Source organism: Luteibacter sp. (assembly GCF_009912395.1).
Lineage (GTDB): Bacteria > Pseudomonadota > Gammaproteobacteria > Xanthomonadales > Rhodanobacteraceae > Luteibacter.
The window spans coordinates 51,894-107,726 of record NZ_WNDO01000018.1; the positions used below are offsets into that span (position 1 = coordinate 51,894).

61 protein-coding genes (2 of these 61 running past the window's edge) are annotated in these 55,833 nt (G+C 66.3%); 51 read left to right on the forward strand and 10 right to left on the reverse strand.

The window, feature by feature from the left end; translation table 11 throughout:
* On the reverse strand, positions 1-57 hold the 5' end (the start) of the coding sequence (locus tag GAK28_RS16195; RefSeq protein WP_291781396.1) for an NAD(P)/FAD-dependent oxidoreductase. 1,056 nt of this gene lie to the left of the window's left edge; the window shows 57 of its 1,113 coding nt (coding positions 1-57); the start codon lies at positions 55-57; its stop codon lies beyond the left edge, outside the window.
* Positions 58-109: 52 nt separating this feature from the next.
* Here GAK28_RS16195 and GAK28_RS16200 point away from each other — a divergent pair, with 52 nt between their 5' ends.
* Positions 110-562, forward strand: coding sequence for a MarR family transcriptional regulator (locus tag GAK28_RS16200; protein ID WP_291781399.1), 453 nt, complete (start codon positions 110-112; stop codon positions 560-562).
* 15 nt (positions 563-577) lie between these two features.
* Here GAK28_RS16200 and GAK28_RS16205 read toward each other — a convergent pair whose 3' ends face one another.
* Positions 578-1,468, reverse strand: coding sequence for a LysR family transcriptional regulator (locus GAK28_RS16205; protein WP_291781402.1), 891 nt, complete (start codon positions 1,466-1,468; stop codon positions 578-580).
* A 126-nt stretch (positions 1,469-1,594) separates the two neighbouring features.
* Between GAK28_RS16205 and GAK28_RS16210 the strand changes: the two genes are divergently transcribed.
* Complete coding sequence (locus GAK28_RS16210; RefSeq protein WP_291781405.1) at positions 1,595-2,554, forward strand: alpha/beta hydrolase; 960 nt, start codon at positions 1,595-1,597, stop codon at positions 2,552-2,554.
* A gap of 106 nt (positions 2,555-2,660) precedes the next feature.
* Positions 2,661-3,524: a pilin gene (locus GAK28_RS16215; RefSeq protein WP_291781408.1), complete on the forward strand. Its 864-nt coding sequence runs from the start codon at positions 2,661-2,663 to the stop codon at positions 3,522-3,524.
* Between the two features lie 10 nt (positions 3,525-3,534).
* On the opposite strand, the gene GAK28_RS16220 is transcribed toward GAK28_RS16215, so the two are convergent.
* On the reverse strand, positions 3,535-3,834 hold the full coding sequence (locus tag GAK28_RS16220; RefSeq protein ID WP_291781411.1) for a hypothetical protein: 300 nt from the start codon (positions 3,832-3,834) through the stop codon (positions 3,535-3,537).
* A gap of 89 nt (positions 3,835-3,923) precedes the next feature.
* On the opposite strand from GAK28_RS16220, the gene GAK28_RS16225 reads away from it, so the two are divergent.
* The 5 genes from GAK28_RS16225 (at position 3,924) to GAK28_RS16245 (ending at position 8,304) form a co-directional block, all read left to right on the forward strand.
* The gene (locus GAK28_RS16225; protein ID WP_291781414.1) at positions 3,924-4,181 is read left to right on the forward strand and encodes a YfhL family 4Fe-4S dicluster ferredoxin; all 258 of its coding nucleotides are present in this window, start codon (positions 3,924-3,926) and stop codon (positions 4,179-4,181) included.
* Between the two features lie 61 nt (positions 4,182-4,242).
* Complete coding sequence (gene ggt, locus GAK28_RS16230) at positions 4,243-5,949, forward strand: gamma-glutamyltransferase (RefSeq protein ID WP_291781417.1); 1,707 nt, start codon at positions 4,243-4,245, stop codon at positions 5,947-5,949.
* A gap of 10 nt (positions 5,950-5,959) precedes the next feature.
* Positions 5,960-6,811: an MBL fold metallo-hydrolase gene (locus tag GAK28_RS16235; RefSeq protein WP_291781420.1), complete on the forward strand. Its 852-nt coding sequence runs from the start codon at positions 5,960-5,962 to the stop codon at positions 6,809-6,811.
* 74 nt (positions 6,812-6,885) lie between these two features.
* A complete protein-coding gene (locus GAK28_RS16240) occupies positions 6,886-7,890 on the forward strand; it encodes a TMEM43 family protein (RefSeq protein ID WP_291781422.1) in 1,005 nt (334 codons plus the stop codon).
* A gap of 3 nt (positions 7,891-7,893) precedes the next feature.
* Complete coding sequence (locus GAK28_RS16245) at positions 7,894-8,304, forward strand: MAPEG family protein (RefSeq protein ID WP_291781425.1); 411 nt, start codon at positions 7,894-7,896, stop codon at positions 8,302-8,304.
* Positions 8,305-8,350: 46 nt separating this feature from the next.
* Here the strand turns inward: GAK28_RS16245 and GAK28_RS16250 are convergent, their stop codons facing one another.
* The 6 genes from GAK28_RS16250 to GAK28_RS16275 form a co-directional block, all read right to left on the reverse strand.
* Entirely contained in the window at positions 8,351-9,967 is a 1,617-nt protein-coding gene (locus tag GAK28_RS16250) for an alpha/beta hydrolase (RefSeq protein WP_291781428.1), read from the reverse strand.
* A gap of 144 nt (positions 9,968-10,111) precedes the next feature.
* Positions 10,112-11,386, reverse strand: a complete 1,275-nt coding sequence (locus GAK28_RS16255; RefSeq protein WP_291781431.1) for an HDOD domain-containing protein — start codon at positions 11,384-11,386, stop codon at positions 10,112-10,114.
* Positions 11,387-11,449: 63 nt separating this feature from the next.
* Positions 11,450-11,893 (reverse strand): flagellar protein FlgN, encoded by a 444-nt coding sequence (locus GAK28_RS16260; RefSeq protein WP_291781433.1) that lies wholly within the window; start codon positions 11,891-11,893, stop codon positions 11,450-11,452.
* Positions 11,890-12,195 (reverse strand): flagellar biosynthesis anti-sigma factor FlgM, encoded by a 306-nt coding sequence (gene flgM, locus GAK28_RS16265; RefSeq protein ID WP_291781436.1) that lies wholly within the window; start codon positions 12,193-12,195, stop codon positions 11,890-11,892. The genes GAK28_RS16260 and flgM overlap by 4 nt, the downstream gene beginning before the upstream one ends.
* A gap of 104 nt (positions 12,196-12,299) precedes the next feature.
* Positions 12,300-12,998, reverse strand: a complete 699-nt coding sequence (gene flgA / locus GAK28_RS16270) for a flagellar basal body P-ring formation chaperone FlgA (protein WP_291781439.1) — start codon at positions 12,996-12,998, stop codon at positions 12,300-12,302.
* Complete coding sequence (locus tag GAK28_RS16275) at positions 12,995-14,302, reverse strand: methyl-accepting chemotaxis protein (RefSeq protein ID WP_291781443.1); 1,308 nt, start codon at positions 14,300-14,302, stop codon at positions 12,995-12,997. The genes flgA and GAK28_RS16275 overlap by 4 nt, the downstream gene beginning before the upstream one ends.
* Before the next feature lie 224 nt (positions 14,303-14,526).
* Here GAK28_RS16275 and GAK28_RS16280 point away from each other — a divergent pair, with 224 nt between their 5' ends.
* From GAK28_RS16280 to fliM, 27 genes are all read left to right on the forward strand, one after another.
* Positions 14,527-15,444: a chemotaxis protein gene (locus GAK28_RS16280; RefSeq protein WP_291781446.1), complete on the forward strand. Its 918-nt coding sequence runs from the start codon at positions 14,527-14,529 to the stop codon at positions 15,442-15,444.
* Between the two features lie 148 nt (positions 15,445-15,592).
* Positions 15,593-16,012: a flagellar basal body rod protein FlgB gene (flgB, locus tag GAK28_RS16285; protein WP_291781449.1), complete on the forward strand. Its 420-nt coding sequence runs from the start codon at positions 15,593-15,595 to the stop codon at positions 16,010-16,012.
* Complete coding sequence (gene flgC / locus GAK28_RS16290) at positions 16,009-16,422, forward strand: flagellar basal body rod protein FlgC (RefSeq protein ID WP_291781451.1); 414 nt, start codon at positions 16,009-16,011, stop codon at positions 16,420-16,422. The genes flgB and flgC overlap by 4 nt, the downstream gene beginning before the upstream one ends.
* 13 nt (positions 16,423-16,435) lie before the next feature.
* The gene (locus tag GAK28_RS16295) at positions 16,436-17,083 is read left to right on the forward strand and encodes a flagellar hook capping FlgD N-terminal domain-containing protein (protein WP_291781454.1); all 648 of its coding nucleotides are present in this window, start codon (positions 16,436-16,438) and stop codon (positions 17,081-17,083) included.
* Positions 17,084-17,104: 21 nt separating this feature from the next.
* Positions 17,105-18,334, forward strand: a complete 1,230-nt coding sequence (gene flgE / locus GAK28_RS16300) for a flagellar hook protein FlgE (protein ID WP_291781457.1) — start codon at positions 17,105-17,107, stop codon at positions 18,332-18,334.
* Between the two features lie 63 nt (positions 18,335-18,397).
* On the forward strand, positions 18,398-19,138 hold the full coding sequence (gene flgF / locus GAK28_RS16305) for a flagellar basal-body rod protein FlgF (RefSeq protein WP_291781459.1): 741 nt from the start codon (positions 18,398-18,400) through the stop codon (positions 19,136-19,138).
* 62 nt (positions 19,139-19,200) lie between these two features.
* Positions 19,201-19,986, forward strand: coding sequence for a flagellar basal-body rod protein FlgG (gene flgG, locus GAK28_RS16310; protein ID WP_291781462.1), 786 nt, complete (start codon positions 19,201-19,203; stop codon positions 19,984-19,986).
* A gap of 11 nt (positions 19,987-19,997) precedes the next feature.
* Positions 19,998-20,678 carry a flagellar basal body L-ring protein FlgH gene (gene flgH, locus GAK28_RS16315; protein ID WP_291781577.1) on the forward strand — a complete coding sequence of 227 codons (681 nt, stop codon included), beginning with the start codon at positions 19,998-20,000 and terminating at the stop codon, positions 20,676-20,678.
* Positions 20,678-21,805 (forward strand): flagellar basal body P-ring protein FlgI, encoded by a 1,128-nt coding sequence (locus tag GAK28_RS16320; RefSeq protein WP_291781464.1) that lies wholly within the window; start codon positions 20,678-20,680, stop codon positions 21,803-21,805. Before flgH ends, GAK28_RS16320 begins: the two co-directional genes overlap by 1 nt.
* A 1-nt stretch (position 21,806) precedes the next feature.
* Positions 21,807-22,799, forward strand: a complete 993-nt coding sequence (gene flgJ, locus GAK28_RS16325; protein ID WP_291781467.1) for a flagellar assembly peptidoglycan hydrolase FlgJ — start codon at positions 21,807-21,809, stop codon at positions 22,797-22,799.
* A 46-nt stretch (positions 22,800-22,845) separates the two neighbouring features.
* Positions 22,846-24,720, forward strand: a complete 1,875-nt coding sequence (gene flgK, locus GAK28_RS16330) for a flagellar hook-associated protein FlgK (protein WP_291781470.1) — start codon at positions 22,846-22,848, stop codon at positions 24,718-24,720.
* Positions 24,721-24,722: 2 nt separating this feature from the next.
* Positions 24,723-25,919 carry a flagellar hook-associated protein FlgL gene (flgL, locus tag GAK28_RS16335; RefSeq protein WP_291781473.1) on the forward strand — a complete coding sequence of 399 codons (1,197 nt, stop codon included), beginning with the start codon at positions 24,723-24,725 and terminating at the stop codon, positions 25,917-25,919.
* Positions 25,920-26,254: 335 nt separating this feature from the next.
* Positions 26,255-27,685, forward strand: coding sequence for a flagellin (locus GAK28_RS16340; protein WP_291781476.1), 1,431 nt, complete (start codon positions 26,255-26,257; stop codon positions 27,683-27,685).
* 143 nt (positions 27,686-27,828) lie between these two features.
* Positions 27,829-29,196 (forward strand): flagellar filament capping protein FliD, encoded by a 1,368-nt coding sequence (gene fliD, locus GAK28_RS16345; protein ID WP_291781479.1) that lies wholly within the window; start codon positions 27,829-27,831, stop codon positions 29,194-29,196.
* A gap of 22 nt (positions 29,197-29,218) precedes the next feature.
* The gene (fliS, locus tag GAK28_RS16350) at positions 29,219-29,635 is read left to right on the forward strand and encodes a flagellar export chaperone FliS (protein ID WP_291781483.1); all 417 of its coding nucleotides are present in this window, start codon (positions 29,219-29,221) and stop codon (positions 29,633-29,635) included.
* Positions 29,632-29,925, forward strand: a complete 294-nt coding sequence (locus GAK28_RS16355) for a flagellar protein FliT (protein ID WP_291781485.1) — start codon at positions 29,632-29,634, stop codon at positions 29,923-29,925. Before fliS ends, GAK28_RS16355 begins: the two co-directional genes overlap by 4 nt.
* A gap of 26 nt (positions 29,926-29,951) precedes the next feature.
* Positions 29,952-30,530, forward strand: a complete 579-nt coding sequence (locus tag GAK28_RS16360; RefSeq protein ID WP_291781488.1) for a PilZ domain-containing protein — start codon at positions 29,952-29,954, stop codon at positions 30,528-30,530.
* Between the two features lie 338 nt (positions 30,531-30,868).
* Positions 30,869-32,287, forward strand: coding sequence for a sigma-54 dependent transcriptional regulator (locus GAK28_RS16365; RefSeq protein ID WP_291781490.1), 1,419 nt, complete (start codon positions 30,869-30,871; stop codon positions 32,285-32,287).
* Between the two features lie 81 nt (positions 32,288-32,368).
* A complete protein-coding gene (fliE, locus tag GAK28_RS16370) occupies positions 32,369-32,698 on the forward strand; it encodes a flagellar hook-basal body complex protein FliE (protein WP_291781492.1) in 330 nt (109 codons plus the stop codon).
* A gap of 36 nt (positions 32,699-32,734) precedes the next feature.
* On the forward strand, positions 32,735-34,447 hold the full coding sequence (gene fliF, locus GAK28_RS16375) for a flagellar basal-body MS-ring/collar protein FliF (RefSeq protein ID WP_291781495.1): 1,713 nt from the start codon (positions 32,735-32,737) through the stop codon (positions 34,445-34,447).
* Between the two features lie 13 nt (positions 34,448-34,460).
* Positions 34,461-35,450: a flagellar motor switch protein FliG gene (gene fliG, locus GAK28_RS16380; RefSeq protein WP_291781580.1), complete on the forward strand. Its 990-nt coding sequence runs from the start codon at positions 34,461-34,463 to the stop codon at positions 35,448-35,450.
* Positions 35,450-36,112: a flagellar assembly protein FliH gene (locus GAK28_RS16385; protein WP_291781498.1), complete on the forward strand. Its 663-nt coding sequence runs from the start codon at positions 35,450-35,452 to the stop codon at positions 36,110-36,112. Before fliG ends, GAK28_RS16385 begins: the two co-directional genes overlap by 1 nt.
* The gene (gene fliI / locus GAK28_RS16390) at positions 36,109-37,470 is read left to right on the forward strand and encodes a flagellar protein export ATPase FliI (RefSeq protein ID WP_291781501.1); all 1,362 of its coding nucleotides are present in this window, start codon (positions 36,109-36,111) and stop codon (positions 37,468-37,470) included. The genes GAK28_RS16385 and fliI overlap by 4 nt, the downstream gene beginning before the upstream one ends.
* Positions 37,470-37,904 carry a flagellar export protein FliJ gene (gene fliJ / locus GAK28_RS16395; protein WP_291781504.1) on the forward strand — a complete coding sequence of 145 codons (435 nt, stop codon included), beginning with the start codon at positions 37,470-37,472 and terminating at the stop codon, positions 37,902-37,904. Before fliI ends, fliJ begins: the two co-directional genes overlap by 1 nt.
* Positions 37,905-37,945: 41 nt before the next feature.
* Positions 37,946-39,040 carry a flagellar hook-length control protein FliK gene (locus GAK28_RS16400; RefSeq protein WP_291781506.1) on the forward strand — a complete coding sequence of 365 codons (1,095 nt, stop codon included), beginning with the start codon at positions 37,946-37,948 and terminating at the stop codon, positions 39,038-39,040.
* Positions 39,041-39,228: 188 nt separating this feature from the next.
* A complete protein-coding gene (locus GAK28_RS16405) occupies positions 39,229-39,732 on the forward strand; it encodes a flagellar basal body-associated FliL family protein (RefSeq protein ID WP_291781508.1) in 504 nt (167 codons plus the stop codon).
* Between the two features lie 16 nt (positions 39,733-39,748).
* On the forward strand, positions 39,749-40,765 hold the full coding sequence (fliM, locus tag GAK28_RS16410; RefSeq protein ID WP_291781509.1) for a flagellar motor switch protein FliM: 1,017 nt from the start codon (positions 39,749-39,751) through the stop codon (positions 40,763-40,765).
* A gap of 33 nt (positions 40,766-40,798) precedes the next feature.
* Here the strand turns inward: fliM and GAK28_RS16415 are convergent, their stop codons facing one another.
* Positions 40,799-41,725, reverse strand: coding sequence for a 2OG-Fe(II) oxygenase (locus GAK28_RS16415; RefSeq protein WP_291781511.1), 927 nt, complete (start codon positions 41,723-41,725; stop codon positions 40,799-40,801).
* Between the two features lie 270 nt (positions 41,726-41,995).
* On the opposite strand from GAK28_RS16415, the gene fliN reads away from it, so the two are divergent.
* The 16 genes from fliN to GAK28_RS16495 all read left to right on the forward strand — a co-directional run.
* The gene (gene fliN, locus GAK28_RS16420; RefSeq protein WP_291781513.1) at positions 41,996-42,331 is read left to right on the forward strand and encodes a flagellar motor switch protein FliN; all 336 of its coding nucleotides are present in this window, start codon (positions 41,996-41,998) and stop codon (positions 42,329-42,331) included.
* A gap of 5 nt (positions 42,332-42,336) precedes the next feature.
* Positions 42,337-42,747 carry a flagellar biosynthetic protein FliO gene (gene fliO / locus GAK28_RS16425; RefSeq protein WP_291781516.1) on the forward strand — a complete coding sequence of 137 codons (411 nt, stop codon included), beginning with the start codon at positions 42,337-42,339 and terminating at the stop codon, positions 42,745-42,747.
* Entirely contained in the window at positions 42,744-43,493 is a 750-nt protein-coding gene (gene fliP / locus GAK28_RS16430; RefSeq protein WP_291781518.1) for a flagellar type III secretion system pore protein FliP, read from the forward strand. Before fliO ends, fliP begins: the two co-directional genes overlap by 4 nt.
* Positions 43,490-43,759, forward strand: a complete 270-nt coding sequence (fliQ, locus tag GAK28_RS16435; protein ID WP_291781521.1) for a flagellar biosynthesis protein FliQ — start codon at positions 43,490-43,492, stop codon at positions 43,757-43,759. Before fliP ends, fliQ begins: the two co-directional genes overlap by 4 nt.
* On the forward strand, positions 43,759-44,526 hold the full coding sequence (fliR, locus tag GAK28_RS16440) for a flagellar biosynthetic protein FliR (RefSeq protein WP_291781524.1): 768 nt from the start codon (positions 43,759-43,761) through the stop codon (positions 44,524-44,526). The genes fliQ and fliR overlap by 1 nt, the downstream gene beginning before the upstream one ends.
* Positions 44,527-44,533: 7 nt before the next feature.
* Complete coding sequence (flhB, locus tag GAK28_RS16445; RefSeq protein ID WP_291781527.1) at positions 44,534-45,679, forward strand: flagellar biosynthesis protein FlhB; 1,146 nt, start codon at positions 44,534-44,536, stop codon at positions 45,677-45,679.
* Between the two features lie 4 nt (positions 45,680-45,683).
* Complete coding sequence (gene flhA / locus GAK28_RS16450) at positions 45,684-47,789, forward strand: flagellar biosynthesis protein FlhA (protein ID WP_291781531.1); 2,106 nt, start codon at positions 45,684-45,686, stop codon at positions 47,787-47,789.
* A gap of 98 nt (positions 47,790-47,887) precedes the next feature.
* The gene (gene flhF / locus GAK28_RS16455) at positions 47,888-49,228 is read left to right on the forward strand and encodes a flagellar biosynthesis protein FlhF (RefSeq protein WP_291781534.1); all 1,341 of its coding nucleotides are present in this window, start codon (positions 47,888-47,890) and stop codon (positions 49,226-49,228) included.
* Positions 49,229-49,296: 68 nt separating this feature from the next.
* The gene (locus GAK28_RS16460) at positions 49,297-50,172 is read left to right on the forward strand and encodes a MinD/ParA family protein (RefSeq protein ID WP_291781536.1); all 876 of its coding nucleotides are present in this window, start codon (positions 49,297-49,299) and stop codon (positions 50,170-50,172) included.
* Positions 50,169-50,900, forward strand: a complete 732-nt coding sequence (locus GAK28_RS16465) for an RNA polymerase sigma factor FliA (RefSeq protein WP_291781539.1) — start codon at positions 50,169-50,171, stop codon at positions 50,898-50,900. Before GAK28_RS16460 ends, GAK28_RS16465 begins: the two co-directional genes overlap by 4 nt.
* Positions 50,901-50,957: 57 nt before the next feature.
* Positions 50,958-51,359 (forward strand): chemotaxis response regulator CheY, encoded by a 402-nt coding sequence (cheY, locus tag GAK28_RS16470; RefSeq protein ID WP_291781543.1) that lies wholly within the window; start codon positions 50,958-50,960, stop codon positions 51,357-51,359.
* Positions 51,360-51,368: 9 nt separating this feature from the next.
* Complete coding sequence (locus GAK28_RS16475; protein WP_291781546.1) at positions 51,369-52,010, forward strand: protein phosphatase CheZ; 642 nt, start codon at positions 51,369-51,371, stop codon at positions 52,008-52,010.
* Positions 52,011-52,017: 7 nt separating this feature from the next.
* Positions 52,018-54,045 (forward strand): chemotaxis protein CheA, encoded by a 2,028-nt coding sequence (locus GAK28_RS16480; protein ID WP_291781549.1) that lies wholly within the window; start codon positions 52,018-52,020, stop codon positions 54,043-54,045.
* 1 nt (position 54,046) lies between these two features.
* Positions 54,047-54,787, forward strand: coding sequence for a flagellar motor protein (locus tag GAK28_RS16485; RefSeq protein ID WP_291781553.1), 741 nt, complete (start codon positions 54,047-54,049; stop codon positions 54,785-54,787).
* On the forward strand, positions 54,784-55,794 hold the full coding sequence (motD, locus tag GAK28_RS16490) for a flagellar motor protein MotD (protein ID WP_291781556.1): 1,011 nt from the start codon (positions 54,784-54,786) through the stop codon (positions 55,792-55,794). The genes GAK28_RS16485 and motD overlap by 4 nt, the downstream gene beginning before the upstream one ends.
* Positions 55,794-55,833: the start of a ParA family protein gene (locus GAK28_RS16495; RefSeq protein WP_291781559.1), read on the forward strand. The gene runs 749 nt beyond the window's last position; 40 of the gene's 789 nt are visible here — the first part of the coding sequence; it begins with the start codon at positions 55,794-55,796; its stop codon lies off the right edge, out of view. Before motD ends, GAK28_RS16495 begins: the two co-directional genes overlap by 1 nt.

The following is a 55,833-nucleotide window of genomic DNA, read 5'->3' on the forward strand; positions in this document are numbered from 1 at the left end:
CAGCGTGAGGCCGCCTGGGCCTCCGCCGACGATGGCGATCCTGGGATGGGAATGCATGAGGTCACCGAGTAATATAGGTTCCTATGTAATATAGATAGGAGGCTATGTAATGACAAGTGACTCCCGTGTAGCCGAGTCAGGGGCTTCGTTGCACCGCATTGGCCAGATCTATCGAACCTTTATCAAGCAGGTCGACGAGCCGCTTCGCCAGGTGGGCCTGGCCGTGGGGCAACTTCCTGTGCTGGTCACGCTGAAGAACGCCGGTGCCTCGTCGCAGGCGGAGCTGGCGCGGGTAGCGCAGGTCGAGCAGCCGAGCATGGCCCAGTTGCTCAATCGCATGGAGCGGGATGGCTTGATCGAGCGCGTTCCTGATCCGGCCGACGGGCGTAGTCGACTCGTCTCGCTAACGGGGCAGGCGACGCGGCGATTGCCGGCTGGCAAGGCGGTGATGGATAGCCTGGCGGTGAAGGCGCTGGAAGGGTTTTCACGGGAGGAGCGCGATGTGCTGCAAGACTTACTGTCGCGGATCCAGGCGAATCTCGAACGCGTGTCGAAAGGCTGATCCCCCGCGACGCGTTCAGGAGCCTGCGGTATCCAGATGCTCCGTCAGCATGTCGATGAAGACGCGGACACGGGCGGAAAGATGCCTGCGGTGGGGATAGACGGCGAAGACGGCGATCTCGTCCGTCACGCACGACGTCAGCACGGCACGGAGACGACCGCTGTCTACTTCGTCTTTCGCGACGAAGTCGGGAAGGAAAGCGATGCCCATGCCGGTGACCGCGGCATCGCGAATGGCTTCGCCGCTGTCGAACAGGCATCGGCTCTTTGCCTCGATGGCGATGCGCTCGCCATCTGGGGTGCGAAACGTCCATGGATACGTTGTCGTTCGCGATCCGAAGAGAAGGCGCTCGTGTTTCGAGAGATCGGCCGGTCGCTCAGGTTCGCCCCTTGAAGCCAGGTAGGTCGGCGCGGCATAGAAACCCGGACGCGAACGTGCGACGACACGGGCGACAAGCGACGAGTCCGGCGCGACACCGCCCACACGGATACCCAGGTCGTAGCCTTCTTCCACGAGATCGACCACCCGGTCGCTGAAGCTAACCTCCGCCTCCACGCGGGGCCATGCGGCGAGGTAGTCGCGAAGCACGGGTAGCACCACGATCCGCCCGAACGCGCCGGATACCGTCATGCGCAGGACACCCTTCGGTTCGGGCCGCTCCTGACGGATGCTTGCTTCGGCGTCGTCGAGGTCGGCCAGCACCTGCGTACAGCGTTCGTAGAACAGTTCGCCATCCGTCGTCATTGCCACGCGGCGTGTCGTCCTGTGCAGAAGGCGCGTTCCCAGGTGGGTCTCCAGGCGGGCGAGTGCCTTGCCGACCGCGGAGCGGGTCAGTCCCAGGGACTTGCCGCCTGCGATGAAGCTGCCTGTCTGGGCGACGGCCACGAAGGCGCGTAGGGCGCCCAAGTCGATACCTGAGCCGGAATGGACGGCGGGGACGGCGCGGAAACGCTTTGGGGAAACCATTTCGTGAATATAGCTCGCATGATTTTCATACGCGAAATCTATTTCCCAATCTGACGGAGAAGACCCATGCCCTTGCCATCATCCATCCAGGACGCCCTCGCGCGTTGGGCCGCCTCCGCGGCACCCATCGCAGGCTTGCTGAAGGGAGGGAGCGACACGAACTGGACGCAGGCGCGCACGATGTACCTCGACACGCTCGCCGCGCTTTTTCCGGCACCTCCTGGTGTCACGTTTTCACGGATCGACCTGGGCGGCGTGCGTACGACACAGGTGGTCCCGGAGCATGTCGAGGCTGGCCGTACGCTGTTCTATATCCATGGTGGCCGCTACGCGCATGGAGGACCGGATGGCTACCACGGTCTTGCCGGTCACTACGCGCAGCGACTTCGCGCGACCGTCTACCTGCCCGACTACCGGCAGGCGCCGGAACATCGTTTCCCCGTGCCGATCGACGATACCTTCCAGGCCTACCGTGGCCTGCTCGCGAAAGGTGTCGATCCCTCGTCGCTGGCCATTTCCGGTGATTCCGCGGGTGGTGCGATGGTGATCACCATCATGCGCAGGGCACGCGACGCGGGGCTTGCGCTTCCGGCAGGTGGTGTCGCCATCTCGCCCTGGGCGAATCTGACCCATGGCGGCGCATCGACCAGGGACAGGGATGGTCTTGATCCGTTGTGCAGCGTCGAATACCTTGAACTGCTTACCCGCAACTTCCTTGGCGATACCCTCGCCACCGATCCCGACGCATCGCCGGTGTTTGCCGATGTGCGTGGCCTGCCGCCGACGCTCGTGCAGATCGGCGAGAACGAGGTGATGCTGAGCGATGCGATTCGCCTCGCGGGTCATCTGGGGGAAAACCGGGTGCGGACCTCGCTCGAGGTCTGGCCAGGCATGTTCCACGTCTGGCATCTCTGCGCGGGGCAGCTGCCCGAAGCGGACCAGGCGCTACACAACGCGGTGACTTTCCTGGAGGAGGCGTTCGCGACGGTGCAAGAACGCGCAGAGAGGCGCGCGCGCGCCAGTTGAAACACACCGGCGGTACCGCAGCGCGTGCGAAACGTATCGCCCGATTCGCCGCTGGATGCCATCGCGACGAACGGGCTACCCTATGCAGCTTCAGGGAGCAGACCGCATGTACGTTTACGACCGCAAGCGCACCGATCTGTTCTTCGCCTTCGCGCCGGCCGTCGTCGGATACGTCGTCCTGTTGTTCCCCTTGTCCCTGATCGGGCTGGTCGTCGGCATCGGATTCACCGGGGTCGTCGGCCTGACGACCCTTGTCTTTGCCTGGATACGCCTGCTCCGGCCCGGTCGACCGGTGGCCGGGCTCAAGTGGTTACGGATCGGATTGGGTATCGGCCTGCTGGGATCCATCTTCGCGCTGGTCGTCTTCGTCAAGGCGCTGATCGATCGCGACGGTTCGGACGGTATCGAATTTCCGGTGGCCTTGATCAACGTCGGTATCCTGGCTACCTGGTTCTTTCGGGCCTCCTTCCCCGGCCGATCGATGGGAGGGGCGGAAAACTGGGCCGTCGCCTACTTGGTCGCCTTCGTGCTCGGCCTTCACGCAATGATCTGCGTCGCCGGTGTCTATGGTGGACTGCCCGAGCGCCTCAAGGCGCGGCAGCTCGCCGAGGTCGCGACGCTGGGCGACGCGGCGAGGCATGCCGTCGAAGCCTTCGCCTCCGCGCACGAGGGACGACTACCCAACGACAATCGTGAAGCCGGCTTGCCGCAGCCGGGTACGGAAGGCGGCCGATACGTCGCCTCGCTGACCATCGACCATGGCAGCGTCAGGATCCTGTTCGGAAAGGATCCGTTTTCCACCTTGTTCGATGTTGACGATGGCGGCCGCTGGTTTACCTTCGTGCCCGTGCGGGGTGACGTGCCTGGGCACGTGGTGCGGTGGACCTGCCAGGACGGAGAGCCGTTTCAGGCCAATTCCTGTACCAAACCGCCCTTCGGATTGCCCCGCGTACCGGGTACGGGATTCTGACGGAAGCGCTTCAGCTCGCCGGAGCTGTCCCCGGCGCGGTCGCCTGGTCCCGTTTGGCGTGCGTATGCGTCAATGCCCAGGTGGACGCCATGCCCACATAGCCGGCGACCGTCAGGCAGGCGACGAAGACGGTGAACAGGGCCAAGCGCTGGGTCGCCTTCAACGGGCGTCGACGGGCCACCCGACCCACCGCCCAGCCGGCCATCAGTGCGGCCACGGCCAGCAGGGTCGGCAGCAGGCCGACATAGGCGAAATCCCGGGCCGGATCGGTGACCGGCGTATCGACGAAGGGCCAGGGAAGCGGTGTCACGCAGGATTCGTCCGTGGGTGGGGGAGACTGAATAGCATAGCTTTCGCCGCCGGGGCGAGGAGGGGGCGGTTTGGGGTAAAATCGACCGCATGTCCCTGATGATCCTAGACACCTGCGTCAATTGCGACGTCTGCGAGCCCGTGTGCCCCAACAAGGCCATCTCGCTGGGCGAGCTGTACTACGTGATCGACCCCAACCTGTGCACCGAATGCGTTGGCCACTTCGACAACCCGCAATGCGTCGAGGTCTGTCCGGTGGAATGCATCCCGCACGATCCCGACCACGCGGAAACGCAGGATCAGCTGATGCTGAAGTACGAGCACCTGATGGCGAAGGCCGCTTCCTGAGCCCTCGTGGGCGTCATGCGTTAATCTCGACGGCAGCGATCCAGTTTCCGGAGAGACATCGATGACCCATGCTCCGTCGTGGCGCGTGCTTGCCGCGAGCCTTTTCCTCGTCATCGGCGGCGGTACGGCCGCCGCCCAGGACAAGGCGCCGCCCGCGCCGTCACGTGGCCCTGGCCATGCCGCCATCGCCAGCGCCAACTACCTCGCCACCAACGCCGGCTTTGAAGTGCTGGCCAAGGGCGGCAATGCGTTCGACGCCGCCGTGGCGGTCTCCTCCACGCTCGCCGTGGTGGAACAGCAAAGTTCCGGCATCGGTGGTGGCTTCATGGCCCTATTGCACCGCGCTTCCGATAACCGCAACACCTTCATCGACGCCCGCGAAACCGCGCCGAAGGCGGTGGACATGAAGGATTACATCGGCAAGGACGGCAAGCCCAACCGCGACGCCTCCACGCGCGGCCCGTTGTCCGCCGGCATCCCGGGCGAACCGGCTGGCCTGGTCTGGATGGCCGAGCACTACGGCAAGCTGCCCTTGTCCGAATCGCTGGCCCCCGCGATCCGCATCGCGAAGGAAGGCTTCCAGCCCGATAGTCGCTTCCTCAACACCATCGCCGAACACAAGGACACGCTGTTGCGCTGGCCCGCCTCCGCCGCGGTGCTGCTGCCGGGTGGCAAGGCGCCGGAGCAGGGCTGGACCCTGAAGCAGCCCGACCTGGCGAAAACCCTCGAACGCATCGCGGCGAAGGGGCACGACGGTTTCTACAAGGGCGATACGGCGAAGCTGCTGATCTCCTCCACGCGCAAGGCCGGTGGCAAGTGGACCGCCGCCGACCTGGAAGGCTACAAGGTCAAGGAGCGCGAACCGCTCAGCGTCGACTACAAGGGCTACCGTATCGTCACCGCGCCGCCGCCGTCGTCCGGTGGCGTCGCCATCGCCGAAGTGCTCAACATCCTGTCCGGCTACGATCTCACCAAGCTCGATGCCGCGCACTCGTTGCACTACACGATCGAGGCGATGCGCCGCGCCTTCCGCGACCACAACGAATACCTCGGCGATCCCGATTTCGTGAAGATGCCGCTCGACATGCTGTTGTCGAAGCACTACGCTGATGGCCTGCGCGCCACCATCGCACCGGACAAAGCCACGCCATCCGACCTGCTACCGCCGGCTATGGCGCCTGAGCCGGGCATGCACACCACGCACTTCTCGGTGATCGACGCCGACGGCAACATGGTGGCATCCACGCTCACGGTGAACCTGGAGTTCGGCTCGGGTTTCATCGCCGCCGGTACCGGCGTGATCCTCAACGACGAGATGGACGACTTCGCGCTCGTGCCCGGCCAGCCCAATGCCTATGGCCTGCGCGACTCCTGGGCGAACGCGCCCGAGCCGGGCAAGCGCATGCTCTCGTCGATGTCGCCGAGCTTCGTCTTCGGTGCCGACCGCACCGCCATCATCGGCTCGCCGGGTGGCTCGACGATCATCACCCAGGTGCTCGAAGGCATCCTCGCCTTCATCGATGGCAAGAACGCCGACCAGATCGTGGCGCAGAAGCGCTACCACCATCAGTACCTGCCCGATCGCGTCGACGTGGAGCCGGGTGCATTCGACGACGCCACCGCGAAGGCGCTCACGGCGATGGGCCACGTGCTGAAGGATCGTTCGCCCTGGGGCTTCATGAACGTGGTGACCTGGGACCACCGCACGAACACCCTCGACGCGGCCAGCGATCCGCGTCGCCCGTCCGGCCTTGGCAAGGTGCAGTGAGGTCGATGGCATGAAGCTGTGGTCATTGACCGGCAACTCGCAACGCCTCGACGGCGGCGCCATGTTCGGCAACGCGCCGCACGCGATGTGGACGCGCTGGATTGAGCCCGACGAGCAGAATCGCATTCCGCTCGCCTGCCGCTGCCTGCTGGTGAAGAACCTCGACGGGCATAACGTGCTGTTCGAAACCGGCATCGGTGCGTTCTTCGAGCCGGCCCTGCGCGAGCGCTACGGCGTGGTGGAAGATCGCCACGTGCTACTCGAATCGCTCGCGCATGCGGGGCTCACCCACGAAGATATCGACGCGGTGGTGCTCTCACACCTGCACTTCGACCACGCGGGTGGCCTGCTTGCCGCATGGGACGAGGGCCATCCGCCGCGCCTGCTGTTTCCGAACGCACGCTACCTGGTGGGTGCGGAGCATTGGGAACGTGCGCGCCAGCCGCATCCACGCGACCGTGCGTCGTTCATTCCCGAGCTGGTTCCGTTGCTTGAAGCCAGCGGGCGTCTTGAGTTGGTGCGCGAGGGCGAAACATCGTCGCTGGGGCCTTCGGTTCGCTTCAGTTTCTCCGAGGGACATACGCCCGGCCTCATGCTGGCCGAGGTCGGCGGCGTGGCGTTCTGCGCCGACCTGATCCCCGGGCGACCCTGGGTGCACCTGCCGGTGACCATGGGTTACGACCGCTGGCCCGAAAAGCTCATCGACGAGAAGAAAGCCTTCCTCGACGACACGCTGGCGCGCGGTGTCCGGCTTTTCTTTACGCACGATCACGGTTGCGCGCTGGCGTCGGTGACGCGCGACGACAAGGGGCGCTACGGCGCCACCGACATTCATGAAAGCCTGGTCGGCCTGGACGTCTGACCGGTAAAGCGATGGGGCGGGGTAGCATGGTCTTCAGCAAGACGAAAACATACGGACGCCATTGGCGATCGCGCATGATGGGCCTGGGGCTCATCCTGATCGCGTTGGCGTTATTGCTGTGGAATGAGCATCGGGCGATCGATTACGCCACCGCCCTGCAGAAGCAGGGCCCTGCGGTGCTCGACCTCGGCGACCAGGGACGCCCTTCGGCGGGCCAGTACGGTTCGCTGACGCGTGTGAGTGGCCTGCCGAAGATCATCGACGCGCCACACGACAAGGAGTTCGGCGTCCGCGCCGATTCCCCGCTGCTGGTCCGCCATGTGGAAATGTTCCAGTGGCGCGAGATCACTGTCGGCGGTGAGACGCACTACGAACTGGACTGGGTGGATCGTCCCGTCGATGCCGCGCGTTTCGCCAAGCCGGCAGGGCATGCCAATCCGGGCGCCTTTCCTATCCAGGGGCGGCAGTTCGAGGCGGGCGAGGTGAGGCTCGGCAACTTCCGGCTGTCCACGCCGATCATTCGTGCGTTTCCCGGACGGATGACGGTACCGCCGGACGAACAACACCTCCCGGCCAATTTTGCCGCCACCTTCCAGCGTGCCGGCGATTATCTGGTCACCAGCGGCAAGCCAGAGCATCCGCGCCTGGGCGATCTGCGGGTGAGCTGGGAGGCCGTGCCGCTCCAGTCGATGACCGTGCTGGCCCGCATCGATGGCGAATTGCTTGCGCCAGGCGAGGCACAGGGTACGAATCCCGGTTTCGAGGTGCAGGTGGGCGAACGTACCCTGCGCGATGTGCTACCTGCCTTGCCTGAAGCGCCGACGGCCGTGATGACGTTACGGGTGCTCGCCGGCCTGCTGGCGTCCTTCGGTGTGTTGTTCCTCGCGGCCGGTAGCCGGGTGAAGGGAGACCCGCTGTTCGCGCTCGGCGTCGGTGCGGTCGTCGTCACCGCGACGGGTGGCTTGCTCTGGGTCACGCACGACGCCATGGCCAGCAGTGTATGGGCCCTGATGGCGGTGTTGGGCGCGGGCCTCGCCATCTGGCGTATGCAGCAACGCCCCGCATCGGGAGGACACTGACCCATGCGCATCACTGGACTTTACGCGGCGCTGTTCGCCTTGCTGGTCATCGGTCTCGCCCTGCGGGTGATGCTGTTGCGCCGTCGCAACGGGCTAGGCCTGGGCGATGGTGGCAACCGCAGCGTGGCGTGCGCGATTCGCGCCCACGGCAACGCGGCCGAATACGTTCCCCTGGCCCTGCTGCTGATGCTCGTGCTTGAGCTCAACCAGACCTGGCCCTGGCTGTTGCATGCCTTCGGCATCGTGTTGCTGTTGGCGCGCCTGTACCACGCGCAGGGCCTGTCGAAGACGCCGGGTTCCTCTCCAGGGCGCACGGTCGGCGCGGCGGCCACCCTGTTGGTGATCCTGGCGATGGCCCTGCTTCTGCTCTGGCAATACGTGGCGATCCATCTTTTGTTGCCAGGCCTGGCCTGATCCGCCCACCGGTGCCGCTCCGCCGAGGCGGAGCAGCACCTTGCGATCACAATTCCTGGTGGGCCGGATGCGTGGACGCATCGCCTGGTTCGCCCAGGACGCATTCGGTACGCGAGGTGGTGGGTGTTTCGCCGGTCAGCAAGTAATGCGCCGCATGGCGGGTCGCGCAAGCGGCCATGGGCTGGCCGAGGCTGTTATGGCCTTGCAGGCCTCGGGTGATCAGCAGGTGGCTGTTGGGAAGTTGTTCCGCGATGGCTTCGGCGGCGCCCATCGGGGTGGCCCAGTCGCTGCTGGCGTGCATCAACATGATCGACGGCAGGCGTTTGAGTACATCGAACGACGGGCGCGGGTGCGCGACATGCGGCCACGCGGCGCAGATCAGGCTCATCACCGCATCGTTGCCTCGCGGTAGTGCGACCTGCGTGTCCATGAAGCGCACACCCCGGCGGATCTCGTCGGGAGAAGCGCGCCAGATGGAGTCGTTGCAGTAGACGGCGAACATGGCGGCGGTGCCTCCGTAGGGTACGGGGCGTGGCGATTCGTTGTCCTGGAACAGCGCACCCGCCAGGGCGAACGCGTCCTTGCGCATCTCGCGATCGATATCGTCCTGCTTATGGAAGGCATGCCTCATGAGGCGGTTGCGTAAGGCATCGAAGGATCGCTGGTCCTGGGGCATCGCTTGCCACTCGTCGGCGATGGCGAGCGCGGCGACGACATGTTCGGGAAACGAGATGGCCGGTGCCCAGAGGCGCCGCATGAACAAGGGCATGCCGATCAGCCTCTGGCGAATGGCCGGGCTGGAGGTTCCCAACCCATAGACCTCCGGCCGTTCGCTGGCGGGTTTGAGCGCGTCCGCGATCAGGGCGCGTTCGCGATAGATGTGCAGGCCGGCTTGCTGGAATAGCCAGCGTCGCTGGAAGTCGACGCTCGCGTCCAGCAACAGGCGACCGGTGTGTGCGGGATGCGTGGCGGCATACCAAGTGGCGACCCATGTGCCGTACGACGTGGCGTAGAAGTGCGCCGTGGAAAGGCCCATGGCGGCGCGTACGGCCTCGATATCCTCGACCTGGGCCTCGGTATGGATCAGCGCGGCCTTCGGTCCGCACGAGTGGGCGAAAGCGCGCGTATCGGCGACGAGCGTACGCCAGGCCTCGTCATCGTCGGGCGCGAGCAAGGCTTGCGAGGCGTTTTCTCCCGTGAAGGCGACGCATTCCGGCCGGGTATCGTCCGTCAGGCCACGAGGTGTCACCGCGATGATGTCGTAGCGTTCGGCCAGACGGCGCAGGTCACCAAAGTTGGGGTCGGTGATGTCGACCGCGTTCCAATGCTTCGCCATCGACAGCAGGTACGACATGGGATCCACGCCGGGACCGCCAGGGTGATAGAACACCGTGCCTTCGTATCGTTCCGGTTTCGCGGCGCGCACACGCAGGACGGGAAGTCGGACCTGTGGTGACGACACGGCGCCGCGGTCATGGGGTACCTGTATCCAGCCGCAGTCGATGCGCGCGAACAGGTCGGGATCCAGCGAGGTGCCTGTTCCCAGGGTGCAGCGGCCCCAGCTCAGGACAGGGGCGGGGGAAGAGGGGGGATTCGTCGTGGCGTCGACGGAAAACGAGGCCATCGCCCCGAAGAGGGCGAAGGACAGAAGGCTTGGTTTCATGTGCGCGCTCCATGCGTGATGGTGACCACCGCCGATCGCGGTGGTCGTCCAACGTAACGATGGAGCTGCCGTACGGCAGCAAGGCATGCGCGCCGGATGGCGTGGTGACTTGCCGCCGGACGCCGTGGTGCGGAGCCGCCGCGATCAGCCTTCGGAGGTAGCTGAGCCGTCGGCGAAGGCGTAGACGTGGTCTGCCCAGCCAGTGGCTTCGTGGTAAATCGTCGCCATGGTTTGCAGGTGCTGCTCGTCGAGCTCGTTCTCGCCTTCCAGTTCGCCCTGTTCCCAGTGGCGGATCTGGTCGAGGATCGGGGCGAACGGACCGACGCCTTCCAGCAGCGCCTCGCGGATTTCCAGGGCAAGCGGCAGGTGTTCGAGCACGTAGGCCATGGACACGTTCATGAGCGTGTCCAGCAGCGAGAACAGGCCCGCGGTGAACGCCATCTCCTGCAGTTCGGGCTTCACGTTGCGGGCGAGCTTCTCGCACATGTGCGCGCGGATCAGCGCGAGGCGAAGCAGTTCCGGCGGACGCTCGTCCATGCCCGAGACGGCCATGGTGAAAATCCAGTTGCGCATGCGGTTCACGCCGAAGAACACCGCCGCCTGTTCCACCGATTTCAGCTGGCGGGGCAGGGCGAAGTAGGCGGAGTTCACGCAGCCCAGGAGCTTGTAGCTGAGGATCGCGTCGTCGCGGACGATCTTGCCCAGTTCGACCGGGCCGTTGTTGTCGTCCTGCAATGCGCCCATCAGGCGCAGCACGCCAAGCTTGCTGGGCGTGAGGCGCGGCATGTCCACGCGCTCCGGTCGCAGCAGGTACTTGCCCTGGAAACCGTCGACATCCTGATCGGCGTAGTCGACGAAGGTCTCGTGGGTGTCGATGCCGGTGACGATCACCTTGACGCCGAACGCGTGGACGTAGTCCATGTGCGCGCGCGCGGCCACCGGGTGACGATGGTCGACCGCCACCTTGGCGAACTGCACGATGCGCAGCAGGGCGTCGACGCCCGCGCGGCGCTCGGGGTCGGCCGGAAGGTTGAAGTCTTCCAGCATGAACAGGCAGCCCTGGCTCTTCAGTTCGCGAAGGCGGGTCAGCAGTTGGTCGTCGAGGCCCACGTCGGCGCTGATGCTCGCACCCATGCGCGCGTTATGGCGCAGGATGTCGGCATGGGACAGAAGCAGGTCGCGCGACATGTGCAGGAACGCGCGGTTGTCGCGAACCAGGCGCTTCAGGCTGCCGTCCGCGATGGCGCTCAGCGTGGCCTGCGTATGCGCGTGCGCCGCGGCGTCGATATCGCTGCCGGCGGGGCGGGGAAAAATAAGCTCGTAGGCAAACAACGCCTGCTTGCGGTCGAGGATCGGGATACGAACGATGGGAAGGATTCCGTCGTCGTTCACCGCGTTCGGCTGGGGATTCGCTGCCATGGATCTGGGTCGTGCGCCGTTCGGTGATTGCTTGACGGAAGGATTATCGCTGTTTCGGTCGACTCAAACCTGTGCAAGCGTCGCGGAACGGAGTTTTATCCGCGTCGATCCATCGGGTCCGTAGGTGGACCCGCCCGGCGTGTCGCCGGAGATGAGCGCGAGGGCTTGGCGTACGTGGCCCATGCGCTGGCCGACGATGCGGCCGTTGACCTCGTTGATCTGCCGGCATTCGAGCAGGCGATCGATCGTGTGCGACCAGCGCGGATCGTTGAGCGAGTCGACGTTGGCGGCGTCGCTCAGGTGGCGACGCTCGACGTCGAGCTTCTCGATGCGATCCAGCGACTGGCTTTTCGCCCGGCCTGCGGCTTCGAGGGACGATGCATCGGCCTGGTCGAGCGCCATGCGCTCGTCGATCAGGCTGGCGTGCAAGGTGTCCACTTCATGGGCGAGTTCGTCCATGACGGCGCGGAGGGCCGCGTCGAAGTCGGAGGCGGGCGAGTCGGTCATACCTTGCCGCCGAGCTGGCCTTCCATCGCAAGAAACTTGCTGGCGATCGCCTGCGAGTCGGGCTTGTAGGTGCCTTCGGCCAGCTTCGCGCGGATGGCTTCCACCTTGGCGGTGTCGACGCCGTCACCGCGGCTGGCGGCGTCGAGCGCCTTGGCCGAGTCGGTGATCTTCACGCTGTCGTCGCTGGGACGGACACCGGTGGCGCCCTGGGCCTGCGCGGTCGAACCCGCCTGCGCGTTCTGCGAGCGCAGTTGCACCGGGGGCTGTTGCGGCTGGAGACCGGGTTTGATGGTGTTGGTCATGGGTGTTTCCTCGGAACCTGTGTCCTGCGGAGAGCTTATCGGCGATCCGGAGGCAAACTTTAACGGGGGTCAGGCGGTGAAATGTGACGCGGTTGGGATTTTGTTCATGGCAGGACGGTGACAACCCCCGGCCCGCGGACGACGGCATCGAGCACCTTGCCCGACGAGGCGTTGCGGACCCGCAGGCGCGAACCGGCGTCGCCGGCACCCATCGCCACGCCATCGGCGCGGATGGTGACGCCGTCGACGTTGGCCTCCATGCTCACCGCGTCGCCTACCCGCACGGCCTGGCGGCCCGCGAGCATGCCGGGGGTGAGTACGGTGCCGGCGTTGAGCGGGCGGGTCAGCGAGCGGCCGTCCACCTGATCCAGTCCCGCGATGTAGCCGTAGGCGAGGGTGGCGACGTCGCGCTCCTCGCTGTGCACGTCGCTGGCGCCGATCCCGTCGCCTCGCGTAAGCGGACGGCTGGTGACCAGCACGTTGGTGAACATCTTGACCCGCACGGGCACGCGGACGGTCCAGCCACCCGGCACCGGGCAGCGCACGACCACGCTGACCCGCGCGCCGAGCGGGCGGTTGCCCGGCAGCGACGCCTCCAGCGGGGCGGCACAGTCGGCGAGCCGCAGGCGGCTGTCGAGCGAGTCGGCCTCGGCGGTCATGCGGGCGCCGGGCAGGGTACGGTTCTTCTGTAGCCAGGACACCGCCGTCGCGCGCACGGTCTCCTGCGTCGTGGCCGCCGCGCCCTGGGTACAGGCGAAGGCGACGACGCAGACGAGCGCGCTGGACAGGCGGCGACCGATCACGCGGCGCGCTCCCCGAGCGCCGACGACAGGCCCTGGACGATGGCGTCCAGTTCACGGGTAAGCGTCGGCACCATGTGCGAGGCGTCGGCATGACGTCCCTCGCCCAGGGTCAACGCGTACTGCGAGGCCAGGGTCGAGAAGCGCTCGCCGGCGGTGCGGATCGCCTCGCCTGCGCCATCGCCACGGCGGGCGAGGAACTGGTCGATGCAACGGGTGAGCGGTGTGGTGTCGAGCCAGCGACGGTCGATACCGGCCGGGTCGCGGGCCGACAGCTCCAGCGCATAACGCAGGCCCTGGCTGGCTTCGCGGATCATCTGGCTCAGCGTCGCCACGTCGAGTTCGCCCTCGGTCTCCAGGCGCGACAGGCACAGGCGATGGGCCAGCACGGCGGCGCGCGCGGCGGCGTCGGCCTGGCGGCGCGCCTCGTTGGACGTGCGGTTGAGGCCGGACTGCGCGGACTGCACGCCAGCGATGCGCTCGTGCATGTTGCCCATGCCGTCGCGGGCGGACTCGATGCCGTCGCGAGCGGCGCGCACGGCGCCGTCCACGCGGCCCAGCGAGGCCTGCATGCCGGCAATGCCGGACTGGGTCTGTTCCAGGCGACGCAGGCTGTTCTGCACGGCTTCGTCGAGCTGGCCGGAGAATTCGCCCACGGCCTTGGTCACCTCATCGATCTCGGCGGTGGCCTGGGTCGTCTTTTCCGCGAGCTGCTTGACCTCGTCGGCGACCACCGCGAAGCCACGGCCGGCTTCGCCGGCGCGCGCGGCCTCGATGGCGGCGTTGAGCGCGACCAGGTTGGTCTGGTGCGCGATGTCCTGCACGGTCGCCGTGAGCTTGCGGATCGCGGTGAAGTATTCGGAGAACTGGGCGTGGTTGCGGCTCATGCCCGACAGGGCGCTGCGCAGCAGGCGCAGCTGGCCGTCGAGTTCGCCGGCGGTGGACTGCCCCTGCGTACCGGCGTCGGCCATGCCGCCCACGCCGGAGCGTGCCTGGTCGAGTGCCGTCGAAATCCTGGCGCCGGCTTCCGTCAAACGACCGGCGGCGTCACGTGCGCCTTCCACGGCGGAACCGAGGTCTTGCAGCGTCGCGCCGAGGGCCTGGGCGTTGGTCAGCACCATGCCCTGCTGCTCGATGGCCTGGATGGTGGACGCCGGCGCGGTACGCGGCTCGGCGGGCTTGAGCAGGCCGCCCAGCGCGCTGGCGGCCGCCGGATACTGCGCTGCCAGCGCACGCACGCGCGCGGCATCGCCGCTGGCGGCAGCCTGGGCAAGAAGACGGACGTGCTGACTCCAGAGCAAGGACATAGTGGTTCGCTTTTCCATAGGACGCCCACTACATCGGTCGTGGGCCTTCGGACTTGAGTCAAGCAATACCCATGCCATCCCTCGCCCTGTAGGAGTGCGCCTTGCGCGCCACCGGTTTTGGCGATGACGTATCACCGGTCGCGTGCAAGGCGCGCTCCTACAGGTAAAGAACGGCGGACCCCGGCCGATACGGACCTGACCACATCGAAAGTCATCTTCACTCCATGGCCCGACCGCTTCTCGACACCGTCGAAACCTTCACCCGCCTCGCGGGCCACAACCGTGTGGCCATGCTGCTGTTCCGGCTGGGCGACAGGCAGGCGTTCGGGATCAACGTGTTCAAGGTGCGCGAGGTGCTACGCCGGCCGCGCCTGGAGCGGATGCCGAGCATGCACGAGCTGGTCTCGGGCAGCTTCGACTATCGCGGTAACACCATCCCGGTCATCGACCTGGCGGCAGCGATGGGCTACCCGCCGTTGGCCAGCGTGGACAGCGCGCACCTGATCGTCACCGAGTTCAACCGCTCGGTGCAGGGCTTCCTGGTGTCCGATGTGGACCGCATCGTTCATGTCGATGGTTCGCAGATGGCCGCGCCGCCGCCGGCCCTGGGCTATGGCTCCCGGGTGAATGCCGTGACCCGCCTCGACGGTGACCTCGTCGCCATCGTGGACGTGGAGCAAGTACTGGCGAGCGTCGACCCCCGCACCGTCGAGATCTCCGAGCGCGTGCAGAAGGCGGCCCATATCCAGCTGGCGGGAAACCGTCGCCTGCTGGTGGTGGACGACTCCCTCGTGGCCCGCAAGCAGCTGGTGGACCTGTTCCGCAAGCTCGACCTGGAATGCGTCGTGGCGAAGGACGGCAGCGAGGGCCTCGATTGCCTGCGCAGCCTGGCGATGGGGCCGGAAGAAGAACGCGTGGCGCTGGTGGTCTCCGACATCGAGATGCCCTCGATGGACGGCTACGCGCTCACCCGGGCGATCCGCGAAGACCCCCAACTGCGTCACCTGAAGGTGTTGCTGCACAGTTCCTTGAGTGGCGTCTTCAACGAGGCGATGGTGGCCCGCGTGGGGGCTGATCGCTTCATCGCCAAGTTCCAGCCCGACATTCTCGCCACGGCGGTGCTCGACCTCCTGCCGGCCTGACGACGGCCGGCCGACGCCCGTCGGGCGTCGGAATTCCGGCGCCACCCCTTGTCGATCCCCTGAAAACGGCGCCACGGCGCCGTTTGTCGTTCATGGCACGCCTCTTGCCTAAGCCTTCTGGCCAAGCCTAAAGAGAGGGCCCGAGCCCATGATCGACAACAAGGATCCGCTATTCGGCGTTCACGCCCAGGCCCTGGGCCTGTGGCAGCGTCGTGCCGAGGTCATTTCGTCGAACCTCGCCAACGCCGACACCCCGGGCTTTCTCGCCCGCGATCTCGACTTCCGCAAGGTGCTCACCGCCGCCACGGGTGCGGAGGAGGGCGATCGGATGTCGATGACCTCCACGTCCGACGGCCACCTAGGCGGCAATCCGGCGGTCGCCATGGCCGACGGCAACAAGCTCGCCTATCGCGTCGAGACCCAGCCGACCATGGACGGCAACACCGTGGACACCCAAATGGAGCAGGCGCAGTTCGCGAGCAACGCCATCCATTACCAGGCCTCGCTCAGCTTCATTACGGGGCAGATCCACGCCATGCGTCTCGCCATCACAGGATCCAGCTCATGAGCCTGCTCAAGATCTTCGACGTCGCCGGTTCCGGCATGGCCGCGCAGTCGGCGCGACTCAATACCACCGCCAGCAACATGGCCAACGCCGACAGCGTGGCCAGCAGCGAGGCGACGGCCTATCGCGCGAAGCAGCCGATGTTCTCGGCGGTGCAGCAGCAGGTGAACGGCCAGATGGAGAACGCCGGCGTACGCACGCTGGGCGTCACCGAAAGCCAGGCGCCCGTGCAGTCGCGCTACGAGCCCTCCAATCCGCTGGCCGACACCAATGGGTATGTCTATTCAAGCAACGTCAATCCGGTCGACGAGCTGGTCAACATGATCTCCGCGTCGCGTTCCTACCAGAACAACGTCGAAGTCATGAACAGCGCCAAGCAGCTCATGCAGAAAACGCTGGACCTGGGCAAATAAGAGGTAACCAGTCATGGTCGATGCGGTAGGCAACAACAGTTACGGCTCTAGTCAGTCGTCCTCCAACCAGCTTCAGCAGCAGACGCTGTCGCAGTCGGATTTCCTGAAGCTGATGGTCACGCAGATGACCAACCAGGATCCGACCAAGCCCATGGACTCCACCCAGATGGTGGCGCAGATGGCGCAGTTCTCGCAGGTCGCGGCTACGCAGGAGTTGCAGCAGTCGTTCGACGGCCTGTCGAAGAACCTCACGGGCGACCAGTTCGTGCGTGCCGCGTCGCTGGTGGGGCGCGAGGCGCTCGTCGCGTCGAAGGCCGGCAAGCTGACCAACAAGGAGATGGACGGCGCGGTGAACGTGCCCAACTCCGGCACCTACGTCAACGTGCAGATCAAGGACAGCTCCGGCAACGTCGTGCGCACGATTTCCCTGGGCCAGCCCGACGCCGGCCTCGCCAAGTTTTCCTGGGACGGCAAGTCCGACGACGGCACGCAGTTGCCGGACGGTGTCTACCAGATGTCCGCGACTTCCGGCGGCGACGCGATCGATACCTTCGCTCGCGGAAAGGTGGAAGGCGTGGGTGCCTCCGGCACCGACGGAACCTACGTGCAGGTGGCCGGCTACGGTGGCGCCCTGCTCAGCCAGATCGCGCAAATCCTGTAAGTCCAGCGAGGACACTTCACCATGCCTTTCGATATCGCCCTCAGCGGCATCAACGCGGCGTCTTCCGATCTGGAAGTCACCGCGAACAACATCGCCAACGTCAACACCGTGGGCTTCAAGGGCTCGCGCGCCGAGTTCTCGCAGGTCTACTCGGTGGCCGGCGAGAACCTCTCGGCCACCGCCGCCGGCAGCGGCGTGCGCGTGACCAATATCGCCCAGCAGTTCGGCGACGGCACCCTCACCCAGACCGGTAACTCGTACGACTTCGGCATCAGCGGCGCCGGATTCTTCACGTTGCGCGACGGCGCCGGCTACTCGTACAGCCGCGCGGGCAACTTCCATCCGGACGACAACGGCAACGTCGTCAACGCCACGGGCCAGCATGTGCAGGTGTATCCGCCGATCGCCGGCGGCACGGGCTTCGACATTTCCAGCCTCAGCGACCTGAAGATCACCACGGGTTCCGCACCGGCCAAGCCCAGCGTCAACATCGGCCTGACCGCGAACCTGTCGTCCAGCGCCACCGCCCCGACGGGCGGCGCGTTCGATCCGACCAACGCGAACACCTACAACAGTTTCTCCACGTTCCAGGCCTATGACTCGCTCGGTGCCACGCACCAGGTCAACGTGTACTACGTAAAGAACGCGACCACGCCGAACACGTGGGACGTGCACATGACCATGGACGGCACCGCTGTCGGTGGTACGCAGCAGATGGCCTTCAGCTCGGGCGGCGCGATCACGACACCGGCCGGCGGCAAGCTCAACTTCGGCGCAGCCTCGCCGAACCCGGGTGCGGCGCCGATCAACCTGACGCTGGACATGAACAAGGTGACCCAGTTCGGCGACGCGTCCGCGACCACAGCGGTCACCAACGACGGCAACCCGTCGGGCAAGTTCTCGAAGATCGACGTCGCGAAGGACGGCACGGTCAACGCGATCTACTCCAACGGCGCGACCATTCCGCTGGGCCAGCTGGCCATCGCCACGTTCTCCAACAACCAGGGCCTGCGCCAGCTCAACGACACCAACTGGGTGCCGTCGTCCGAGTCCGGCCAGCCGATCCGTGGCGTGGCCAACTCCGGCGATGTCGGCGTGGTGCAGTCCGGACAGCTGGAATCGTCCAACACCGCCGACCTGACGGCGCAGCTGGTGAACATGATCAAGGCGCAGCGCAACTACCAGGCGAACGCGCAGGTCATCTCCACCGACGACAAGCTCACGCAGACCATCATCAACATCCGCAACTGAGCCACCGGCCCGGTCGCGGAGTGATCCGCGCCCGGGCCCGACCCGTCCAGAAGGGACCACGCCATGGATCGTTCCGTCTACGTCGCGATGACCGGTGCCACGCAGATCATGCGGGCACAGGCCGAAGTGGCGCACAACCTCGCCAACGCCAACACCACGGGCTTCAAGGCCGAACTCTCGGCCTTCCAGAGCGTGCCGGTGCAGGGCGACGGCTTGCAGACGCGCATCAACGGCGTGGCCCAGGGCACCGGCTGGGACACCTCGGCCGGCACCCAGAGCGCCACCGGCAACGATCTCGATGTCTCGGTGCAGGGCAACGGCTGGATCGCGGTGCAGGGAACCGACGGCAACGAAGGCTACACGCGCGCCGGCAACCTGCGCATCGACGCCGACGGTTTGTTGACGGACGCCCGTGGCAATCCCGTCATGGGCGGCGGCGGCCCGATCACGATCCCGCAGGCGTCCAGCGTGAAGATCGGTTCGGACGGCACGATCTCGGTCGTGCCGCTCGGCGACAGCCCGGCCGCGGTTGCCACCACGGACCGGATCAAGCTCGTAAACCCCGGCAACGACCAGCTCAGCTACGGCAGCGACGGCCTGATGCACATGAAAGACGGCAGCACGGCCCAGGCCGATGCGGACGTGCGCGTGGTGTCCGGCACCGTGGAAGCCAGCAATGTGAACCCTTCCGAGGTGCTCGTGAAGATGATCTCGCTGTCCCGCGAGTTCGAAATGCAGGTCCGTTCCATCAAGACCGCCGACGACAACGCCCAGTCGGCATCGAAATTGCTTCAGGTGGGGTAACCACCGTCGCGCGACGCAAAACCGTCGCCGACACGTAAAGCGCGGATGCGCAGGAGTCAACCATGCTCTCGTCCCTCTGGATCGCCAAAACCGGCCTCGATGCGCAGCAGACGCGCATGGACGTCGTTTCCAACAACCTGGCCAACACCAACACCACGGGCTTCAAGCGCACCCGCGCCGAGTTCGAGGACCTGGCCTACCAGAATCGCGGCCAGGCCGGCGCGCAGACGACGGAGCAGACGCAGTCGCCGACCGGTTTCATGATCGGCACCGGCGTGCGCGTGGTCGGCACGCAGAAGATGTTCGAGCAGGGCGGTTCGCAGCAGACGGACAATCCGTTCGACGTGCGCATCGACGGTCGCGGCTTCCTGCAGGTGACGATGCCCGACGGCACGGTCGCCTATACGCGCGACGGCTCGCTCAAGCGCGACCAGAACGGCCAGATGGTCACCAACGACGGCTACCCGATCGAACCGGCGATCACGCTGCCGCCGAACGCCACGAGCATGAGCATCGGCAAGGACGGCACGGTCAGTGTCGTCGTGCTCGGTTCCGCCACGCCGCAGACGCTGGGTCAGATCCAGCTCGCCGATTTCGTCAATCCCGCCGGCCTGGAGCCGCGCGGCGACAACCTCTACCTGGAAACCGCCGCCAGCGGCGCGCCGCAGACCGGCACCGCAGGCCTCAACGGCCTCGGCAACCTCCAGCAGAACTCCCTTGAAACCTCGAACGTGAACGTGGTCGAGGAAATGGTGAACATGATCGAGACCCAGCGCGCCTACGAGATGAATTCGAAGGCGATCTCCGCGTCCGACCAGATGCTCCAGTTCATCACCCAGAAGACCTGATGAGCACCGTCATGACCCGTTTCCCCGCCCGTATCGTCATCGCCGCGCTGCCCTTCGCGCTTCTCGCGGGCTGCGCCATCGTGCCGCCCACGCCGAAGCCGATGTACACGGCGACCTTGCCGACCGATCCGACCGTGCCGGCGCAGCCGACCGGTTCGATCTACGCCGACCAGCAGTCGATGGAACTGTTCGCCGATCCGCGCGCGCATCGCGTGGGCGACATTCTGACGATCACCCTCGTCGAGTCGACCCAGGCCAGCAAGAAGGCCGCGACCAGCACCAGCAAGAAGAACGGCAACACGCTCACGTCGCCAACGCTGCTCGGCCAGGGCCTGCGCATCGGTGGCAAGACCGCCGACAGCTCGCTGGCGAGCAACAATGCGTTCGCGGGTGACGGCACGTCGAGCCAGAGCAACCAGTTGTCCGGCCAGGTCACCGTGACAGTCGCGCAGCGCCTGTCCAACGGCGCGCTGATCGTGCGCGGCGAGAAGTGGCTCACCATCAACCAGGGCGAGGAACTGGTGCGCATCTCCGGCATCGTCCGTCCGCAGGATATTTCCGCCGACAACATCGTGCCGTCCAGCCGCGTGGCCGATGCGCGCATCGAATACGTCGGCAAGGGCACGCTGGCCGATTCGAACACCCGTGGCTGGCTATCGCGCTTCTTCGACTCGAAGTGGATGCCGTACTGATGAACGCCGTCGCTTCCCGTCTGCGCGCCATCGTCCGTACCGCCGTCGCGGTACTGGCGCTCGGTGCCATCTTGCCGGCGCACGCCGATCGTATCCGCGACCTCGTGCAGGTCGGTGGTGTGCGCAGCAACCAGCTGGTCGGCTACGGCCTGGTCGTGGGCCTTGATGGAAGCGGCGACCAGACCAGCCAGGCGCCCTTTACCACGCAGAGCCTGGAGAACATGCTCCAGCAGTTCGGTGTCAACGTGCCGGCGAACGTGCGTCCGCAGCTGAAGAACGCCGCGGCCGTCACCATCACCGCCGAGTTGCCGCCGTTCGCCAAGCCCGGCCAGCGCATCGACGTCACCGTGGCCTCAATCGGTAACGCCAAGAGCATTCGCGGCGGCGAGCTGCTGATGTCGCCGTTGAAGGGCGCCGACGGTCAGATCTACGCGATCGCACAGGGCAGTGTCGTCGTCGGTGGCGTCAGCGCGCAGGGCCGCAGCGGTTCCAGCGTACAGGTGAATATTTCCGCGAGCGGCCGTATTCCCGGCGGCGGCTCGATCGAGCGTAGCGTTGCCACGTCCTTCGACAAGGGCGGCGACATCATGCTCAACCTCAACACCGCCGACTTCACCACGGCGGCGCGCATCGCCGAAGCCGTCAACCGCAACTTCGGTTCCGGCACCGCCAACGCGGTGGATTCCGCCTCGGTCGCCGTGCGCGCGCCGATGGACCCGTCGCAGCGCGTCTCCTGGTTGTCCACGATCCAGGCCCTGGAGGTCACCCCGGGCGATGCGCCGGCGCGTGTGATCGTCAATTCCCGCACCGGCACCGTCGTGATCGGTTCCGACGTGAAGGTCGGCGCGGCCGCCGTGGCCCACGGCTCCATCCAGGTCACCATCAGCGAGCAGCCGCAGGTCAGCCAACCCGGCGCGTTCAGCCGTGGCCAGACCGCCGTTGTGCCGAGCAGCCAGGTCGCGGTGAGCGAGGATGGCGGCCACATGTTCAAGTTCGGTCCGGGTACCAGCCTGGATGCCATCGTGCGCGCCGTGAACCAGGTGGGCGCCTCGCCGAGCGACCTGATCTCGATCCTGCAGGCGCTGAAGGAATCCGGCGCCCTGCGCGCCGAACTGGTGGTGATCTGACATGGCCGCCGCCTTCGATCCGCAGAGCGTCTACACGAACCTGTCCGCCCTGGGCGGACTGCGTACGGCCGCCCAGCAGGACTCGAAGGCCGCCCTGCCTGCCGTCGCCAAGCAGTTCGAATCGATCTTCACCCAGATGATGCTGAAGTCCATGCGCGACGCCAGCTCGGCGATGGGCGAAGACATCATGGGCTCGCAGGCCGGCGACGCCTATCGCGACATGTTCGATCACCAGTTGTCGGTGACCCTGTCGCAGGGCAAGGGCATCGGCATCGCCGACATGCTGGTTCGTCAGCTGGGCGGCGTGGTCTCGGGGAAAGGCGCCAACGATCCGTTCGCCGATGTATCCGGCAGCGCGAGCACGAGCACCGCGATCTCCTCGCCGTCGGATCGCGACAGCGGCCTCATGGATTCGCTCGAAGCCATGCTCGGCAGCGCGGGCAAGGCCGTCGGCGATGGTGCCAACGCCGTGGCGAATGCCGTCGGCAAGCTCAACATCGACGGGCCCGAAGACTTCGTGCGCAAGCTCGCCCCGCATGCGATCGAGGCCGCGCGAAAGCTTGGCGTCTCCGTGCGCGCGTTGCTGGCACAGGCCGCGCTGGAGACCGGCTGGGGCAAGCACATGCCGGTGCAGGGCGCCACGGCCAGCAACAACATGTTCGGCATCAAGGCCGGCAGCAGCTGGGACGGCAAACGCGTCAACGTGCCGACGCTGGAATACGAAAACGGCGTGGCCGTGCGTAAGAAGGACAGCTTCCGCGCCTACGACTCGCCGTCGCAATCGTTCAAGGATTACGCCGACATGGTCTCCACCAGCCCGCGCTACGCGGCGGCGGTGGGACGGGGCGATGACATCAAGGGCTTCGCCCATGCGCTCACCCAGGGCGGTTACGCCACGGACCCGAGCTATGCGCAGAAGCTGGTGGATATCGCCAACGGTCCGGTGATGAAGCAGGCGCTTGCCGCGCTCAGCCACATCACCGACCAGCTGTAACGCTTACGGGCCAACGAAACGCAACGGGATCCAGAAGGAAAAGACGATGGCCGACTTACTGTCCACCGGCGTGTCCGGACTGCTTGCCTCGCAAGTGGGTCTGTCGACCGTCGGCCACAACATCAGCAACGCCAACACCGCGGGCTACACGCGCCAGACCACCTCGTTCAACGCGCGGGCGCCCCAGCTCTACGGCGGCATGTACATCGGCCAGGGTGCCGATGCGACCTCCGTGCAGCGCGCCTACAGCCAGTTCCTTACCCAGCAGGTGTGGGGCGCCACGTCGGGCCAAAGCCGGGCGGCGCAGTACGCGAGCCTCACCGCGTCAGTGAACAATGCCGTCAGCGGTTCGGCCAATCTGCAAAGCGCGCTGGACAACTTCTTCGGCGCGGTCAGCGACGTCGCCAACGCGCCGACCGATACGGCCAGTCGCCAGGCGCTGATCGGCAAGGCCAATTCGTTGGTCTCGACGTTCCGGTCGCTGTCGTCGCAGTTCCAACAGATCGACAAGCAGACCAACCAGCAGATCACCAGCGCGGTCAACGACGTCAACGGGCTGGCCAAGAGCATCGCGGACCTCAACGGCCAAATCCAGAAAGCCTATGCGGGCGGCGGAGCGCCGAACGACCTGCTCGACGCGCGCGATCAGGCGATCACGAAGTTGTCGGCGATCGTCGGGGTCAACGTCACCGAGAACAGCGACCACATGGTCACGGTGGCGATCGGCAACGGCCAGCCGCTGGTGAGCGGAACCAGCGCGAGCCAGATTTCCACGGCAACGAACGAGTACGACTCCTCGCGCCTTGAAGTGGTGGGGCCTGGTGGCGGCGTCATCAGCTCGCAGCTGGGCTCAGGCTCGCTGGGCGCGGCCTTCGATTTCCGCACCAACGTGCTCGACCCGGCGCGCAACCAGCTGGGTCGTGCCGCGATCGCGATGCAGGACGCCTTCAATAAACAGCATGCCCAGGGCATCGACCTCAACGGCGATCCGGGCGGCGCGTTCTTCTCGATCAGCGACCCGGCCGTGTTCAACAGCACGAACAACAAGGGCAACGCGCAGGTGTCGGCCGTGGTCTCCGATGTCAGCAAGCTCGGTGGCTCGGACTACATCATGCGTTACGACGGGACCAAGTGGTCCGTCACGACCACCGCGGGCGTCACGGTCCCCTCGACCGGCTCGGGTAGCGCGACCGATCCGATCGTGATCGACGGCCTGAAGATCACCGTGCCCAGCGGCACGCCGCAGGCGGGCGACAGCTTTCAGATCCAGCCGACGCGTAATGCCGCCTCGACGATTGGCGTGGCGATCAGCGACACGAACAAGATCGCCGCATCGGGGCCGCTGACCGCGACCAAGGCCTCCGGCAACACGGGTACGGGCAAGCTCGGCAACCTGACGGTCACCGACCAGACCAACCCCAACTTCAAGACCCCGGTCACCATCGTCTTCACCTCGCCGACGACCTACACCGTCAACGGCGGCGCGCCGCAGAATTACACCGACCCGACCACGGTCACCGGTAATGGCTGGACCCTAAAGCTCACCGGGGCCCCTGCCGCTAACGATACGTTCAACGTGAAACCGGCCACGTCCGGTAGCGGCGACAACGGAAACGCGCTCGCCCTGGCCAACGTGGCTACCAAGGGCGTGCTCGATAACGGCGCCACCACCATCGGCAAGTCCTACAGCCAGCTGATCGCCCAGGTGGGTACGGCCGGCGCGCAGGCGAACACCGCGCAGGATGCGCAGCAGAGCATCTACGACAGCGCCATGTCCGCCCAGCAGAGCCTGTCGGGCGTGAACCTGGACGAAGAGGCGTCGAACCTGCTGCGTTACCAGCAGGCGTACGCCGCGTCGGCCCAGGTGATCAACGCGGCGAACACGATCTTCAGTTCCCTTCTTTCCGCGGTGCGAGGCTGATCATGCGCATATCGACTTCATGGGGGCAGCAGCAGGCGGTCAACGCCATGCTCGACCGCCAGTACCAACTCTCGCAGACCCAGATCGCGCTCGCCAACGGAAAGGCCATCCAGACGCCATCGGACAACCCGTCGGCAGCCGCGCGCGCCGTGGACGTCACCTCGGCGTCCGCGCAGAACGACCAGTACACGCGCAATATCCAGTCGGCGAGCAACCGCCTGGGCACGGAAGAGCAGGCGTTGAACTCGGCCAACGACATCATGGACCGTATCCGCACGCTGACCCTGCAAGGCATGAACGGTACGCAGACCGACGAGTCGCGCAAGTCGATCGCCGCGGAGCTTCGGCAGAACCTGCAGGCGCTCGTGGGCCTGGCCAATACGCGGGACGGGCAGGGCGAGTACATCTTCGGCGGCACGCGAACCGGCTCGCAGCCGTTCACGATCAGCGACCTGTCCGTGACCTACTCGGGAGACCAGGGCCAGCGCATGGTCGCGGCCGGCCCGGGCATGCAGGTGGCGACGGGTGACGACGGCGATACGGTATTCATGTCGATCAAGGGCGGCAACGGCACCTTCGTGACCACCGCCGGCGCGTCCAATACCGGTAGCGCGGTGGTCGGCAGCACCTCGGTCACCGACGCCTCGGCGTGGGACGGCAAGAACTACGCGATCAACTTCACTTCGCCGACCACGTACGAGATACGCGACGTGGCCAACCCGACGGCCCCGCCGATTTCCACGGGTACCTACTCGGGAGACAGCGGCTCGATCCAGTTCAAGGGTGCGCAGATCAACATCACCGGTACGCCTGCGACGGGCGATACCTTCTCGGTGAGCCCGTCGTCGTCGCAGGATATGTTCTCCACCGTTGCGGGCATCATCAGCGCCCTCGAAGCACCGGGTGGCGGACCGGCGATGAACAACAAGCTCAACGCCCAGCTCCTGAGCCTCGACCAGGTGAAGAGCAACTCCATGAACACGATCACCCAGATCGGTGCGCGGATGAACGTGCTGGACCAGCAGACCTCCATCGGCAGCGATGCCAGCCTGCAATACCAGACCACGATCTCCAACCTGACCGAACTGGACTACGCCAGCGCGGCCAGCAAGTTCAGTCAGCAGCAGGTGGCACTGGATGCGGCGCAGCAGGCCTATGTGAAATTGCAGAACCTGAATCTGTTCAATTATCTCAAGTAATCCCCGCATTACCTGCGAGTGATAAAAAAGGCGGCCTTTGGGCCGCCTTTTTTCATTGCGCAAATAATCTGCCGGATTGGCTTGTGGGCGACTGTGAAAAATGCCCTAAACCCTGAACGCAATGTGCCGATACACCCCCTGACAGCGGCTGGGCGGGGCATTCCTGCTGGAGCCCGGTCAATCGAAGTGGATTCACTTCGCTGCAAAAAAGTCCTCAAGTTTCCTCCCGGCCGGCCGTAAACCTCTTTGAGGCGGAAGGCTCCACCAACGGAACCCCGCCGGACTACGCCGCATCTTTCCGGCATTTCGGTTCCGCTTAAACAGGATCACATTCCATGTCTCTGACCATCAACACCAACATCATGTCGTTGACCGCTCAGCGCAACCTCGGCGCGTCGCAGACCAAGCTTGCGTCCGCGATCGAGCGTCTGTCGTCGGGCAACCGCATCAACAGCGCGAAGGACGACGCCGCCGGCCTTGCCATCGCCACCCGCTTCACCACCCAGATCAACGGCCTGAACCAGGCGGTCCGCAACGCCAACGACGGTATCTCGCTGTCGCAGACCACCGAATCGGCGCTGGACGAAGTCACCAACAACTTGCAGCGCATCCGCGAACTGGCCGTCCAGTCGACCAACGCGTCGAACTCGGACACCGACCGCGCCGCGCTCGACGCCGAAGTGCAGCAGCGTCTGTCGGAAGTGACGCGTATCGCCACGCAGACCAACTTCAACGGCATGAAGGTGCTCGACGGTTCGGCCCAGAACCTGAGCTTCCAGGTCGGTGCCAACACGGGTGAGACGATCGGCGTCAACCTGAACACCGGCATGAAGGCCAACCAGATCGGCCAGCTGGCCAGCGGCAGCGTGACCGGCCCGGCCTCGTTCGGCGCCACCCTCGGTGCCACCGACCTGAGCATCCAGGTCGGTACCGGTACCGCCGTGAACGTGGCTGCCGGCAGCTACACCAGCGTGGGCGACCTCGCGACGGCGATCAACAAGGCGGCCGGCTCGAACATCGCCACCGTCAACGCCACCACTGGCGAACTGGCATTCAGCAACAGCGGCGCGGCCGCGATCACGATCACCTCCGCTGGCGGTGCCACGGCCCTTGGCCTGCCGGCCACGGTGGCTGCCGCTACGGGTGGCGTGCCGGGTACGGCCGCTTCGACCGGTGCCGTCGCAGGCACCAGCACCACGCTGGCTGCTGGCGACCTGTCCTTCACGGTCGGTAGCAACACGTTCAACATCACCGGTTCGTTCAAGTCGATGCAGGACGTGGCCGACGCGATCAACTCGCAGTCGAGCAAGGGCATCAATGCCTACGTGAAGCAGGACGGTTCGCTGGCCTTCGCCTCGTCGCAGGCCATCTCGGTCAACGCCAAGACCGGCACGGCCGCCACGAAGCTCGGCTTCACCGCCGGCGCCACCAACTTCGCCGTGTCGACGGCCACCACCCTGGCCAACTCGGACGTGAAGACGGTCGACGACGCCAACGCCACGATCAACCGCATCGACGCGGCCCTGCAGTCGGTCTCGGGTCTTCGTTCGCAGCTGGGTGCGGTGCAGAACCGCTTCACCTCGACGATCTCGAACCTGCAGAACATCTCGCAGAACCTGACCTCCTCGAAGTCCGCCATCACGGACGCCGACATGGCCCAGGAAACGGCGAACATGTCCCAGGCGCAGATCCTGCAGCAGGCCGGCGTGTCGGTGCTCGCCACCGCCAACCAGAGCCAGCAGATCATCACCAAGCTCCTCGGTTAATCGATAGCGGCAAAGCCGCCCCGGGGGATTCCCCGGGAGTTGGCAGGGTAATTGCTTAGTTGTGGGCGGCGGTCTCCCGGAAGGGAGCCGCCGTCGACAAATTGGCGCCCCGGGCAGTGAGGCGTCTTCAACGGAGAAGCCTCATGGCCACCAGCGGTAGCAACGGCATCAACCTGGGTTCGAGCTCAATCGACGTACCCACCATCGTCAGCAGCCTCGTCGCCAACAAGAAGGCCGCGCCGCAGAAGGCGCTCGATGCCAAGACGGCCGACAACACCACCAAGATCTCGGCGGTCGGCAACTTCAATTCGGCCCTGATCGCCCTGCAGAACGCGCTCAAGGGTTTCACCGACGGCAGCGCCTTCAACTCGCAGAAAGTCACGATCGGCGACAACACGATCCTGAACGCCAGTGCGGACACGACGGCCAAGCCTGGCAACTACAACATCAACGTCACCCAGCTGGCTGCCGCCCAGAAGACGACATCGCAGGCCTATACGGGCGCGAACTCGGCGATCGGCACCGGCAACCTCACGATCGCGGTCGGCAACAAGTCGATGTCGTTCAGCCTCGACGGCACGAACAACACGCTGCAGAACGTTGCCGACAAGATCAACAACTCCAAGGACAACCCGGGCGTCACCGCCGCCATCATCACGGGTACCGATGGCGCCCATCTCGTGCTCTCGTCCAGCGCCACGGGCGCAGCGAATGCCTTCACGGTCACCTCCAGCGGTGGCGACGGCAACCTGGCGGCCTTGAACTTCAATCCTGCGACGGACGCGGCCAAGGCGACCGTCCAGGCGCAGGACGCGAAGTTCACCATCGACGGCACCGCTGCCACCAGCGCGTCGAACACCGCTACCAACGCCATCAGCGGCGTGACCCTGACCTTCGCGAAGCTGGGTTCGAGCTCGGTCAACCTGGCCAACGATCCGTCGACGGTGACCTCGTCGATGAACAGCCTCGTGAGTGCCTATAACTCCTTCATCGGCACCTACCAGACGCTGACGAAGTACGACCCGACCAACCAGCAGGTGGGTGCCCTGATTGGCGATGCCACCGTGTCGTCCATCAAGTCGCAGGTGTCCAACCTGCTCGGGCAGCGCGTCGCGGGTAACGGCTCGATCGGCTCGCTGAGCGACCTGGGCGTGTCTTTCCAGGTGGACGGCACGCTGAAGCTCGACTCAAGCAAGCTCACCAGCGCGCTGACCAATAACCCCACCGGCGTGCAGAACCTGCTGAGCGGCGCCAACGGGATCGGTCCGTCGCTGGACAAGATGATCACCAGCTGGACGGGCTCCAACGGCATCGTCACCCAGCGCATCGCCAACCTGAACCAGACCAAGAAGGACCTGGCGGACCAGCAGACCACGCTGGACAGCCAGATGCAGGATTACTCGGACCGGCTGACCAAGCAGTACACCGCCCTGGACACCATGATGACCAAGCTGCAGAGCACCAGCAGCTACCTGCAGCAGCAGTTCAACGCGCTTACCAAGTCCAACTGAGCGCATCGAGGAAGCGATCACCATGTCTTACGGCAATTCTCGCGGCGCTGGCGCCTACCAGCAGGTCCATATCCAGGGCGGCGTCGAAAACGCCGATCCACACGGCCTGGTCAAGATGCTCATGGACGGCGCGCTGGAACGCATCCGTTTCGCGGGCGGTTGCATGGCCAGCGGCAACGTCGCCGGCAAGGGCGAGGCGATCTCCAAGGCCATCGACATCGTGGGTGCCTTGCAGTCCGGCCTCAACCCCGAGGTGGACACGCCGCTGGTCGCCCAGTTGGACAGCCTCTACGACTACATGAGCCGTCGCCTGCTGCATGCCAACCTGCATGACGACCAGGATGCCCTGGATGAAGTGAGCCGCCTGCTCAGCCAGATCCGCGAGAGCTGGATGGCGATTCCGGCGGAAGCGCGCCAGGTACCCGGGGCCGGCGCATGAACGCCTCCGCCTGCGACCTGCCGCGGGTGCTCGAGCTGACCGAGTCGATGCACGAAGCCGCCAGCGAATCGCGCTGGGACGATCTGGCCACGCTGGAATCGGAGCGGGAGGCCGTGTTGCACGCGGCACCCATCGCCGAGTCCACGGATTCGGTCGAGTCGCTGCGCTCGATCATGCTGCTCGACACCCTCATCACCGACCTCGTGTCCGCCGCGCGCGACGAGGCGGCCGCCGCGTGGGACGCCCATCGCCGGTCGCGCCGCGCCGTTGCCGCGTATAGTGCGATCTGACGCGAACACCTGGGCGGGAGGGGCGGATGGGCGACGAAGGCTGGAAGGCATTTTCCGATCGTGTCGCGTGGGACGCCCGGTTCCACGCCGTCTGTGAGCCGGCCGCTCGCCTCGACGCGGCCGAGCTGGCCCTCGTCAACGACCGCAATGCCAGCGTGCTGGTGGCGGTGTCCGCCCTGATGGAACGTCGCAGCGAGACGGGCGAGGAAGACAGCCCGCTCAGCCAGGAAGTGGCCCGGCTCGACGCCAAGCTCAACGTCCTCATGGAAATCGTGAACCGGCTGCTGTTGCCGCAATCGGGCCTTCCCGCGCGACTCCCGCTGCGTTTCAACGCGTTCGGCGCCGTGTTGCCCTGGGACGGCCTGCCGCCGGTCGGCCAGGCCGTCATGCTGCGCCTGCATTTCGACGCCTGCCGCGCCCTGCCGTTGGAACTGCCGGGCGTGCGCCTGCCGGGTCCGTCGGACGGGCGGGGCTTCGTGGGTTTCGAAGGCTTGTCCGAAGCCGTTCGCGACGGTATCGAGCGTCTGGTCTTCCGCCAGCACCGCCGCCAGGTAGCCGAGGCCAGGGCGCAAGCCCGCCCCCTGGACAACCAGGACCCCTTGTAGGAGCGCGCTTGCGCGCGATCCCGGCACCCATCGTGCGAACCTGCGTTCCCCTTGTGACCTTTTACGTCACGTGTCGGCAATTTGTCGCGTGGCGTCCTGCGTCACATTCGTGACGCGTGTCGTCAGCATTGACGCGGCCCGCGCGGTGACTGGTTTTCACACTCTGCCGAATAGGTTTTTGCGATCGCATGTAAGTGTGAAGCGTGACGTGATTTTACGTCGTCGTGCGGCGGAATTCCGACGTTGGCACGCTCCTTGATTGGTACTTGGCATCTGAGGTCGCAGGGCGGTTCCCGCCCGGTCGACGACCTCGCACCAACGTCCCAAGGGGTAACAAGATGAAGTCCTCCAACTTTCTCGTTGTCGAGTCCGATCGCGCCCGCACCGATGGCATCATGTCGGTGCTGGCTTTCCTCGGATACCGTCCGGTGCTGGCCAGCCGCCTGCAAGCGGCGGACACGGCGGAGAGTTGGCGTGGCGTCTTCGTCGGCACCGTGGACGATGAGGCCGAACTCGAAGGCCATGTCGCGGCGCTGGGTCGCAATGGCCGCGACCTGCCGATGCTGGTCGCCGCGGACTCCCCGCTTGCCACCGCGCTGATCTCCGACGACTCGCGCAGCCAGAGCGTGGAGCTGGTCGACGTACCCCTGCGCTATGAGCGTCTGTCCGAAGCGCTGCGCGCGCTCCAGTCGCGCATCCAACCGCCGGCTGCCAGCCTGCGCATGGTCGGACATTCCGGTCCGATGCAGCGCGTGAACGGCCTGATCCGCCAGGTCGCCCCGTTCGATTCCAGCGTGCTGGTGCTCGGCGAGTCCGGCAGCGGCAAGGAGCTGGTCGCCCGTACGATCCACGAATGTTCGCCGCGTCGCGACAAGCCCTTCGTGGCGATCAACTGCGGCGCGATTCCGGCCGAGCTGCTCGAGAGCGAACTGTTCGGTCACGAGAAGGGTGCCTTCACCGGCGCCATCAGCACCCGCAAGGGTCGCTTCGAGATGGCTGAGGGCGGCACGCTGTTCCTCGACGAAATCGGTGACATGAGCCTGCCCATGCAGGTGAAGCTGCTGCGCGTGCTCCAGGAGCGCGTGTTCGAACGCGTGGGCGGCAACCGTCCGCAGCGTTGCGACGTGCGCATCATCGCAGCCACCCATCGCGACCTCGAAGGTGCGATCGAGAGCGGCAGCTTCCGTGAAGACCTCTACTACCGCCTGTCGGTGTTCCCGCTGGAAATGCCGCCGCTGCGCCAGCGCCTGGAAGACATGCCGGCCCTGATCAGCGAGTTCAACCAGCGCCTCGTGCAGCGCGGCCTGTCCTCGGTGCGTTTCTCGCCGGGCGCGATGACCGCGCTGTGCAAGCACGGCTGGCCGGGCAACGTCCGTGAGCTGTCGAACCTGGTCGAGCGCATGGCCATCCTCCTGCCGCACGGCGAAGTGCGTGCCGCCGACCTGCCGGAGAAGTACCGCGGTGGCCTGCCGATCGAGGAAGTTTCCGGTGCGGCCCTCATCGCCATGATGGAAGCCGAGCCGGAAGTCACCGAGACCTTCTCGTTCGCGAACGAGGGCGATCCGTCGGTGTTGCCGCAGGGCGGCCTCGACCTGAAGGATCATCTGGCCGGTATCGAGATTGGCCTGATCCGCCAGGCACTGAATTCCGCCAATGGCGTGGTGGCCCATGCCGCCAAGCTGCTGCGCGTGCAGCGCACGACGCTCGTGGAAAAGCTGCGCAAGTACGGCCTGTCGGAAACGGCCCAGGCGGGCTGACGCGATCGCTCGTGTCGGTGCCTGGTTGGCACACCTCGTGCATCGAGTGACGCAAAGCCGATAGGGCGTTGGAAAACCGTCATGACCACGATCGATGTCAACAACCTCCTCCTGCAGATGCGCCGCATCAGCACCCAGACCGAAATGCCCGCAATACGGGGCGTTGGCGAGTCAGAGGCCGCCGCCAAGGGAAGTTTCGGCGACCTGCTGAGGCAATCCATTGACGGTGTGGCGAAGTCGCAGGAGAAGGCGGGTCAACTTTCCAACGCGTTCGAGCGGGGCGATCCGAACGTCGATCTCGCCCAGGTGATGATCCAGGGACAGCGTGCCGACCTCGGTTTTCGCGCGATGACCGAAGTACGCAACAAGTTCGTCGATGCGTACAAAGAAATCATGAACATGTCGATCTGATCGACATGCGCCCCACGACAGGATTGAGCTCGAATCATGGCCGATAACGGCGTAGCTACCACGGAAAGCGGCAAGGCCACGCGCATGGACTCGTTGAAGTCCCTCGCGCAGACGCCGGCAGCGCGCCAGTTGTTCATGCTCGCTGGCATCGCCGGCGCGGTCGCCATCGGTATCGCCGCCGTGCTCTGGTCGCGTGCGCCGAACTATGGCCTGCTATACGGCGGGCTGGAACAGAAGGACGCCGCAGCCGTCACGCAGGCGCTGCAAGCGTCGAACACCCCCTACAACCTGAGCCCCGACGGCAGCTCCATCTTCGTACCCGCCGCCGACGTGGCCGGCGTGCGCCTGAAGCTGGCGGGCCAGGGTCTGCCGCAGGGCACGGCCGCGAGCAACATGCCGCAGGCCGATTCGCCGTTCGGCATGAGCGACATGGCCGAGCGCTCGCGCTACCAGTCGATGCTGGAGAGCGACCTTTCCAGCACCATCGCCGGCCTGCAATCGGTGCGCGCGGCGCGCGTGCACCTGGCGATGCCCAAGCCGTCCGCCTTCATCCGTGACAACAAGCCGGCCAGCGCCTCGGTGGTGGTCACGCTGTATCCTGGTCGCCAGCTCGACCAGGGCCAGGTCGCCGCGATCGTGCACCTCGTCGCGGCGAGCGTGCCCGGTCTCGACATCCGCCAGGTCTCGGTCATCGACCAGGGCGGCAACCTGCTCACCGTGAGCGATCCGGATAGCGCACAGGCCATCGGCGACAGCCGCCTGCGCCTGTCCAACCGGATCGAAGCCACGTACACGCAGCGTGTCGAAGACCTGCTGACGCCGCTCGTCGGTGCGGGCAAGGTCCGCGCCCAGGTCTTCGCCGACCTCGATTTCTCGCAGACCGAGAAGGCCAGCGAAACCTTCAACCATGACAACCCGGCGTTGCGCAGCGAGCAGACCAGCAGCGAGACGCGCACGGACCAGGCCAACAACGGCGGCGTGCCGGGTGCGCTGAGCAATCAGCCGCCGAACACCGGCGCGAACGCGACGGCTGCCAACCCGGGCAACGGCAATGCCAAGCCGGGCGCGCAGAACGCCAGCACGCAGGCCAACCAGAATCCGTCGCAGTCTTCGCAGAGCGCCACGCGCAACTACGAGCTGGACCGCACCGTCAGCCACGTGACCGATCCGGCGGGCAAGGTCGCGCGCCTCACCGTCGCGATGGTGGTGGACAACAAGCAGGTGCCGGACAAGGACGGCAAGTCCAAGAGCGTGCCGTTCACGCCCGAGGAGCTGTCGCGCCTGACCGAACTGACCAAGAACGCCGTCGGTTTCAGCACAGCGCGTGGCGATAGCGTCAGCGTCATCAACGAGCCGTTCCACGCCACCGCCGAGGAAGAGCCGCAGGGCACGCCGTTCTGGGAGCGTCCGGGCATGCTCGACCTGATCAAGCAAGGCCTCGGCGTGATGATCGCCCTGGTGCTGGGCTTCTTCGTGCTGCGTCCGATGCTCAAGGGCCTGCTGAAGCCCGCGCAGATGCCGATGACCAATGTCGCCCTGGCTGGCCCCATGCCGACCGTGTCGGTGATGGTGGACGACGACGACATGACGCCCGATCGCGTCACCGCCAGCGTGCAGGCCGCGCAGCTGGGCTCGCCGGCGCTGCTGGCGTACGAACAGAAGGTGGGCCTCGCCAAGCGCATGGCCGCCGAAAACCCGAAACAGATTGCGCAGGTCGTGAAGAGCTGGGTGGCTGACGATGGCGGCTGAGTCGAAAGAGGCCCTGACGGGCGCACAGAAGGCCGCGATCCTGCTGCTCACGCTGGGCGAGGAAGACGCCGCCTCCATCCTCAAGCACCTCGGCGCACGTGACGTGCAGGCCGTGGGTACGGCGATGGCCGCGCTGAAGAACGTCACCAAGGAGCAGGTCGAGTCGGTCCTCACCAAGCTGCAGGAAGACGTCGGCCAGCACACCGCCATCGGCGTGGGCACCGAGGAATACATCCGTCGCATCCTGGTCAACGCGCTGGGCGAGAACAAGGCGGGCGGCCTCATCGACCGCATCCTCCTGGGCCGCAGCAGCAAGGGCCTGGAATCGCTGAAGTGGATGGAGAGCCGTGCCATCGCGGAGATGATCGGCCAGGAGCATCCGCAGATCATCGCGCTGGTGCTCGCCCATCTCGAGCCGGACCAGGCCGCCGAGGTGATCGGCTACCTGCCGGCGCGCACGCGCAGCGACGTGGTGATGCGTATCGCCACGCTCGACGGCGTGCAGCCGCACGCGCTCAACGAACTGGACGAGATCATGGAACGCCAGTTCTCCGGTAACTCCAACAAGCTCAAGTCGGCCAGCGTGGGTGGCCTCAAGGCCGCGGCGGACATCCTCAACGCGATGGAAACCTCGCGCGAAGCCGAGCTGATGTCGTCCATCCGTGGCATCGACAACGGCCTGGGCGAGCGCATCGAAGAACTGATGTTCGTCTTCGATGACCTGGCCGAGATCGACGACCGCAGCATGCAGATCCTGTTGCGCGAAGTGCCGTCGGCCCGTCTCATCACGGCGCTGAAGGGCGCCGATGCGGCCATCCGCGAGAAGATCTTCTCCAACATGTCCAAGCGTGCCGCCGACATGCTGCGCGACGACCTCGAGGTCAAGGGTCCCGTGCGCCTGTCCGAAGTCGACGCCGCGCAGAAGGAAGTGCTCGCCACGGCCCGTCGCCTCGCCGACGCCGGCCAGATCAATCTCGCCGGCGGCGGGGAAGAGTTCGTCTGATGAGCCTTACCTCCATCCTCGCCCGCGAGCGCGTCGAACGTTTCGAGCGTTGGGAGCTGCCCGTCGTCGGCGCGCCCGATCCGGTCGTTGCCGACGAGCCGGAAGACGAAGGTCCGCAGCGCCCCACGGTGGCCGAGATCGAGGCCATCGAACGGCAGGCGCGCGAAGAGGGTTTCAACGCCGGGCTCAACGAGGGCAGGGCGATGGCCAAGCGCGAGCTGACCGCGCAGGTCGCTCGCATCGAGGCGCTGATCGAGGCAGTGCAGCGCCCGTTCGCCGAACTGGACCACGAAGTGGCCGGCGACCTGGCGATGCTCGCCACGGTGATCGCCGAGCGCGTGCTGGGCTACGAGCTTGCCACCCGCCCGGAAAAGATCGTCGAGGTCGTTCGCCAGGCGGTGGACGCGTTGCCGTCGGCCACCCGTCACCTGAAGATCCACCTGCATCCTACCGACGCCGCCATCGTGCGCGACCACCGTTCGTCGCTCGACCACGAAGGTACCGTGGTGGACGATGCGGCACTGGAACGGGGGGATGTCCGCCTGGAAAGCGAACACTCCCGTCTCGACGCCCGCGTGCGCACCCGCCTGGCCGCTGTGGTGGACAGCGTGCTCATGCCGTCCGTGGACGCGGAGGCAGACGAACAGGACGAGACGCCGTGAGCGTCGATTCGCATAACGCGTCGCGCAACGCGCACTGGCGCGAGGCGTTGGCCGCTCAGACGGCGAACGCCTCGCGCGTGCGGCCGTTGCAGGCCGAGGGCAAGTTGCGTCGCGTTGTCGGATTGACCCTGGAAGCGGTGGGCTGCGAGGCACCCGTCGGTGCGCGCTGCATGGTCGCTTCCGCCGATGGCAAACAGCTGGAAACCGAAGTCGTCGGCTTTTCCGATGGCCGGTTGCTTCTGATGCCCACGGGCGAGATGCACGGCGTGCTGCCCAACGCGCGCGTCACACCGGTGGCCGCGGTCTCCGGCGTTCCGGTCGGCGATTCGCTGCTGGGCCGCGTGATCGGCCCGGATGGTGCGCCGCTCGACGGCCAGGGCCCGCTGCTCGCGCGCGACCGGGCACCGCTACGCCGCGACCCGATCAACCCCATGCTACGCCAGCCCATCGACACACCACTCGACGTGGGCGTGCGCGCGATCAACGCCCTGCTCACCGTCGGCCGTGGCCAGCGCATCGGCCTGTTCGCCGGTTCCGGCGTCGGCAAGTCGACGCTGATGGGCATGATGACCCGCTTCACCAACGCCGATGTCGTGGTGGTGGGCCTGATTGGCGAGCGCGGTCGCGAAGTGAAGGAATTCGTCGATCACACGCTGGGCGAGGAAGGTCGTCGTCGTGCGGTAGTGATTGCCGCGCCAGCCGATGCGCCGCCGCTGTCGCGATTGCGCGGCGCCCAGGTGGCGACCGCCGTGGCCGAACATTTCCGTGATGAAGGCAAGCGTGTCCTGCTGCTGATGGATTCATTGACCCGTTACGCGCAGGCGCAGCGCGAGATCGCGCTGGCGATCGGCGAGCCGCCGGCCACCAAGGGCTATCCGCCCTCGGTGTTCGCCATGTTGCCCGCGCTGGTGGAACGTGCCGGCAACGACGCCGAAGGCCGCGGATCGATCACCGCGTTCTATACCGTGCTGACCGAGGGTGACGACTATCGCCACGATCCCATCGCCGACGCAGCGCGCGCGATCCTCGACGGTCATATCGTGCTGTCCCGCGATATGGCGGAGGCCGGTCACTATCCCGCCATCGACATCGAGGCGTCGATCAGCCGTGTGATGCCGGCCGTGGTGGACAAGGAGCACATGCGCGCCGCACAGCGGTTCCGCCAGGTGTATTCCGCCTATCGCCAGCAGCGCGACCTCATTGCCGTGGGCGCGTACCAGAAGGGCAGCGATCCGCGTACCGACGAGGCGATTGCCCTGTATCCCCGCTTGTCGGCCTTCCTCCAGCAGGAAACCGACGTGCCGGTGGATCTCGACGAGGCTCGCCAGGGTCTCGAAAACGTCGCGAGGTCTGACTGATGCCGTCACGTGCCGACCGCCTCCAACCTGTCGTCGAGATCGCCGCCGGCAAGGCCGAAGACGCGACGCGCGCCCTCGCCACGCACCAGCGCGCGCTGGCCGATGCCGAGCACCAACTCGAGGAACTGCGCCGTTATCGCAACGAATACGCCGTGATGCCCGATGGCATCGGCGTGAGCGCGCTGCTCAACCGGCAGCAGTTCCTCCAGAAGATCGACGTGGCGATCGTGCAGCAGATGGGCGAGGTGCAGCGCCGCGAGCGCGCGCTCGACCAGGCGCGGCAGGACTGGGCCGACGCGCGTGGCCGCGCGAAGGCGCTGGATTCGGTCACCACGAAGTACCGCGAGCAGGAACGCAAGTCGCAGGATCGCCGCGAACAGGAACAGGCGGACGAACGGTCTCAGTATCGCCGTCCCCCCAGGATCGAAGGCTGACGCGTCCCCCGTCCGCCCGTCGCCATGCCAGGAACCACCCCATGAACAACGCCAGCCTCGCCCTCAACGCCTCCCGCCCTTCCACGCCGACGAACAACGTATCCTCGTCCGGCCAGGGCGCCAACGACGGTTCGCCGTCCAGTCAGCGCTTCGACACCGCGATGGACGCCGCCCGGGCTGACGCGCACAAGCCGCAGCGCGACGATGCGTCGAAGACGAAGGATCAGGGCGCGACCAAAGGCGCTGCCACGAAGTCGACTGACGCGAAGCCGGCAAAGAAAGCGGACGACGAGACGGCGCGCAAGAGTGACAAGGATGCAACGAAGGATGGTGACACCTCGGTCGCCAACGCCATGCTGGCCTTGATCGGCGCACCGCCGCCGGCACAGGTTGCGGCCGTGAAGCTTCCCGACGCGGCAAGCGAACTCGCCGACAAGGCCATGGCTTCGCTCGACGGTGCGCCCATGTCGCCGCTTGGCGCTGGTGCGGCCGTGGTCACGGGGGCGGAGCAGGGCGTGCTGGGCATGTCGCCCACGGCTGCCGTAGCCGATGCCACGCCCGCGATCGCGGCGCCAATCTTCGGTGCCTTGCTCGCCGCTCAGGGCGGCGATGCTGCGACGGGCAAGGACGATGCCCGCGCGACCGATCCGACGCAAAGCCCCATGCCGGCACTCCAGGCGGCGGGCATGGCACCGGCGGATGGCCAGCTGTTACAGGTGCAGTCCACGCAACCCGCCGCCTCGCCGCAGTTTGCCCAGGAACTGGGCGAGCAGATCGCCTGGATGGGCAGTGGCCAGGTGAAGGAGGCCCGCATCAAGCTGCATCCGGAAGAGCTGGGCAGCATGGATGTTCGCGTGAACATGGATGGTGGCAAGGTCAACGTCGCGATCATCGCGCAGCATCCGGCCGCCGTGCATGCCGTGCAGCAGACACTGTCCCAACTGGACAGCATGCTCGCCCATCACGGCCTGGCGCTTGGTCAGGCCGATGTCGGCCAGCGCCAGCAAGGGCAGGGCGGCGGTGAGGCGTCGTCATCGTCGACTGGCCAGGGTGGTTCGGGCACGGATGCGGACGCCACGTCCACGACCGTGGCGACATCCGCCGTGTCGCGTGGCCTGCTCGACGAAGTCGCCTGACGTCAGTTCGTCGTCGATAGTCAAAATGTCGTCGCACTCGTGACGCTCGCCGTGACGCGAACGGCGTCACAGCACGGCGAAACGGCGGATGTTTATCTCCTTTGAGGATGGCACGCCGCTTGCAATAACACCGGCGGGACAGGCATCGTCCCGTTGTTTTCGTTCCGGTATCGAAGAGGTTTTCCCGCATGGCCGCAGCACCCAAAGAAGCCACCGAAGGCGCCCCTGTCACCAAGAAGAAGGGCAAGGGCAAGCTGTTGCTTGTCGGCGCGCTGGTCGTCCTCGTAGCGGGCGGTGCGGGCGGCTATTTCATGATGAAGGGCGGTCACGGCAAGGCGGGTGAAACGACCACGGCCGATGCGACGCGCTCCAAGCCGGCGGTGTATCTCCAGCTCGACCCGGCCTTTGTCGTGAACTTCCAGGACGAGAACGCCCTGCGTTTCCTCCAGGTGGGCGTCAACGTCATGTCGCACGATCCCGACGCGATCGCCGCCGTGAAGGAAGCTGATCCCGAGATTCGCAACGCCCTCCTGATGCTGTTTTCCGCGCAGGACGTGAAGACCCTTTCCGACGTGAAGGGCAAGCAGAAACTGCAGGCCTCGGCCCTGGCCGAAGTACAGCGCATCCTCAAGGAGAAGATCGGTCGTCCCGGTGTGGACGCGGTCTACTTCACCAGCTTCATCATGCAGTGACGGCAAGGGCCCGGCGATGAGTGACATCCTCACCCAGGAAGAAATCGACGCCCTGCTCGCCGGCGTGGAAGGCGGCTCGGTCGACACCGAGGCCGAGCTTCCGCCGCCGGGCGGCATCATCGATTACGACTTCACTCAGCAGGATCGCATCGTCCGCGGCCGCCTGCCGACGCTGGAAATGGTCAACGACCGCTTCGCCCGCTACTTCCGCACGAACCTGTTCGGCGTGCTGCGCAAGTCTTGCGAGGTGTCGGTGCTTGGCGTGAAGATGACCAAGTTCAACGAGTACGTGCACTCGCTGGCGGTGCCGAGCAACCTCAATCTCGTGCGCATCAAGCCGTTGCGCGGCACGGCGTTGATGGTGTTCGAGCCGCGCCTGGTGTTCACCGTCATCGATAATTTCTTCGGTGGCGACGGTCGATACCATGCCCGCATCGAGGGTCGTGACTTCACGCCGACCGAGAACCGCGTCATTCAGATCGTGCTCCAGGAAGCCTTCGCCGCGATGTGCGAGGCCTGGGCACCGGTATTGAAGATGCAGTTCGAGTTCCTCAATTCCGAGATCAACCCGCAGTTTGCGAACATCGTGAGCCCGACCGAGACCGTGGTGGTGTCGCGTTTTCATATCGAACTGGATGGCGGCGGTGGCGAGATCCACCTCACGCTGCCGTATTCCATGGTCGAGCCCATCCGCGAACTGCTCGACGCGGGCGTGCAGAGCGATCGCGCGGAGCGCGACGAGCGCTGGATCCAGAACCTGCACGAGGAAATTCTCGATGCGGAAGTGGAAGTCACCTCCCTGCTGGCCGAGGCACGGCTGACCATTGGCGACTTCCTGCACCTGCGCAAGGGCGACGTGATTCCGATCAACCTGCCCGACCTGGCGACGGTATTCGCCGAGGACGTGCCGATCTTCCGTGGCCGCATGGCCAACGCCAGCGGCAACAAGGCGGTGCGTTTCGAGTCGCTGCTGCGCCGGAACGCCCAGCGCCAGGGACCGCTGCCTATCGAGCCGCTGACCGAAACGTTGTGACGCGGTAGGAGCGCGCAAGCGCGCTCCTACCGTTCAGCGGCGGAAACGTACGTAGGCGCGCTTGGCCAAGTAGAGCAGGTTGCCTGCGAGGCCCTTGTCCTGCGCCTTCAGCAGCGAGGTGTTCTCGGCGTAGAGCATCTGTATGTGACCGTCGCGCTGCGCGATGAGGCTGCGAATGGTCGCCACGTCGGCCGCGCTCAGCGTATGGCCTTCGGCCAGGTGCTCAGGCAACTGGCGCTTCACGTAATACGTGGTGTGGCGGTCGGCGATCTCTTCTTCCGGCCGGTCCTTCGTATAGAAGTAAAGTGCGATCGAGCGCCGGCTCAGGTCGGCATGCTGAGCGGGCAGGGCGATCGTGTCGAACGCATGCCATGAGCGCTCCGAGGTCTCGAAGATCACGCAGCGATTGAACACCGGCGGCACCGATTGGCGCGGAGTCACCTCCTCGTGCGGATCGCGGAACAGTTCGAGGTTGCCGCCCCAGGCCTGCTCCCACTGCGGATTCAGGTAGATGATCAGGTTCAGGCGACGATGCCAGCGCTCGCTTGGATGGAAGTTGAAGTCCACATGCGGGTCGAGGCTCATGCCGTTGCGGTTTTCGTGGGTGCCCCCACCGAGGTACCACGGGTCGTAGAGCAGCCCGTCGATGCCGGTGAGGCGCCCGATCGCCGCCAGGAACTCCGGGCTCTGGATCGCATCGTCGAGACGTCGATAGGCATCGCCTAGCGAACGCACCTTGTCGAGCGTCGACTTGCCGCCCTGTCGTCCATCGTCACCCACCGTATTGCCCCGTTCGAAGGCCGGAAATTCGGCCAGGAGCTTGCCGATGAACGACGAGTCCAGAAAGTCGTCGATGACCACATGGGGGAATGGGTCGGCACCCAGGAAGGCACGTCGATGATCGTCTGCCGCCGCGAGCACCCGCGGGTTGAGAATGGTGATGCCTGTCTGACCGTCCATGTGTTCCGGAATAAGGTAGGGAGCAAGCCGCTCATTCTATTTCGTGAAGGGGGCGGCGTCCCGTGCTGTCGTCGGGGTGTCGACTGACCGTCACCGCGACTAACTGCCGTCGAGCGTCATCTTTCCGGCGGAGCCTTGAAGGCAGGGCGGAACCGTCAAGGGCTCCCACAGCGTGAAATGGCGCCATGTCGGGCCTGACGGATGCCCGGCGTCGATGGCACGCCGTTTGCTTTCTGGCTGACGTATCCACGCAACGTCACCGGAATGGTCATGAACGAACCCACCCTCAGCCCCGAAACCCAGGACGGTCCCGAAGCCGAAGCGACGCTCGGCGGCCTTGGCAACGAGGTCAATCTCGACGTCATCCTCGACGTGCCGGTCACCATGGCGATGGAAGTGGGTCGCACCAAGATCAGCATCCGCAACCTGCTCCAGCTCAACCAGGGCTCGGTGGTGGAGCTGGATCGCGCGGCGGGCGAACCGCTGGACGTGTTCGTCAACGGCACGCTCGTCGCCCACGGCGAGGTCGTGGTCATCAACGAGAAGTTCGGTATCCGGCTGACCGACGTGATCAGCCCGGCCGAGCGCGTCCGCAAGCTGCGGTGATTCCGATGCGTCGCACTGTCGCCGCCCTTGGCGGCTTCCTTCCCTGCGCCTTGATGGCGGCCCCGGTCGCCCCGCCGGCGGTGGACTCGGGCGCGGAACTGGTTCGCGTGCTGGTCAGCCTGCTCGGCGTCGTGGCGCTCATTTTCTTCGTGGGCTGGCTCAGCCGGCGCGCGCAGGCGCGGGTGCGGCCGGGTGGCCGCAAGATCCGCGTGATCGAATCGATGCCGGTCGGCATCAAGGACCGGGTGATGTTGATCGAGGTCGGTGGCAAGCAATTGCTGGTGGGCGCGTCGCCGGCGGGCGGCCTGCGCACGCTGCACGTGCTCGACACCCCGGTGGTCGACGATGTCGTGCCGCCGCAGGCGCCGACGATCCGCGGTTTTCGCGACGTGCTTGCCCAGTGGAAGCGCCCATGAAGCGCTGGTCGTGGGTCCTCTTCGTCCTTTTCCTGTTCGCGCCGGCGGTGTCGTTTGCCGCCGATCCGCAGGGCATTCCGCTGGTGAACGTGCAGCCGGGCGCCAATGGCGGCCAGCAGTGGTCGCTATCCATCCAGATGCTGGCGCTGATGACGGTGCTCACCGTCCTGCCGGCGATCCTGCTGATGATGACCTCGTTCACTCGCATCGTCATCGTGCTGGGTTTCCTGCGCCAGGCGCTGGGCACCAACAGCACGCCGCCGAACCAGGTGATCCTCGGCCTGTCGCTGTTCCTGACGCTGTTCGTCATGTCGCCGGTGCTCAACAAGGCCTACGACGCCGGCATCAAGCCGTATATGGACGGGCAGATGACCGTGCAGGAGGCCGTGCCACTGGCCGCCGCGCCGTTCCGCCACTTCATGCTCGAACAGACCCGCGAGCCGGACCTGCAGCTGTTCACCCGCCTGGCGGGCGAGGAGCCGTACGCGGACCGTGATTCGGTGCCTTACCGCGTGGCCCTGCCGGCCTTCGTCACCAGCGAGCTGAAGACCGCCTTCCAGATGGGCTTCCTGCTGTTCATCCCGTTCCTCATCATCGACCTGGTGGTGGCCTCGGTGCTGATGTCGATGGGCATGATGATGGTCTCGCCGATGATCATCTCGCTGCCATTCAAGATCATGCTGTTCGTACTCGTCGACGGCTGGACGCTGCTGTTGGGCACCCTAGCGGGAAGCTTCTACCCATGACGCCCGAGTCCGTCATCGGCTTCGGTCAGCAGGCGCTGCACATCGCCATGCTGGTCGGTGCGCCGCTGCTGCTCACCGCGCTGGCGGTGGGCCTGTTGATCGGCATGGTCCAGGCGGCCACGCAGATCAACGAACAGACCCTCAGCTTCATCCCCAAGCTGATCGCGATGGCGCTGGTGATGATCATCACCGGTCCGTGGATGCTGCGCACGCTTGTGGATTTCACCCGCTCGCTGATCGAATCGTTGCCCCAGGCGGTACGTTGATGCCGCTGGACCTCGGCCAGCTCGAGGCATGGGTCGGCAGCGCCTGCTGGGCGATGGCCCGCGTGTCCGGCCTGATGCTGGTGGCGCCGGTGCTCGGTGCGACCACCATCCCGACGCGCATCCGCCTGGGCCTGACGGTGTTGCTGACCATGGTCCTCGCACCGCTGGCGCCGCTCGACCTGCGTCCGCTGTCGGCAGCGGGCGTGGCGACGCTGGCGCAGCAGATCCTCATCGGCGCCGCGCTCGGCTTCGTGCTGAAGCTGGTGTTCGAGGCGGTGTCGTTCGGCGGCCAGTTCGTGTCGCAGGCGATGAGCCTGGGCTTCGCCGAGGTCGTCAACCCCGGCGTCGGCGGCAGCACGCCCGTGCTCAGCCAGTTTTACACCATGATGGTGACCCTGCTGTTCCTCGTGATGAATGGTCACCTTCAGTTGATCGACCTGCTCGCGGAGAGCTTCCGCAGCCTGCCGGTAGGGGAACATGGCATCGGCGCCGAAGGCGTGTGGACCGTGCTGACCTTCGCCACGCATCTGTTCGGCGGTGCGGTGCGCGTGGCCTTGCCCGCGCTCACCTCCGTGCTCGTGGTCAACCTCGGTTTCGGCGCGATCAGCCGTTCCGCGCCTTCGATGAACCTGTTCGCCGTGGGTTTTCCCATCACCATTTGTCTTGGCATGGTCGCCGTCTGGCTGGCCTTGCGTGGCCTGCCCGGCGCCTTCGACGCCTTGCAGAGCGCCGCGTGGGAAACCATGCGCGGCCTGATCGGGAGGTAGGCGTTCGATGAGCGAACAGGCCGACAAGGAAGACCGCACCGAATCGCCCAGTGACAAACGCCTTCGCGAAGCGCGCGAAAAAGGCGAGCTGCCGCGTTCGCGCGACCTGTCCACGGCGGTGGTGGTGCTGGCCGGCGTGGCGACCCTGATCGCCTCGCGCGAACAGATCGCCGTGCATGCGGCGAACATTATGCACGTGGGCCTGCGCTACCAGCGCGACGACCTGCTTGGGCCGGACGGTCTGCGCCACGCGCTGGCCACCGCCGCGCTGGAGGGCCTGAAGCTGCTCGGGCCGCTATTCGTGGTGACCATGGTCGCGGCCATCGCGGCACCCGCACTGATGGGCGGCCTCAATTTCTCGGCCCAGGCGCTGGTGCCGAAGTTCGACCGCCTCGACCCCATCAAGGGCTTCGGCCGGCTGTTCTCCATGAATGGCCTGGTGGAACTGGGCAAGTCGGTGCTCAAGCTACTGCTGATCGGCGGCGCGCTGGTGTGGTTCCTGCGCAAGAGCGTCCAGGACATGTTTGCGGTCGGCAGCGGTCCGGTGAGTGAAGGCATCGCCCGCACCTTCGGCATCCTGGGACAGGCCGCGCTGATCTTCGCCTGCGCGCTGGGCGTCATCGCCCTCGTGGATGCGCCCTGGCAGAAGTACAACTTCATCTCGAAGATGAAGATGACCAAGCAGGAAGTGAAGGACGAGCACAAGGAAAGCGAAGGCTCGCCGGAAATGAAGTCAAAAATCCGTCAGGTCCAGCAGCAGATGGCGCGTCGACGGATGATGCAGGACGTGCCCACCGCCGATGTGATCGTGGCCAATCCGACGCACTTCGCGGTAGCCCTCAAATACGACGAAAACCGCATGGGAGCGCCGCGCGTGGTGGCCAAGGGCGTGGACGTGATCGCCCTGCAGATCCGTGAAATCGGTGGTGGAGCGAAGGTTCCGGTGGTGGAAGCCCCTCCGTTGGCACGAGCCTTGTATCACACGACGGAAATCGGACGCGAAATCCCCGCCGCGCTGTACGTCGCGGTGGCCCAGATCCTGGCCTACGTGTTCCGGTTGAAGCAGGCGATCGCCTCCGGCGATCTCCCGCCCGATCTGCCGACGCAGGACATCGATCCGGAACTGCTCGGTCCTTACCGCATGGATAACTGAAGACATGGCAGCCTCCACGAACCTCATGGGCACCTTCCGCCATATCGGCCGCCGCGGCGTCGCGGCGCCGGTGGCGATGCTGATCATGCTCGGCATGATGATGCTGCCGCTGCCCCCGTTCATGCTGGACCTGCTGTTCACCTTCAACATCGCGTTGTCGCTGGTGATCCTGCTGGCCACGATGTACGTGATGCGGCCGTTGGAACTGGCCTCGTTCCCTACCGTGGTGCTGTTCGCCACCTTGCTTCGCCTGGCGCTCAACATCGCCTCCACCCGCGTGGTGCTGCTGCACGGCCATAACGGCCCGGGCGCGGCCGGCAAGGTGATCGAGGCCTTCGCCGAGTTCGTCATCGGCGGCAACTTCGCGGTGGGCTTCGTGGTGTTCGCGATCCTCACCATCATCAACTTCGTGGTGGTGACCAAGGGCGCCACCCGCGTGTCCGAAGTGACCGCGCGCTTCACCCTCGACGCGATGCCCGGCAAGCAGATGGCCATCGACGCCGACCTCAACGCCGGCCTGCTCACCCAGGAACAGGCGCGCGAGCGCCGCCAGGAAGTGCGCGAGGAAGCCGACTTCTACGGTTCGATGGACGGTGCCTCCAAGTTCGTGCGCGGCGACGCCACGGCGGGCATCCTGATCCTTGTGATCAACATGCTGGGCGGTTTCTTCATCGGCATGTTGCAGCATGGCCTTTCGGCCTCCGAAGCCGCGCGCACCTACACCCTGCTGACCATCGGCGACGGCCTCGTCGCCCAGGTGCCGGGCCTGATGCTCTCGATCGCCACGGCGGTGATCGTCACCCGCGTGTCCAAGTCGCAGGAGATGGGCAAGCAGGTGATGGGCCAGCTGTTCGGCCAGCCGAAGGCGCTGGCCGTCGCGGCGGCCGTGCTCGGCACGATGGGCCTGATCCCGGGCATGCCGAACATCCCGTTCCTGATCCTCGCCGCGGTCGCCGGTTTCGGCGCGTGGAAGCTGCAGCGCCTGCGCGACGGCGTGGTCGCTGGCGCGACGCCTGCCGCTGCCCCGGGCACCGACCTCGCCCTGGAATCCACGCCGCCGGCCGAGCGCCTGGAGCTGTCGTGGGAAGACGTGGCCCAGGTCGACACCATCGGCCTGGAAGTCGGTTATCGCCTGATCCCGCTGGTGGACAAGGCACAGGGCGGCGAGCTGATGGCGCGGATCAAGTCCGTGCGCCGCAAGCTCTCGCAGGAGCTGGGCTTCCTGGTGCCGTCGGTGCATATTCGTGACAACCTCGACCTGGCGCCGCACGGTTACCGCATCTCGCTGATGGGCGTGCCCATGGGCGAGGCCGAGATTCACACCGAGCGCATGCTTGCGATCGATCCGGGCCGCGTGCACGGCACGATCAACGGCATCGCCACGCGCGACCCGGCCTTCGGCCTCGACGCGGTATGGATCGAGCCGGGCCTGCGCGAGCACGCCCAGACCCTCGGCTACACGGTGGTGGACCCGGCCACGGTGATCGCCACCCACCTGTCGCATATCCTGCAGAACCACGCCCACGAACTCATCGGCCACCAGGACGTCCAGCAGTTGCTCGACCGTCTCGCGCAGCAGACGCCGAAGCTGGTGGAAGACCTGGTGCCCAAGCGCCTGTCACTCGGCGCCATCGTCAAGGTGCTGCAGAACCTGCTCGCCGAGCGCGTGCCCATCCGCAACTTCCGCGGCATCGTCGAATCCTTGGCGGAGCACGCGGGCCAGAGCCAGGATCCTGGCGTGCTCGCCGCCGCCGTGCGCGTCACCCTCGGTCGCCAGATCGTCCAGGAGATCGCCGGTCTGGGCACCGAGATTCCCGTCATTACTTTGGCGCCGGATCTGGAGCAGATCCTCCTGCAATCGCTGCAAGGCGGCGGACCGGCGGGTGCGGCGGTGGAGCCGGGCCTGGCCGACCGGCTCCAGCAGAGCGTCGCCGACGCCACCCGGCGCCAGGAAGCGGCGGGCGAACCGGCCGTCTTGCTGGTTTCGCCGGCGCTTCGCCCCTGGTTGGCACGCTTCACGCGTCATGTGGCCCAAAACCTGCATGTACTCGCGTACACCGAGGTCCCGGACAACCGGCGCGTCAAGCTGGTGACGGCCCTCGGGCGCTAGGCAATGAGACACCGTTCGCCGATTCGGCGGGCGGACGGAACGAACATGGTGGTGTCCTCGAACCTGGGCGCCGCGCGACGTAAGACAGGATCGAACGCATGAAAATCAAACGATTCGTTGCTCCCGACATGCGCCAGGCCATGCGCCAGGTGCGCGACGAGCAGGGTCCGGACGCCGTGATCCTATCCACGCGCCGCATGGACGACGGCATCGAGATCATCGCCGCGCTCGACTACGACGAGGCCCTGGTCCGCGAGGCCGGCTTCGCCTTCGACGCGCCGGCCGACAAGCCTGCCTCGGAGGTCGCACCGATCCGCGCCGTGCGCGACGACCGCGAGGCCGAACGCGCCGCCCGCATCGATCAGGCCCGCGCCGCCACGGCCGCCGCCGTCGAGCGCGCGACCAAGGCGCCGGTCGGCAACGCGCCGCAGCGCCAGTCCAGCGCCGCGCTGGCCGCCAGCGTCGCCGACGTGGTGCGCGCCGCCACGGTCAACCCGCAGAACGACGTGGCCGTGAACGGCATGCGCGCCGAGATCAACCACCTGCGCGAGATGCTGGAAGTGCAGCTTTCGGCGCTGGCCTGGAACCAGATGGACCGCGAGCAGCCGCTGCGCGCCCGCGTGCTGCGCGAGATGACCCGCCTGGGCATTGATGGTGACGTGGCCCGCGCGCTGTGCGCCGAGCTGCCGGCCGACATGACGGTGGAGCAGGCGCGCTACCTGCCACTGGGCCTGCTCGCCCGCAACATCCGCACCACCGGTCGCGACTTCGAGGTGGTGAGCGGCGGTATCACTGCGCTAGTGGGTACCACCGGCGTGGGCAAGACCACCACCATCGCCAAGCTGGCGGCCCGCGCGGTGATGCGCCATGGCGCGGCCAGCGTGGCCCTGGTGAGCGCCGACCAGTACCGCATCGGCGCGGGCGCCCAGTTGGAGCACTACGCGCGCCTGCTCGGCGTGCGCGTGTTCAACGCCAACGACGCCACCAGCCTGCGTAACGCGCTGCTCCAGCTGCGCGGCAAGCGCACCGTGCTGGTCGACACCGCCGGCCTGGCCGGCAACGACCCACGCCTGCAGCAGCAGTTCGACACCCTGCGCGCCATGACCGACGTGCGCACCTGCCTGGTGCTGGCCGCCAACGCCCAGTCCCAGGCGATCGACGACGCCATCCGCACCTACGCCCCCTTGCGTCCGCAGAGCGCCATCCTCACCAAGCTGGACGAGGCGCCGCTGGTCGGCGGCGCCCTGTCCGCGGTGATCCGCCACGGCCTGCCGCTGGATTACACCACCGACGGCCAGCGCGTCCCCGAGGACATCGCCTCGGCGGACTCGCGCAAACTGGTCTGTCTTGCCGCCCAGCGGGTCAAGCAGCGCACGGACGAGCCCGACGCCGCCATACTTGCCGATCGGTTCGGCATGCCGGCGACGGCGACAGCATGACCCGGACGATAAATCCCGTGACCACGGCACCCGCAAACGCATACTCTTTCCCGGCAGCGAATTCCTTCATGAGCACACACGTCGACAACACCCAGGCCGCCGGACTCGAATGGTTGTCCGACCGTCGCCCCACCCGCAGCATCGCGATCGCGGGCGGCAAGGGCGGTGTCGGCAAGACCACGGTGGCGGTCAACCTCGGCATGGCCCTGGCGATGGGCGGCCGTGACGTGCTGCTGCTCGACGCCGACCTGGGCATGGCCAACATCGACGTGCTGCTCGGCCTCCAGCCGGTGCGCCACCTGGGCCACATGCTCGAAGGCGCCTGCCGCATCGAGGACCTGGTGCTCAACGCCGCCCACGGCCTCAAGGTGATCCCGGCCACCTCGGGCACCCGCCGTATGGCCCAGTTGCCCAACATCGAGCACGCCGCGGTGATCCGCGCGTTCGACGAATACCCGTTGGCCCCCGAATACCTCATCGTCGACACCGCCGCCGGCATTTCCGACAGCGTGTCGATGTTCGCCGCCGCCTCGGACGAGGTGGTGATCGTGGTCTGCGACGAGCCGGCCTCCCTGACCGACGCCTATGCGCTGATCAAGGTGCTGTCCCGCGAATTCGCGGTGCATCGTTTCCGCATCGTCGCCAACATGGTTCGCCATGCCCAGGAGGGCAAGGCGTTGTTCGAGAAGCTGTCCCGGGTGACCAGCCGGTTCCTCGATGTATCACTCGACTTCATGGGCATGGTCCCGCATGACGAGTACCTCCGCCAGGCCATCCGCCGCCAGTCGGCGGTGGTCGACGCCTGGCCGAGCAGCCGTTCCGCGGTCGGATTCAAGAATCTGGCCAGGTCGGTCGATACATGGGGTGAACCCGAAACCCGGGCACAGGGACGGATCGGCTTTTTCGCCGAGCGTTCCCACTTGGGAGGAGGGCTGCCGTTGTGAGCGTGGCGAGCGAATACCTTGAAATCACTCGTGTTCCCGCGGACCAACTGGTAAAGACCCACGCGCCGCTGGTGCGCCGTATCGCCTATCACCTGATGGGCAGGCTGCCGCCGAGCGTGGATGCGAACGACCTCATGCAGGCCGGGATGATCGGACTGCTCGAGGCCGCGAGGAATTATTCGCCGACTCGCGCGGCCAGCTTCGAAACCTATGCGGGCATCCGCATACGTGGCGCCATGCTGGACGAACTGCGCAAGACGGACTGGACCCCGCGCTCCGTCCATCGGAAGTTGCGCGAGGTCGCGGAGGTGACGAGGCAGATCGAAAACGAGACGGGTGGCGACGCCGACGACGCGGAAGTGATGAAGCGGCTGGGCATCGACGCCATGGAATACAACCAGATCCTGGCCGACGCGGCGAGCGCGCGGTTGCTGAGCCTGACGGCGCCCGAGGGCGACGAGGGCGCGGCGATCGACGTGGCCGACACGGACGCCGCCGGACCGGAAGGTACGTTCGAGCAGGACGGCATGCGCGAAGCGCTGGCCCAGTCCATCGACGGCCTGCCGGAACGCGAAAAGCTGGTGATGTCGCTGTACTACGATGAAGAGCTCAACCTGAAGGAAATCGGTGCGGTGCTGGGCGTGAGCGAGTCGCGGGTGTGCCAGATCCATGGCCAGGCCCTGATCCGCCTCCGTGCACGCATATCGGGTTGGAAAGAAAAACATTGACGGCATCCGGGTGCCGTCGCCGGATAAGAAACGCGCAGGGTCAGGCGGAGAGACGTTTTGGACAAGAACATGAAAATCCTCGTGGTGGACGATTTCTCCACCATGCGGCGCATCGTCAGGAACCTGCTGGTGGAGCTGGGCTTCACCAACGGCCTGATCCAGGAGGCCGAGGACGGCAACGCCGCGCTGGCGCTGCTTCGCTCGCAGTCGTTCGACCTGGTGGTCACCGACTGGAACATGCCGAACATGACCGGCATCGAGTTGCTTCGCGCCATCCGTGCCGACGCGGCGCTGAAGGCGCTGCCGGTGCTGATGGTCACGGCGGAGAACAACCGCGACCAGATCATCGCCGCCGCGCAGAGCGGCGTGAACGGCTACGTGGTCAAGCCGTTCACCGCGGTCACGCTGAAGGAAAAACTCGACAAGATCTTCGAACGCCTCGCTGCGGCGGCAGGCTAAGGACACCGCATGAACTCCACGATTTCCGCTGGCCAAGATGTCGCCCCCGAGCTGCGTGAACTGCTCGACGCCGACGATTCCGCCGCCTTCGAACAGGCGCTCGACCGCCTGATCCGCAGCCGCGAGCAGCACATCTTCCTCGCCCTGGGTCACCTGGCGCGCGACCTGCACGAGTCGGCCCGCCGCCTCGCCGTCGACATCTCGCACGACGGCAACCCGGGCAACATGAGCGACGCCCGCAAGCACCTGCTCGACGTGCTGGAAATGAGCTCGCAGGCAGCGCATCGCACCCTCGATTTCAGTGAAAAGCTGCGTCCGCAGGCGCAGTCCCTGGCCAAGCAGGCCGACGAAGTACTCGTGCTCGACCCGGCCGACCCGGCGTTCGCCTCGAACGCGCGTGCGCTCGCCGTGCGCGTGGGCGACTTCGCGCAGAGCGCCGACATCGGCCTGGGCGAGATGGTGGAAGCCCAGTCGTGGCAGGACCTCTCCGGCCAGCGCGTGGCGCGTGTCGAAGCCTTCATGGCCAAGGTCGAGTCGTCGCTGGTGGAACTGGTGCGCCTGACCGGCTCGCTGGCCGGCGGCGCGGCTCCGGCCGCGGACAAGGTCAGCCAGGACGAAGTGGATCGCCTGCTCAGCGAATTCGGTTTCTGAGCGCGCCATGAGCGTGGAGCTGGACAACGAGCTGCTCAACGTTTTCCTGATCGAGGCACGTGAACTGCTCGAGAGCCTGGGCGAACAGCTCGTGGATCTCGAGTCCTCGCCGGGCGACGTCGATCTGCTGAACGCGGTGTTCCGCGCGTTCCATACCGTGAAGGGCGGGGCCGGCTTCCTCGGCCTCAACCCCATGGTGGAACTGTGCCACCGTGCCGAGGATCTGCTGAACGAGGCGCGCAACGGCGCCATCGTGCTCGACGCGGGCTTCATGGACGCGTTGCTGGAGTCGCTCGACCTCCTCAACGACATGATGCGCGCCGCTGACGGCGGCGTGGCGATCGAGGCCGCGCCGCGTTCGCTGCTCGATCGTTTGACGATCCCCGGCCGCGTCGCGTCGGCACCGCCGATGGCGCTGGCGCAGCCGGTGTCCGCACCGGTGGTCGCGCCTGCGCCGCCCGCGGCACGTCCGCACGATCCGATCGAAGACGAATTCGAGGCCATGCTCGACGCCGCGCGCGCCGACCGTGCGCCCGCGCCCGAACCCTCGGGCACGATCAGCGACGACGAGTTCGAAGCCCTGCTCGATTCGCTCTACGGCACCGGCGCTCCCGGCGCCGAGTCGGTCGCCGCCGCGCCGGTTCCGGAAGTGGCTGCGCCGGTGGTCGATAGCACTTCGATCAGCGACGACGAATTCGAAGCCCTGCTCGACTCCCTGCACGGCACCGCCGCGCCGGGTGCGAACGCGGCGACGCCGGCTCCCGAACCGGTCGTCGCGCCCCCGCCGGTCGAACCGGTGAAGGCTGCTGTCGCCAGCGAGGCCGCGCCCAAGGCTGCGGGCGAAAAGCGCAGCGCATCCACCGCCGACACCACCGTTCGCGTGGACACCCATCGCCTCGACAACCTCGTCGACGCGGCGGGCGAACTGGTGCTGGTGCGCAACCGCCTTACCAATCTCGCACCGCGCGGCACCGCCGACCCGATGGAACGTGCCATCGGCGAGCTGGAACGCGTGGCCGAAGATCTCCAGAACGCCGTGCTGCGCATGCGCATGCAGCCGGTCGGCAAGCTGTTCTCCCGTTTCCCGCGCATCGTTCGCGACCTTGCCCGCCAGCTGGGCAAGGACATCGAACTGGTGACCGAAGGCGAAGACACCGACATCGACCGCACCGTGGTCGAAGCGCTCGCCGATCCGCTGGTGCATCTGCTGCGCAACGCGGTGGACCACGGCATCGAGATGCCCGACGTGCGCGCCCGCGAGGGCAAGCCGCGCACCGGCACCGTGCGCCTCGCGGCCGGCCAGTACGGCGACCGCATCGTCATCACCGTCACCGACGACGGCAAGGGCATGGACCCCGAGGTCCTGCGCCGCAAGGCCGTCGAAAAGGGCCTGATGGATGCCGAGCAGGCCGCGCGCCTGGAAGAACGCGAGTGCTACGAGATCGTGTTCCGTCCCGGTTTTTCCACCGCCAGCCAGGTCTCCGACATCTCCGGTCGCGGCGTCGGCATGGACGTGGTCAAGACCAAGATCGTCGAACTGGGCGGCACGCTGTCCATCGACTCGCGCGTGGGCCACGGCAGCACCGTGCGTCTCTCGGTGCCGCTCACCCTCGCGATCCTGCGCGTGCTCATGGTTCGCGTCGGTCATCGCCTGCTGTCGCTGCCGATGTCCAACGTCGCCGAAGTGTTCGAGCTGTCGGAAGGGCAGGTGCAGGAACTCGACGGCCGCATCGTCGCCTCGCATCGCGGCCGCGCGCTGCCCCTGGCCGACCTCGGCCGCTGGGCTGGCGTGGAAGGGCGGGGCGGTCATGTCGTGGTGGTGCAGATCGGTCACCAGACACTCGGCTGCCTCGTCGACGAAGTGCTCGGCCGCGAAGACGTCATGGCCAAGCCGCTCGGTCCGTTCCTCAAGGACGTGCCCGGCGTGGCTGGCGCCACCATCACCGGCGACGGTCGCATCTCGCTCGTGCTCGACCTTGCCGGGCTGGCGGACGACAGCGGCCAGGTGCTGCCTTCACTGAGGATGGCCGTCTGACATGGATATCGTGAGTGTCGTCGGCACGATCCTGGCCTTCGTGGTCATCATCGTGGGAACCATCCTCAAGGGCTCGAGCCTCGACGCCCTGTGGAATCCCGCCGCCTTCGTCATCGTCTTCCTCGGTACCTTCGCCGCGCTGCTGGTGCAGACCCCGGGCGCCGTGCTCAAGCGCGCCTGGAGCATGCTGCCCTGGGTGTACCGTCCGCCGGATATCGAATCGGAGAACCTCGTCAGCCGCATCATCGGCTGGAGCGAGATCTCCCGCCGCACCGGCCTGCTCGGGCTGGAGCCGGCGATCGAACGCGAAACCGACCCGTTCATCCGCAAGGGCCTGCAACTGCTCGTCGACGGCACCGAGCCCGACGCGATGCGCTCGGTGCTCGAAGTGGAGGTGTACTCGCGCGAGCACACCGACATCGAAGCCGCCAAGGTCTTCGAGAACGCAGGCACCTACTCGCCGACCATGGGCATCATCGGCGCCGTGATGGGCCTGATGTCCGTCATGCAGAACCTTGCCGATCCGAGCAAGCTCGGCCACGGCATCGCCGCCGCGTTCGTCGCCACCATCTACGGCATCGGCCTCGCCAACCTGCTCGCGCTGCCCATGGCCTCGCGCCTGAAGGGCCTGGCCCGCCAGCGTTCGCAGATGCGCGAGATCCTGGTCGAGGGCCTCGTGTCCATCGCCCAGGGCGACAACCCGCGCCATATCGAGAGCAAGCTGCAAGGATTCCTCTCGTGAAGCGCCGTCACCACGAAGAGCACGTGAACCATGAGCGCTGGGCGATCCCCTACGGCGACCTCATCACGTTGCTGCTCGCGCTGTTCGTGGTGATGTACGCGGTGTCCGCGGTGAACGAGACCAAGTTCCGCGTGATGGCCCAGTCCATCAACGAAGCCTTCAACGGCACCGGCAAGGTCATCGAGCCGATCCACGAATCCACACCCGCCGCGCAGGTGCCGCTGCCCGACCAGTCGCGCGCCCCCACGGCGTCGCCCATCGCCAAGATCGACGTGCCCATCCCGCCGCGCAACCTGCCGTTGCCCGGCCACGAAGGCGCCGCCGCCGAGCACCAGGACGGCAAGCTCAAGCAGACGGCCACGGCCGCCGATGCCAACACCAGCGTCGGCAAGACCGAGCAGAACACGCTCAGCCAGATCTCCGACGAAGTGAAGCGGGCGATGAAGCCGCTGATCGACAAGAGCATGGTCAGCGTGCGGCAGACGCCCGATTGGCTCGAAATCGAAGTGCGCACGGACATTCTCTTCCCCGTCGGCGTGGCCAAGCTCCAGCCGCAGGCGGAGGACGTGCTGCGCAAACTCGCCGGCATCCTCGCGCCGTTCCCCAACGCCATGCGTATTGAGGGCTACACCGACAACACGCCGATCGCCACCTCCACGTTCCCCTCCAACTGGGAACTGTCGGCCGCGCGTGCCGCGACGGTGGCTCGCCTGATCACCACCACGGGCGTCGATCCGCACCGCGTGGGCATCATCGGCTGGGGCGAATACCGTCCTTCCGCCGACAATGCCACCACCGACGGCCGCAATCGCAATCGCCGCGTGCTCATCGTGGTGATGAGCGACAAGGCCGCACCCGCCCGTTTCTACAGCGACGCCGACCGCGTCGACCTGACCCGGCAGGCCGCCCCCTCGGGCGCCGCGACCTCCGCCGTCTCCACCGCGCCGACCGTCGTCGCGCCCACCGCGGGCGCCGCACGCTTCGCGACGGAAGGGGAGTCGCACTGATGCGCGTCTGGGCCGTATCCAACCAGAAAGGCGGCGTGG

Bases quoted from the DNA above. Each gene is read 5' to 3' on its own strand.
- GAK28_RS16200 (WP_291781399.1), top strand. From the start codon at position 110: ATGACAAGTGACTCCCGTGTAGCCGAGTCAGGGGCTTCGTTGCACCGC.
- GAK28_RS16210 (WP_291781405.1), top strand. From the start codon at position 1,595: ATGCCCTTGCCATCATCCATCCAGGACGCCCTCGCGCGTTGGGCCGCC.
- GAK28_RS16215 (WP_291781408.1), top strand. From the start codon at position 2,661: ATGTACGTTTACGACCGCAAGCGCACCGATCTGTTCTTCGCCTTCGCG.
- GAK28_RS16225 (WP_291781414.1), top strand. From the start codon at position 3,924: ATGTCCCTGATGATCCTAGACACCTGCGTCAATTGCGACGTCTGCGAG.
- ggt (WP_291781417.1), top strand. From the start codon at position 4,243: ATGACCCATGCTCCGTCGTGGCGCGTGCTTGCCGCGAGCCTTTTCCTC.
- GAK28_RS16235 (WP_291781420.1), top strand. From the start codon at position 5,960: ATGAAGCTGTGGTCATTGACCGGCAACTCGCAACGCCTCGACGGCGGC.
- GAK28_RS16240 (WP_291781422.1), top strand. From the start codon at position 6,886: ATGATGGGCCTGGGGCTCATCCTGATCGCGTTGGCGTTATTGCTGTGG.
- GAK28_RS16245 (WP_291781425.1), top strand. From the start codon at position 7,894: ATGCGCATCACTGGACTTTACGCGGCGCTGTTCGCCTTGCTGGTCATC.
- GAK28_RS16250 (WP_291781428.1), bottom strand. From the start codon at position 9,967: ATGAAACCAAGCCTTCTGTCCTTCGCCCTCTTCGGGGCGATGGCCTCG.
- GAK28_RS16255 (WP_291781431.1), bottom strand. From the start codon at position 11,386: ATGGCAGCGAATCCCCAGCCGAACGCGGTGAACGACGACGGAATCCTT.
- GAK28_RS16260 (WP_291781433.1), bottom strand. From the start codon at position 11,893: ATGACCGACTCGCCCGCCTCCGACTTCGACGCGGCCCTCCGCGCCGTC.
- flgM (WP_291781436.1), bottom strand. From the start codon at position 12,195: ATGACCAACACCATCAAACCCGGTCTCCAGCCGCAACAGCCCCCGGTG.
- GAK28_RS16275 (WP_291781443.1), bottom strand. From the start codon at position 14,302: ATGTCCTTGCTCTGGAGTCAGCACGTCCGTCTTCTTGCCCAGGCTGCC.
- GAK28_RS16280 (WP_291781446.1), top strand. From the start codon at position 14,527: ATGGCCCGACCGCTTCTCGACACCGTCGAAACCTTCACCCGCCTCGCG.
- flgB (WP_291781449.1), top strand. From the start codon at position 15,593: ATGATCGACAACAAGGATCCGCTATTCGGCGTTCACGCCCAGGCCCTG.
- flgC (WP_291781451.1), top strand. From the start codon at position 16,009: ATGAGCCTGCTCAAGATCTTCGACGTCGCCGGTTCCGGCATGGCCGCG.
- GAK28_RS16295 (WP_291781454.1), top strand. From the start codon at position 16,436: ATGGTCGATGCGGTAGGCAACAACAGTTACGGCTCTAGTCAGTCGTCC.
- flgE (WP_291781457.1), top strand. From the start codon at position 17,105: ATGCCTTTCGATATCGCCCTCAGCGGCATCAACGCGGCGTCTTCCGAT.
- flgF (WP_291781459.1), top strand. From the start codon at position 18,398: ATGGATCGTTCCGTCTACGTCGCGATGACCGGTGCCACGCAGATCATG.
- flgG (WP_291781462.1), top strand. From the start codon at position 19,201: ATGCTCTCGTCCCTCTGGATCGCCAAAACCGGCCTCGATGCGCAGCAG.
- flgH (WP_291781577.1), top strand. From the start codon at position 19,998: ATGACCCGTTTCCCCGCCCGTATCGTCATCGCCGCGCTGCCCTTCGCG.
- GAK28_RS16320 (WP_291781464.1), top strand. From the start codon at position 20,678: ATGAACGCCGTCGCTTCCCGTCTGCGCGCCATCGTCCGTACCGCCGTC.
- flgJ (WP_291781467.1), top strand. From the start codon at position 21,807: ATGGCCGCCGCCTTCGATCCGCAGAGCGTCTACACGAACCTGTCCGCC.
- flgK (WP_291781470.1), top strand. From the start codon at position 22,846: ATGGCCGACTTACTGTCCACCGGCGTGTCCGGACTGCTTGCCTCGCAA.
- flgL (WP_291781473.1), top strand. From the start codon at position 24,723: ATGCGCATATCGACTTCATGGGGGCAGCAGCAGGCGGTCAACGCCATG.
- GAK28_RS16340 (WP_291781476.1), top strand. From the start codon at position 26,255: ATGTCTCTGACCATCAACACCAACATCATGTCGTTGACCGCTCAGCGC.
- fliD (WP_291781479.1), top strand. From the start codon at position 27,829: ATGGCCACCAGCGGTAGCAACGGCATCAACCTGGGTTCGAGCTCAATC.
- fliS (WP_291781483.1), top strand. From the start codon at position 29,219: ATGTCTTACGGCAATTCTCGCGGCGCTGGCGCCTACCAGCAGGTCCAT.
- GAK28_RS16355 (WP_291781485.1), top strand. From the start codon at position 29,632: ATGAACGCCTCCGCCTGCGACCTGCCGCGGGTGCTCGAGCTGACCGAG.
- GAK28_RS16360 (WP_291781488.1), top strand. From the start codon at position 29,952: ATGGGCGACGAAGGCTGGAAGGCATTTTCCGATCGTGTCGCGTGGGAC.
- GAK28_RS16365 (WP_291781490.1), top strand. From the start codon at position 30,869: ATGAAGTCCTCCAACTTTCTCGTTGTCGAGTCCGATCGCGCCCGCACC.
- fliE (WP_291781492.1), top strand. From the start codon at position 32,369: ATGACCACGATCGATGTCAACAACCTCCTCCTGCAGATGCGCCGCATC.
- fliF (WP_291781495.1), top strand. From the start codon at position 32,735: ATGGCCGATAACGGCGTAGCTACCACGGAAAGCGGCAAGGCCACGCGC.
- GAK28_RS16385 (WP_291781498.1), top strand. From the start codon at position 35,450: ATGAGCCTTACCTCCATCCTCGCCCGCGAGCGCGTCGAACGTTTCGAG.
- fliJ (WP_291781504.1), top strand. From the start codon at position 37,470: ATGCCGTCACGTGCCGACCGCCTCCAACCTGTCGTCGAGATCGCCGCC.
- GAK28_RS16400 (WP_291781506.1), top strand. From the start codon at position 37,946: ATGAACAACGCCAGCCTCGCCCTCAACGCCTCCCGCCCTTCCACGCCG.
- GAK28_RS16405 (WP_291781508.1), top strand. From the start codon at position 39,229: ATGGCCGCAGCACCCAAAGAAGCCACCGAAGGCGCCCCTGTCACCAAG.
- fliM (WP_291781509.1), top strand. From the start codon at position 39,749: ATGAGTGACATCCTCACCCAGGAAGAAATCGACGCCCTGCTCGCCGGC.
- GAK28_RS16415 (WP_291781511.1), bottom strand. From the start codon at position 41,725: ATGGACGGTCAGACAGGCATCACCATTCTCAACCCGCGGGTGCTCGCG.
- fliN (WP_291781513.1), top strand. From the start codon at position 41,996: ATGAACGAACCCACCCTCAGCCCCGAAACCCAGGACGGTCCCGAAGCC.
- fliO (WP_291781516.1), top strand. From the start codon at position 42,337: ATGCGTCGCACTGTCGCCGCCCTTGGCGGCTTCCTTCCCTGCGCCTTG.
- fliP (WP_291781518.1), top strand. From the start codon at position 42,744: ATGAAGCGCTGGTCGTGGGTCCTCTTCGTCCTTTTCCTGTTCGCGCCG.
- fliQ (WP_291781521.1), top strand. From the start codon at position 43,490: ATGACGCCCGAGTCCGTCATCGGCTTCGGTCAGCAGGCGCTGCACATC.
- fliR (WP_291781524.1), top strand. From the start codon at position 43,759: ATGCCGCTGGACCTCGGCCAGCTCGAGGCATGGGTCGGCAGCGCCTGC.
- flhB (WP_291781527.1), top strand. From the start codon at position 44,534: ATGAGCGAACAGGCCGACAAGGAAGACCGCACCGAATCGCCCAGTGAC.
- flhA (WP_291781531.1), top strand. From the start codon at position 45,684: ATGGCAGCCTCCACGAACCTCATGGGCACCTTCCGCCATATCGGCCGC.
- flhF (WP_291781534.1), top strand. From the start codon at position 47,888: ATGAAAATCAAACGATTCGTTGCTCCCGACATGCGCCAGGCCATGCGC.
- GAK28_RS16460 (WP_291781536.1), top strand. From the start codon at position 49,297: ATGAGCACACACGTCGACAACACCCAGGCCGCCGGACTCGAATGGTTG.
- GAK28_RS16475 (WP_291781546.1), top strand. From the start codon at position 51,369: ATGAACTCCACGATTTCCGCTGGCCAAGATGTCGCCCCCGAGCTGCGT.
- GAK28_RS16480 (WP_291781549.1), top strand. From the start codon at position 52,018: ATGAGCGTGGAGCTGGACAACGAGCTGCTCAACGTTTTCCTGATCGAG.
- GAK28_RS16485 (WP_291781553.1), top strand. From the start codon at position 54,047: ATGGATATCGTGAGTGTCGTCGGCACGATCCTGGCCTTCGTGGTCATC.